General features: G+C 49.6%; 52 protein-coding genes and 1 pseudogene (2 of these 53 only partly in view). 23 read left to right on the forward strand and 30 right to left on the reverse strand.

Annotation, left to right across the window (positions count from 1 at the left end):
* The 4 genes from EA58_RS02785 to EA58_RS02800 all read right to left on the reverse strand — a co-directional run.
* On the reverse strand, positions 1-252 hold the 5' portion of the coding sequence (locus EA58_RS02785) for an SMI1/KNR4 family protein (RefSeq protein ID WP_036748686.1). 237 nt of this gene lie to the left of the window's left edge; the window shows 252 of its 489 coding nt (coding positions 1-252); it begins with the start codon at positions 250-252; the stop codon falls past the left edge of the window.
* A gap of 1 nt (position 253) precedes the next feature.
* Positions 254-757, reverse strand: a complete 504-nt coding sequence (locus EA58_RS02790) for an SMI1/KNR4 family protein (protein WP_036748689.1) — start codon at positions 755-757, stop codon at positions 254-256.
* A gap of 67 nt (positions 758-824) precedes the next feature.
* On the reverse strand, positions 825-1058 hold the full coding sequence (locus EA58_RS02795; protein WP_036748691.1) for an SMI1/KNR4 family protein: 234 nt from the start codon (positions 1056-1058) through the stop codon (positions 825-827).
* A gap of 348 nt (positions 1059-1406) precedes the next feature.
* On the reverse strand, positions 1407-4043 hold the full coding sequence (locus tag EA58_RS02800) for an ankyrin repeat domain-containing protein (RefSeq protein WP_036748693.1): 2637 nt from the start codon (positions 4041-4043) through the stop codon (positions 1407-1409).
* Positions 4044-4785: 742 nt separating this feature from the next.
* On the opposite strand from EA58_RS02800, the gene EA58_RS02805 reads away from it, so the two are divergent.
* Both EA58_RS02805 and EA58_RS02810 read left to right on the forward strand, forming a co-directional pair.
* Complete coding sequence (locus EA58_RS02805) at positions 4786-6141, forward strand: MBL fold metallo-hydrolase (RefSeq protein WP_036748695.1); 1356 nt, start codon at positions 4786-4788, stop codon at positions 6139-6141.
* A gap of 35 nt (positions 6142-6176) precedes the next feature.
* Complete coding sequence (locus EA58_RS02810) at positions 6177-6635, forward strand: hypothetical protein (RefSeq protein ID WP_036748697.1); 459 nt, start codon at positions 6177-6179, stop codon at positions 6633-6635.
* 125 nt (positions 6636-6760) lie between these two features.
* Here EA58_RS02810 and ampC read toward each other — a convergent pair whose 3' ends face one another.
* Entirely contained in the window at positions 6761-7954 is a 1194-nt protein-coding gene (gene ampC / locus EA58_RS02815) for a class C beta-lactamase (protein ID WP_036748699.1), read from the reverse strand.
* Positions 7955-8173: 219 nt separating this feature from the next.
* Between ampC and EA58_RS02820 the strand changes: the two genes are divergently transcribed.
* Positions 8174-9067 carry a LysR family transcriptional regulator gene (locus tag EA58_RS02820; RefSeq protein ID WP_036748702.1) on the forward strand — a complete coding sequence of 298 codons (894 nt, stop codon included), beginning with the start codon at positions 8174-8176 and terminating at the stop codon, positions 9065-9067.
* 68 nt (positions 9068-9135) lie between these two features.
* Here the strand turns inward: EA58_RS02820 and EA58_RS02825 are convergent, their stop codons facing one another.
* Positions 9136-10131 carry a helix-turn-helix transcriptional regulator gene (locus EA58_RS02825; protein WP_036748704.1) on the reverse strand — a complete coding sequence of 332 codons (996 nt, stop codon included), beginning with the start codon at positions 10129-10131 and terminating at the stop codon, positions 9136-9138.
* Positions 10132-10249: 118 nt separating this feature from the next.
* Between EA58_RS02825 and EA58_RS02830 the strand changes: the two genes are divergently transcribed.
* On the forward strand, positions 10250-10915 hold the full coding sequence (locus EA58_RS02830; RefSeq protein WP_036748707.1) for a glutathione S-transferase family protein: 666 nt from the start codon (positions 10250-10252) through the stop codon (positions 10913-10915).
* A 194-nt stretch (positions 10916-11109) separates the two neighbouring features.
* On the opposite strand, the gene EA58_RS02835 is transcribed toward EA58_RS02830, so the two are convergent.
* From EA58_RS02835 to EA58_RS02850, 4 genes are all read right to left on the reverse strand, one after another.
* Positions 11110-13080 carry a hypothetical protein gene (locus EA58_RS02835; RefSeq protein WP_036748710.1) on the reverse strand — a complete coding sequence of 657 codons (1971 nt, stop codon included), beginning with the start codon at positions 13078-13080 and terminating at the stop codon, positions 11110-11112.
* Between the two features lie 69 nt (positions 13081-13149).
* Positions 13150-14016 carry a hypothetical protein gene (locus tag EA58_RS02840; protein ID WP_036748712.1) on the reverse strand — a complete coding sequence of 289 codons (867 nt, stop codon included), beginning with the start codon at positions 14014-14016 and terminating at the stop codon, positions 13150-13152.
* Between the two features lie 1247 nt (positions 14017-15263).
* Complete coding sequence (locus tag EA58_RS02845) at positions 15264-17555, reverse strand: penicillin acylase family protein (RefSeq protein ID WP_036748714.1); 2292 nt, start codon at positions 17553-17555, stop codon at positions 15264-15266.
* Between the two features lie 299 nt (positions 17556-17854).
* On the reverse strand, positions 17855-18802 hold the full coding sequence (locus EA58_RS02850) for an ABC transporter substrate-binding protein (RefSeq protein WP_051641863.1): 948 nt from the start codon (positions 18800-18802) through the stop codon (positions 17855-17857).
* A 295-nt stretch (positions 18803-19097) separates the two neighbouring features.
* Here EA58_RS02850 and EA58_RS02855 point away from each other — a divergent pair, with 295 nt between their 5' ends.
* The 4 genes from EA58_RS02855 to rarD all read left to right on the forward strand — a co-directional run bounded on the left by EA58_RS02855 (position 19098) and on the right by rarD (position 23095).
* Positions 19098-20057 (forward strand): HlyD family secretion protein, encoded by a 960-nt coding sequence (locus EA58_RS02855; protein ID WP_036748715.1) that lies wholly within the window; start codon positions 19098-19100, stop codon positions 20055-20057.
* Positions 20050-20976, forward strand: a complete 927-nt coding sequence (locus tag EA58_RS02860) for an ABC transporter ATP-binding protein (protein ID WP_036748717.1) — start codon at positions 20050-20052, stop codon at positions 20974-20976. Before EA58_RS02855 ends, EA58_RS02860 begins: the two co-directional genes overlap by 8 nt.
* Before the next feature lie 5 nt (positions 20977-20981).
* Positions 20982-22091 carry an ABC transporter permease gene (locus EA58_RS02865; protein WP_327078514.1) on the forward strand — a complete coding sequence of 370 codons (1110 nt, stop codon included), beginning with the start codon at positions 20982-20984 and terminating at the stop codon, positions 22089-22091.
* A 77-nt stretch (positions 22092-22168) separates the two neighbouring features.
* Positions 22169-23095 carry an EamA family transporter RarD gene (rarD, locus tag EA58_RS02870; RefSeq protein ID WP_200872146.1) on the forward strand — a complete coding sequence of 309 codons (927 nt, stop codon included), beginning with the start codon at positions 22169-22171 and terminating at the stop codon, positions 23093-23095.
* A gap of 84 nt (positions 23096-23179) precedes the next feature.
* Here rarD and EA58_RS02875 read toward each other — a convergent pair whose 3' ends face one another.
* The 12 genes and pseudogenes from EA58_RS02875 to EA58_RS02925 all read right to left on the reverse strand — a co-directional run bounded on the left by EA58_RS02875 (position 23180) and on the right by EA58_RS02925 (position 35005).
* The gene (locus tag EA58_RS02875) at positions 23180-24310 is read right to left on the reverse strand and encodes an HlyD family secretion protein (protein WP_036748726.1); all 1131 of its coding nucleotides are present in this window, start codon (positions 24308-24310) and stop codon (positions 23180-23182) included.
* Positions 24310-24708 (reverse strand): DUF3302 domain-containing protein, encoded by a 399-nt coding sequence (locus EA58_RS02880; RefSeq protein WP_036748728.1) that lies wholly within the window; start codon positions 24706-24708, stop codon positions 24310-24312. The genes EA58_RS02875 and EA58_RS02880 overlap by 1 nt, the downstream gene beginning before the upstream one ends.
* A gap of 160 nt (positions 24709-24868) precedes the next feature.
* Positions 24869-25885 carry a glycine betaine/L-proline ABC transporter substrate-binding protein ProX gene (gene proX, locus EA58_RS02885; protein WP_036748730.1) on the reverse strand — a complete coding sequence of 339 codons (1017 nt, stop codon included), beginning with the start codon at positions 25883-25885 and terminating at the stop codon, positions 24869-24871.
* Between the two features lie 10 nt (positions 25886-25895).
* Positions 25896-27041 carry a glycine betaine/L-proline ABC transporter permease ProW gene (gene proW, locus EA58_RS02890; protein ID WP_081819534.1) on the reverse strand — a complete coding sequence of 382 codons (1146 nt, stop codon included), beginning with the start codon at positions 27039-27041 and terminating at the stop codon, positions 25896-25898.
* Position 27042: 1 nt separating this feature from the next.
* On the reverse strand, positions 27043-28233 hold the full coding sequence (gene proV, locus EA58_RS02895; protein ID WP_036748733.1) for a glycine betaine/L-proline ABC transporter ATP-binding protein ProV: 1191 nt from the start codon (positions 28231-28233) through the stop codon (positions 27043-27045).
* Positions 28234-28462: 229 nt separating this feature from the next.
* Positions 28463-29932: a sensor histidine kinase gene (locus EA58_RS02900; protein ID WP_235199537.1), complete on the reverse strand. Its 1470-nt coding sequence runs from the start codon at positions 29930-29932 to the stop codon at positions 28463-28465.
* Positions 29919-30578 (reverse strand): response regulator, encoded by a 660-nt coding sequence (locus EA58_RS02905; RefSeq protein ID WP_036748735.1) that lies wholly within the window; start codon positions 30576-30578, stop codon positions 29919-29921. The genes EA58_RS02900 and EA58_RS02905 overlap by 14 nt, the downstream gene beginning before the upstream one ends.
* 3 nt (positions 30579-30581) lie before the next feature.
* A complete protein-coding gene (locus tag EA58_RS02910; protein ID WP_412177932.1) occupies positions 30582-31229 on the reverse strand; it encodes a tetratricopeptide repeat protein in 648 nt (215 codons plus the stop codon).
* Positions 31226-32053: an SDR family oxidoreductase gene (locus tag EA58_RS02915; RefSeq protein ID WP_036748738.1), complete on the reverse strand. Its 828-nt coding sequence runs from the start codon at positions 32051-32053 to the stop codon at positions 31226-31228. The genes EA58_RS02910 and EA58_RS02915 overlap by 4 nt, the downstream gene beginning before the upstream one ends.
* 31 nt (positions 32054-32084) lie before the next feature.
* Positions 32085-32777 carry a TenA family transcriptional regulator gene (locus EA58_RS21945; protein WP_235199542.1) on the reverse strand — a complete coding sequence of 231 codons (693 nt, stop codon included), beginning with the start codon at positions 32775-32777 and terminating at the stop codon, positions 32085-32087.
* A gap of 627 nt (positions 32778-33404) precedes the next feature.
* A pseudogene (locus EA58_RS21950) lies at positions 33405-34388 on the reverse strand (AMP-binding protein); the annotation flags it as partial.
* The gene (locus EA58_RS02925) at positions 34385-35005 is read right to left on the reverse strand and encodes a thermostable hemolysin (protein ID WP_036748743.1); all 621 of its coding nucleotides are present in this window, start codon (positions 35003-35005) and stop codon (positions 34385-34387) included. The pseudogene EA58_RS21950 and the gene EA58_RS02925, both read right to left, overlap by 4 nt.
* A 312-nt stretch (positions 35006-35317) precedes the next feature.
* Between EA58_RS02925 and EA58_RS02930 the strand changes: the two genes are divergently transcribed.
* Entirely contained in the window at positions 35318-35539 is a 222-nt protein-coding gene (locus EA58_RS02930) for a hypothetical protein (protein WP_036748744.1), read from the forward strand.
* Positions 35540-35903: 364 nt separating this feature from the next.
* Entirely contained in the window at positions 35904-36155 is a 252-nt protein-coding gene (locus tag EA58_RS02935; RefSeq protein ID WP_036748745.1) for a GlsB/YeaQ/YmgE family stress response membrane protein, read from the forward strand.
* 85 nt (positions 36156-36240) lie between these two features.
* Here the strand turns inward: EA58_RS02935 and rsmS are convergent, their stop codons facing one another.
* The 5 genes from rsmS to dinG are packed head-to-tail and all read right to left on the reverse strand — an operon-like array spanning position 36241 to position 40858.
* On the reverse strand, positions 36241-36438 hold the full coding sequence (gene rsmS, locus EA58_RS02940; protein WP_036748747.1) for a pleiotropic regulatory protein RsmS: 198 nt from the start codon (positions 36436-36438) through the stop codon (positions 36241-36243).
* The gene (locus EA58_RS02945; RefSeq protein WP_051641864.1) at positions 36438-37403 is read right to left on the reverse strand and encodes a histone deacetylase family protein; all 966 of its coding nucleotides are present in this window, start codon (positions 37401-37403) and stop codon (positions 36438-36440) included. Before EA58_RS02945 ends, rsmS begins: the two co-directional genes overlap by 1 nt.
* A gap of 3 nt (positions 37404-37406) precedes the next feature.
* Positions 37407-37961 carry a primosomal replication protein PriC gene (gene priC / locus EA58_RS02950; RefSeq protein ID WP_036748749.1) on the reverse strand — a complete coding sequence of 185 codons (555 nt, stop codon included), beginning with the start codon at positions 37959-37961 and terminating at the stop codon, positions 37407-37409.
* Positions 37962-37984: 23 nt separating this feature from the next.
* Complete coding sequence (locus tag EA58_RS02955) at positions 37985-38758, reverse strand: sulfite exporter TauE/SafE family protein (protein ID WP_036748750.1); 774 nt, start codon at positions 38756-38758, stop codon at positions 37985-37987.
* Positions 38759-38770: 12 nt separating this feature from the next.
* Positions 38771-40858 (reverse strand): ATP-dependent DNA helicase DinG, encoded by a 2088-nt coding sequence (dinG, locus tag EA58_RS02960; protein ID WP_036748752.1) that lies wholly within the window; start codon positions 40856-40858, stop codon positions 38771-38773.
* 551 nt (positions 40859-41409) lie between these two features.
* On the opposite strand from dinG, the gene EA58_RS02965 reads away from it, so the two are divergent.
* Positions 41410-42375: a porin gene (locus EA58_RS02965; RefSeq protein ID WP_036748753.1), complete on the forward strand. Its 966-nt coding sequence runs from the start codon at positions 41410-41412 to the stop codon at positions 42373-42375.
* 276 nt (positions 42376-42651) lie between these two features.
* Positions 42652-43281, forward strand: coding sequence for a YccT family protein (locus EA58_RS02970; protein WP_036748755.1), 630 nt, complete (start codon positions 42652-42654; stop codon positions 43279-43281).
* Between the two features lie 42 nt (positions 43282-43323).
* On the opposite strand, the gene EA58_RS02975 is transcribed toward EA58_RS02970, so the two are convergent.
* The gene (locus EA58_RS02975) at positions 43324-43671 is read right to left on the reverse strand and encodes a hypothetical protein (RefSeq protein ID WP_036748757.1); all 348 of its coding nucleotides are present in this window, start codon (positions 43669-43671) and stop codon (positions 43324-43326) included.
* Positions 43672-44052: 381 nt separating this feature from the next.
* Between EA58_RS02975 and EA58_RS02985 the strand changes: the two genes are divergently transcribed.
* The 5 genes from EA58_RS02985 (at position 44053) to recR (ending at position 48470) form a co-directional block, all read left to right on the forward strand.
* The gene (locus tag EA58_RS02985) at positions 44053-44436 is read left to right on the forward strand and encodes a YbaN family protein (RefSeq protein ID WP_036748762.1); all 384 of its coding nucleotides are present in this window, start codon (positions 44053-44055) and stop codon (positions 44434-44436) included.
* A 192-nt stretch (positions 44437-44628) separates the two neighbouring features.
* The gene (apt, locus tag EA58_RS02990) at positions 44629-45189 is read left to right on the forward strand and encodes an adenine phosphoribosyltransferase (RefSeq protein WP_036748764.1); all 561 of its coding nucleotides are present in this window, start codon (positions 44629-44631) and stop codon (positions 45187-45189) included.
* A 190-nt stretch (positions 45190-45379) separates the two neighbouring features.
* A complete protein-coding gene (gene dnaX, locus EA58_RS02995; RefSeq protein WP_036748765.1) occupies positions 45380-47503 on the forward strand; it encodes a DNA polymerase III subunit gamma/tau in 2124 nt (707 codons plus the stop codon).
* 31 nt (positions 47504-47534) lie between these two features.
* Positions 47535-47864: a YbaB/EbfC family nucleoid-associated protein gene (locus EA58_RS03000; protein WP_036748767.1), complete on the forward strand. Its 330-nt coding sequence runs from the start codon at positions 47535-47537 to the stop codon at positions 47862-47864.
* A gap of 3 nt (positions 47865-47867) precedes the next feature.
* Positions 47868-48470, forward strand: a complete 603-nt coding sequence (gene recR / locus EA58_RS03005; RefSeq protein ID WP_036748770.1) for a recombination mediator RecR — start codon at positions 47868-47870, stop codon at positions 48468-48470.
* Between the two features lie 54 nt (positions 48471-48524).
* On the opposite strand, the gene EA58_RS03010 is transcribed toward recR, so the two are convergent.
* Entirely contained in the window at positions 48525-49076 is a 552-nt protein-coding gene (locus EA58_RS03010) for a regulatory protein ToxS (RefSeq protein ID WP_036748773.1), read from the reverse strand.
* The gene (locus EA58_RS03015; protein ID WP_036748776.1) at positions 49061-50017 is read right to left on the reverse strand and encodes a transcriptional regulator; all 957 of its coding nucleotides are present in this window, start codon (positions 50015-50017) and stop codon (positions 49061-49063) included. The genes EA58_RS03010 and EA58_RS03015 overlap by 16 nt, the downstream gene beginning before the upstream one ends.
* 164 nt (positions 50018-50181) lie before the next feature.
* Between EA58_RS03015 and htpG the strand changes: the two genes are divergently transcribed.
* The 6 genes from htpG to pgl form a co-directional block, all read left to right on the forward strand.
* Positions 50182-52080, forward strand: coding sequence for a molecular chaperone HtpG (htpG, locus tag EA58_RS03020; protein ID WP_036748779.1), 1899 nt, complete (start codon positions 50182-50184; stop codon positions 52078-52080).
* Between the two features lie 163 nt (positions 52081-52243).
* Positions 52244-52891 carry an adenylate kinase gene (adk, locus tag EA58_RS03025; protein ID WP_036748781.1) on the forward strand — a complete coding sequence of 216 codons (648 nt, stop codon included), beginning with the start codon at positions 52244-52246 and terminating at the stop codon, positions 52889-52891.
* A 160-nt stretch (positions 52892-53051) separates the two neighbouring features.
* Entirely contained in the window at positions 53052-54020 is a 969-nt protein-coding gene (gene hemH / locus EA58_RS03030; protein WP_036748783.1) for a ferrochelatase, read from the forward strand.
* Between the two features lie 121 nt (positions 54021-54141).
* Positions 54142-55443 carry an inosine/guanosine kinase gene (locus EA58_RS03035; RefSeq protein ID WP_036748784.1) on the forward strand — a complete coding sequence of 434 codons (1302 nt, stop codon included), beginning with the start codon at positions 54142-54144 and terminating at the stop codon, positions 55441-55443.
* A 637-nt stretch (positions 55444-56080) separates the two neighbouring features.
* Complete coding sequence (gene zwf / locus EA58_RS03040) at positions 56081-57580, forward strand: glucose-6-phosphate dehydrogenase (RefSeq protein WP_036748785.1); 1500 nt, start codon at positions 56081-56083, stop codon at positions 57578-57580.
* Positions 57581-57582: 2 nt separating this feature from the next.
* Positions 57583-57671, forward strand: partial view of a 6-phosphogluconolactonase gene (pgl, locus tag EA58_RS03045; protein ID WP_036748786.1) — the beginning only. 637 nt of this gene lie beyond the right edge of the window; 89 of the gene's 726 nt are visible here — the first part of the coding sequence; it begins with the start codon at positions 57583-57585; its stop codon lies off the right edge, out of view.

Here is a 57671-nt window from a genome sequence, read left to right on the forward strand (position 1 = left end):
TGTAGATTCGTGAAGGATAATCGTTCCATCCTCACTGAGATCATAGAATATTTTAATTGGGTGTTTGTTGTTATGAGTTTCAAAACAACGTTGTACAGGCATGCCGCCATTATTTTTATTTAAAATTTCATTGAGAGCGTTTGGGAGTCGCTTCCCTTCAAATCTTTCATCTAAGTATTCTTCTATATTCTCCCAGTCTTCTGAAGTTAACTGTTCACATGAAGTTCCGGATACAAAATCAATCGTGCTCATCTTAGCTTCTCGTAAAATCTTCTGTCAGCAGTTCGAGAAATGCTTCCATGTTGTCTGCAATGTGCTCCATTGGGTAGCTGAATTCACCTTTTTCATCACATTCATGGAACCAAAGTGCCACACGAGGGTTATCTCTGGGTGTGCCGTTATAATCCAACATGATAATATCCCCAATCGTTGTATCTGCAATGGGGACTAAGAGTGGATTATTAAATCTGTTTTTTAAAAAATGCCACTTATCAAAAATACCATTTGACTCATGTGCAATGATGGTTTCGTTATCGCTTAGGTTATAAAATAACCTTATTGGGTATTCGTTGGTTTGAGTTTTAAAGTGCCTCTGAACAGGCTCACCACCATTGTTTCTCTTTAATTGCTCGATAAGAGCAGGTGGAAAACGAACGCTGTCCATAAATTCATCAAAAAACTCTTCGGCTTCTTCCAGATGTTCCTCCGTGAGTGGCTCAAAAGAAGTGCTATTTTTAAAATCAATATGACGCATCATTTTTCGCTTCTATCCTGTACAGATTATTGAAATAAATAGGCATCCATGCCGATTCAATAGTTAAGAATCAGTCTTCCGTCAGCATCTCTAAAAACGAAGCCATGTCGTCAGCGATGTGCTCTAACGGTTGGCTGTTCACGCCATGTTCATCGCACTCATGAAACCATAAAGCAACCCGTGGGTTATCTTTTGGGGTGCCTTCATAGTCCAACACCACGACATTCCCAAAGCTTGTTTCTGCGATGGGTAGAAACCGAGGGATGTTGACTCTTTCTTCATAGAGCTGATACATATCAAGCATGCTGTTTGATTCATGTAGGATGCACGATTCATTTCGGCTCATATTGAAAAAATATGTAATAGATAAGCATCTGACTCTGTTTTAAAGTACTGATGTATTGGTATGACACCATTGTTTCCTTTGAGCAGTGTGATAAGCGATTGGGGTAGAAAAAATCGCCAAAAAACTCACCTAAACACTCTTGGATATCTTCAAGTCTGCGATCTGTAAAAGGTTCAGCGGAAGTGGACAGATTTACTTTATGAGATATATTTTATCAGTATGCGAAAATTATTTTCAGCGTGAGTTTGTGCTAGCATTTCCACCTCTTTCAGTGGAAATGCTAGGGGCATGATTTAATCAAATGTTTTAGTCGGATGTTTTTGTCTTTTCATTTTTTCTTTGTTGACGTCGATACAACGTATAAACGGAGAGAAGTACAGCTAAAATTAACGAAAGATATATACTTATCTTTTTGGCTTTTTCAATCAATGTGCTTCGTTTGAAATCGGTAATGGCTTGAGCTGAACGAGGGTGATTTTCAGTGATACGATCCAATGAATATCTGTTGTAGTCACTTTGGAGTTTTTCATAGTCCGCACCAGACTTTAACAATAAAGTGACCATTTTATCGTTGTTATTTGTAATGGCATACATCAAAGGGGAACCTTTTTCAGATTCGGCATTGACATCGGCTCCGGAATTAATTAATAACTCCGTCATTTCAATGTCATTGTTATCAATTGCTTTGTTCAACATGTAATCATTAAAAACATAGCTATTTGGATCTAGCCCAGATTTTAATAATGCTTCAAGGAGCTGGCGGTCATTTTTTCTAAAAATATCTCTTTTGGTAGAGCTAATGATTCGCTCTAAAGTTTCAGGGTCTATTTTGCTCTGCATAATCTGTTGAATGGATTCTGGATTGTATTTCAGCATTAATTTAAAATCTAGCTGGTATCCCAATCCTGAAAAAACCTTTGGTGTTTCCTTTACCAATAAATCTAGCATTGTTGTAGAGTTTGGATGTTCTTTAGTCAGGTTCATTCCAAAATTAACTAAGGTTGCTGCAATATTAGATGAGTTCACATCGATGTCATTGTTGATTAAAGCAAGTGCCATCGCATTTTTATGATTTAAATCATATTGTTCTATATCAATGTTGAAATTACCAGCCAACAGATATTCCATGATTCTTACATTATGTGTTTGAGCGGCGATTAAAAAAGGCGTCTGACCAGAAGCATTTTTTGTATGGAGTTTGTCACCAAGACCATTTTCAACGAGGTGATTAAATCTACTTTCATTTGAATACTTAGCAGCCCAGTGAAGCAGAGTATTTCCTGCGTCGTCTGTTGCATGAATGTTTGCCCCCTCTTTAACTAGCTTGTCGAACATCTCTGTGGAAATTGCATGAATGATTCGCATGAGCGGTGTTTCACCGTTCTCAATTGTATATTCGATTTTCGCACCATGTGCGATGAGTTTATCGACTGTTTCAACGGAATCACTGATTGCGGCATTCATCAGGGGGGAATAATAATGACCGTATGTATTTACTTCTGCACCGAGTTTAACGAATGCGTCGATAGAATCATACTCACCATGCCGAGCGAGAAGCATCAGGGGTGAGGGGATATCTGTTGGATTGAGTTTTGCACCATGTTCCAATAAAACTTTTCTGTTCTCAGGGGTTGCTAAGCTGAGTGGTGTGTGATCATAGTAACCATTGATTTTTCGGAATACATTCGGGTTAGCGCCTTCTTTGAGTAAGAATTTTGTGATTTTCGTATCTTCAAGCATGACTGAGTCCATCAGCGCATTTGGGAAGTTTGGGATATCACTGATTTTTGCACCACTTTCGATTAGCTTTTTTACGATTGAGAAGTTGTTTTTCTGGATTGCCAGGCTTAAAGGTGTTTCTCTTGAAAGAGGAAACTCAATGGGTTTGTTTAGTTCTATTTTTGGGCTTGATTGAATAACTTGATTTACAATTTTTAAGTTATTGGTTTTAACTGCCTCGAAAATTAATTCTGGATCAAGTACGTTCTTTTCTGTAAGAAGATTATCGATAGGTATACCATTTTTAATGGCTATTCTTGGGATAGATGCATCATAAATATCTTTTGCATTCAAATCAGCACCTAGAGAAACGAGTTTATTGATGAGTGGGCTTTTTTTCTTGATTGCTGTGATTAATGGCGTTGAAGCTGCACGATTATCTTCATTTGTTCTTGTACCATTGACATTTACACCTGCCTCCAATAAGTCATTTATGATAGGACTGTTTTTTTCAATCGCTAACTCTAGAATACTTTGTGCATCATAGCTATCGTTAATATTTGCACCAAATTTTATCAAGATTTTAGATAAATTTATTTTTTCTTTATTTATTGAATAATAAAGGATAGGTTGACCATAAAAAGTTATCGATGGATCCGCACCTTTTTTCAGTAAAAGTCTTGCATAGTCTGTTCTGTTAGCATCGATTGCTGCAACAAGAGGAGCGTAAGTATATCTCCCATAACTGGCTTCCTGTCGGTTGACATTGGCTCCGTGAGCAATAAAGTATTTAACAAGCTTGTCGTCTTTATGTTCAATTGCGTAAGAAAGTGGTGTAAAAAACTTAAACTCTCGATGATGATCTGGATCCTCACCAATTGAGAATGGTAAGTTAACATTTGCACCTAATTCAATGAGTGTTTTAACTGAATCAAAATTGTCAAAATATAAAGCAACAGATAATGGTGTTTGATTTGAAAAAATGTTGTCGCTGAAAATATAATGATTAATGTCAGCGCCATTTTCAACTAAGTATCGAATGGACTCTACAGAGTCCATCTTCACTGCGTATTTGAGTAACTGATTCACTTGTTTGGTTGGTGTTTCCTTGTTTATATATTTACCAAGTTCACTGATGTTGTTTGATTGAATTGCATCGTAAGGTGAGGCAAATGAAGTTGGTGTTATTAATATTGCCAGTAGTGGAAAAATTGCTTTTTTCATCTTTTACTCGTTATTATTCGATTCAATATTCAGGATAAGTCACTGAATAAACTGTTTTTTATTTAGGCGACAACAAACTGAGATTGATTAATTCTTAGCTTTCTTGATTCTTGTCATGGTTAACTTTTTTGATTCCCATGAAATTTCATGAGGGATGTATTGGGTTATTCGTATCAGCATCTGTTTCCTGTTCTTGCTCCGATTCTATCTCGATCTTGCTGTTCACAGTGATGTGCAAAGTTGAGCCTTGCCATTCAGTCACAAGTAATTTGATATTCATGACCGAATTTTACCTCAGAACCTCCCTTGCTTTCTGAGCGTATTGATAGGCAAAGTGATGTTTTTGCTAGTGAATTCGAAACCAGAAGTCATTAGAAAAACGGTGCCTGTCTGAATTTAGGGAGTGTTGAAACAACTGTGTCAGAACAGTGTGACCGACACTTGGGTTGTTGTTGCGTCCTTCATGACAAGCGTGCATTCCCCTGTGTCTTTCTCGTTTGAGTCGTTGGCCACAAGTGCAAACAACCTTGAATCTGCCTTGAAGAACCCGTTTGGCGTACCTAATCTAACCGATAGTGATTGATGACGTCGTTGCAACCGATCGCAGCGTCCAATTCCATCAACAAGCTTCCTTGTTCCTTGTTCCTTGTTCTTAGTTTCTTGGCTTCTTGGCTTCTTGTGTATGGAATAGGGGCGACTGTCCTGAAGCGGTCAAATTGGGTCAAACCCAGGGAGATGCCGGGTGAAGATTACTTTTCTTGGTGGCACAGAAACGGTGACTGGCTCCAAGTTTTTGCTGGAGACCGATCAGACGCGCGTGCTGGTCGATTGTGGTCTGTTTCAGGGATATAAATGGCTGCGGGAGCGCAACTGGCAAACATTGCCAATGGACATCGACACGCTCGACGCTGTTTTGCTTACCCATGCCCATCTCGATCATTCCGGGTATCTCCCGGTGCTGTATAAACACGGTTTCCGCGGGCCGGTTTATACCCATCACGCGACCAAAGATTTATGTCAGATTCTGCTGGCCGACAGCGGCCATATCCACGAAGAAGATGCCAAGTATTACAGCAAGCATAAACTGGGAAAGCATGAACATCCGGAGCCGCTATACGACCGGCAAACCGCTGAAGACTGTATGGTGCTGTTTCAATCGGTGGATTTTGATACGTCGATCGAAATCGGAGAGATCTGTTTTTATCTGCAACCGGCGGGGCATATTCTCGGTGCCGCCAGTGTGATTGTGGAAGCGGAAGGAAAGCGGATTGGTTTTTCCGGGGATGTCGGTCGTTTCCATGATGTACTGATGAAACCGCCCCGGCCTTTGCCTGCGCTTGATCTCCTGTTGATGGAATCGACTTACGGAAATCGTCTTCATGATACTCAGGATCCATTTGAACAACTCGCAGAAGTCGTGAATCAGATGGCGATGCATGGCGGCGTTTTGCTGATTCCTGCTTTTGCGGTGGGACGAGCGCAGGCGTTGCAACATATGCTGGCGACATTGATGGAAACAGGGAGGATCCCCAGAATCCCGATTTATCTCGACAGCCCCATGGCAATTCAAGTGTCGGATATTTTTTGCCAGTATCGTGACCAGCACCGACTGAATGCAGATCAATGTCAGCGCATGTGCAATGACATCACCTATATCCGGACTGTGGATGAATCGAAAGCGATAGAAAAACAAGCTTTCCCACATATCATCATTGCCGGCAGCGGCATGGCAACCGGGGGACGGATTCTGCATCACTTTAAGCGCCTGCTCGGTAGTCCTAAAACCACGGTCTTGTTTACCGGCTATCAGGTGGGCGGCACTCGGGGCGATAAAATGCTCAACGGCGTCGAGACGGTGAAAATTCATGGGGAATGGATACCCTTGCGGGCCTCGGTGAAAATGCTGTCCAGTTTGTCTGGTCATGCAGATTACCTTGAGCTGACCCAGTGGTTACAGCAGTCGGCACTGGCGGATAAAACCCGTATTCAGCTGATTCATGGCGATCCTGAAGCCCTCGAAGGGTTGCGGGTGCACTTGCAGGAGCAGACTAAATTTTCAGTAAACGTGGCGGGCTACTGGAGTATTTTGCGCTTGTAGTCTCTTTGGTTGATTCAATTGATGAGGTAATGGCTATGCAAGTCGAAACGCTGAAAGATGTGCTGCACTGGACCAAGGAATTTCATCATCACCTCAGTCATTGTTTGTCTCGTGGTGTGAACCGGCAAACAGACGAACGTGCCCGGATGCTTCTGAATTATCTTGCCGATCATGAGCAACGTCTGAGCAAGGTTGTGAGTGAATTTGAAACATCTGGCGATGCGCATGTCCTGAACACATGGTGTTATGAGTATTTACAAAAAAGCCCGATTGTCCGGCATCAGCACTGCGAGGTTCCCTTTGCCAAACTCGATGCGGCACAGATCATCGATGTGATTGTCGACCAGCATCAGCAGGTCATCGAGTTATATCGTTATCTTTCCGCACGGGCTGATATCCCTGCGGCCAAGGAATTGCTGGAGACGCTCGAGTCTCTGGAAGAGCATGAGATCATGCGTATGGTTCATTCCACCCATCGGTTTGAGGATTTATAGTGAAGCCACGCCTGACGAGGGAATCGGGCATAGAGAGTCAGGCAGATCATCAGATAAACCATGTGTTCCCCATTTATTTGACTGAGCGGGGAACACGAGGAAATTGACCGTGAAATCCGGACCAATTATTTTTCGGCAGCCTTCAAAATCGCATAGGCGGCTTTGATTCGGTCGGCATTGGGATAACTTTTGTTGGCTAAAATCACGAGACCGGTTTTTTGAGCCGGGATATAAGCCACGTAAGCACCGAATCCGCCCGTTGACCCCGTTTTATTCACCCAGATGTGCTCCGAAAGGGGCTTGGGAGAAGCGTTTGCCTTGATAGGCATCGGGTTAAGAATCATCTGGTTTGCATTGCCATCAAGCAGTGTGTCCAGCGTCACCGGATAAGCATACATCTCCCAGCCAAGCCCTTGCGTCAAAGCGCCAGACTGATAATAGCCGGTCTTTGTATTCGCCAGCGCTTGCTTCATTACAGGCTGTACAGAAGCTGTTCCAACATTTGCTTCGATATATCGCACCATATCTGCACTGGTTGATTTGATGCCATAAGCTTCGGTATCTAAGACGCCGGGATTAACCCGGACAGCGTCACCAGCAGCGTTATAGCCGAATGCGTAGTTGCGCATCTTCGTTTCAGGCACGTTCACAAAGGTGTTAGACATCCCGAGTTCCGGCAGAATACGATTTTCCATCAGCGACGGGTATTCAGATCCCATACTCCGGGCAGCGAGATAGCCAAAGAGGCCAATGCTTGGGTTTGAATATTGCCTGCGGGTGCCAGCCGGAAATACAGGTTGCCAGTGGCGGTAATAGTCCAGCATCGTTGCGTGGTCCGTGACGTTTTCAGGAAACTGAAGCGGCAATCCTCCTGCGGTGTAAGTCGCTAATCGAATGAGTTGTGTGTTTCCAATCGTGCTTCCTTTCAGCTCTGGCAGATACTTCGATACTTGATCGTCGAACGACAGCTTTCCTTGTTGTTGTGCGTAGCTGGCCAGTGTTGCAGCTAAGGTTTTGCTGACTGAACCCAGTTCAAAAAGGGTGTTTTCCGTCACGGGCTGATGCCGTTGGATATCTGCCAGACCATAGTTGTAATAATGTGCTTTGCCGTTGATGGTGATGCCAAAGGCCATACCCGGAATGTTGTATGTTTCCATTAACTGCTTTGCCTGCTGATCTACGGCTAGTTTGAGTGTTGCGTCATTTTTTGTCGTTTGGCTATGAACTGGCGCAGCGGCAGATGCCAGGGGAGCTGCGACTGATGCTAGGTAAAGCACAGAAATAATGAGTTTTTTTGAATGACAAACAAGATTTTTCATCGTGACTTCTCAATGTATGTAAAGCGAATTTTGCTATTGGAATCCATTTGGGAATCCATTTGGGAATCCATTTGGGAATCCATTTGTAACCTAGGGAGATAGTGCGGATATTAAAGCGAGTCATTTTGAGGCACAATGTGCGAAATCTAAGATGAGTCATAAGAAAATCTAGGGTCACGGGCCTGAGATATTCGCTCTGAGAAGCATAAGGTTAGAGGGATGAATATTACCCATTTGCCGTTGAATGCCATTCGTGCGTTCCTCGTGTCGGCGAAACATTTGAACTTTACCAGAGCCGCAGTGGAGCTGTGTGTCACTCAGGCGGCCGTGAGTCAGCAGGTGAAGATGCTGGAAGCACAGCTGGGGGTGTCCTTATTTATTCGCCAGTCCCGGGGCTTAAATTTAACGGAAGAAGGCATGATGCTGCTGCCCGTCGTGAAAGGGGCGTTTGATCATCTGTCTGATGCGCTGGAAATGCTCGCGCAGGGCATTCACCGCGAGGTGGTGTCGGTTGGTGTGGTCGGCACGTTCGCGGTGAACTGGTTGCTGCCTCGCCTTGCTGACTTTCAGGCACGGTTTCCCTTGATTGACTTACGAATTTCGACGAACAACAACACCGCCGATCCGGTGGCTGAAGGTCTGGACTATCTGATTCGTTTCGGAAAAGGCAGCTGGCATGCAACCGAGGCGACGAAGCTTTTACCCGCACCGTTTACTGTTCTGTGTCAGCCATTGATAGCGCAGGCCATGTCTTCACCGCGAGATGTGCTGAATTACACCTTATTGCGATCCTACAACCCCGATGAGTGGCAGCTATGGATGGAAGAAGCAAAAGTCACGGTGCCGAAAGCAAAACTGAGTGCCATCGTCTTTGATTCATCCATCAGCATGATAGATGCGGCGATTCAGGGCTATGGCGTAGCGCTGGCACCGCCTGCGATGTTTGAAAGGCAGCTCGCGGAAGAGAAGCTGGTGCAGCCTTTTGAGATTTATCTGCACAAGGGGAGCTACTGGCTGACCAAACTTCATGGCCAGCAGGAAACGCAGGCACAGCTGCAATTCAAAGCATGGTTGCTGGCGCAGGTTGGGGAAGGGCAGAGCACATCAGAATGACGTGTGCTTTTTGACGCCACTGACTTCCATTCACTCGCCAATTGAGGTGGTTTTTTACCTGGTGGTCTTTATTTGGATGATGGCGATTCATCTTCGCCATAATACCCACGCATCATTCCAATCACATTGCTCATGGCTTGCCGTAGTGCTTCGGGCTGGATGACCTGCACTTCCGGGCCGAATCTGAGCATTTCAAACAGTGCCTGTTCTGTATTCCCCGACGGTAAAGTCACGGTTGTCCAGCCTGTATCATCGGTTTCCGCTATGTGAGTCTGCTGCCGGACATAAGGCGGGCTCAGGCCGGGTAACATCCTGAGTCCTTTCGCGGTCAGTTTGATGATTGCGGTATTGGGATAGAGTTCGGCTTCCATCTGCCGGGTGCTTTCCTGCCAGTAAGCGGGCAGGTCAAAAGGTACCTGCAACTCAAAATTTTGATTCAGTATTTTTAGCTCCCGGATGCGGCCGACCCGGTAGGTTCTGGCCTGATCCAGTGTTCGGTCCTGCGGCTGAGCCACCAGATACCAGGCACCCGCCTTCAGAACCATTCCCAGCGGGTTGACGACCCGATGGCTGTTACCTCGCCAGCTTTGATAATCGAACTCAATCTGGTTTTTTTGCCACGCAGCGGTGAACAGTTCCGGCAAATGGTTCACGGTTTCACCTTCTGTAAACCAGCCCGGGGAATCCAGTAAAAAACAGGACTGGAAACGCTCGGCGTGGCTGCGCAGTTCCGCCGGAATCGCGGCCATCAGTTTCAGTCTGGCTTCCGACATGGCAGGTGCGAGCCCCAGTTCTTTTGCCGGGCCGGTTAAGCCCAGCATCAACAGCGTTTCGACTTCCTGTTTCGAGAAACCGTTGAGCTGGGTTCTGTAGCCGTCCAGTAAGCGGTAGCCCCCGTTGACACCCTGCTCACTGTAAACCGGGATTCCTAAAGCACTCAGGCTGTCGATGTCCCGGTAAATACTCCGGACGGACACCTGACATGTCCGGGCTAATTCAGCGGCACTGACCAGCTCGCGGGATTGCAATGTCATCAGAATGGTGAGGAGTCGGCTGGCACGCATGGCATTTGCTCAAACAAGAAAGGAATACAGGTAAGGATAAATTAAATTTGAAACCTGACAAAATCTGACAGGTTTCTTCAATAGAGTGGTCACATTGGTCACCACTAGAGGAAAAAACATGTCAGATTTACTTGCTCAACAGGAACTTGTTCTGTTTCATTCGCCGCAATCACGCTCATCCAGCGTGTTGATTTTACTGAAAGAACTGGGCGTGCCCTTCCATCTTCATGCGGTGAATATACTGGCCGGAGAAAACAGACAAGCGGAATATCTGGCGGTGAATCCGCTTGGGAAAGTGCCTGCAGTGCTTCATGGCGAAGCGTTGATCACAGAACAGGTTGCGATTTATTTATACCTGACCGATTTATACGCCGCAGGTGAGCTTGCCCCTGCACTGGATGATCCGCTGCGTGGCCCGTATTTACGCTGGATGCTGTATTACGCGGCTTGTTATGAACCCGCCGTCTGCGACCGGGCCATGGGTTGGGTGCCGCAGAATCGTACCGTCAGCCCTTACACCGATTACGACACGGTCAATCAGACCCTGACAGAGCAGTTAAGCAAGGGGCCATATTTGCTGGGAGAACGTTTTACGGCCGCTGATCTGTTATGGGCAAACTCGCTTGATTACTGCATGGCTTTTGGTTTAGTGGACCCGGACCCAGTATTGACTGCCTATGTGCAGCGGGTGGTGCAGCGTCCGAGTTTTGCAGAGGTGAAAGCAGAGGATGTAAAGCTGGTGGCACTTCATGAAGCGGCAAATCAGGCTGGACAGATTACCTGAGCAGGGTGATTGCGCCATTTTAATGTCTGAGACACATTCGTCTTCAAGACACTCAGGTCTCAAAGTCGCTCAGCCCTCAAAGGTATTCTGCTTCTGAGGTACTCTCGTCTCAGTGAAGGAATAGCGATGGAATCAAGCTGGCAGGGTGAAGATATACTCTGCCAGCTTGTTGAAATGAGAGCTCTCGTGTCGATTTACTGCGTGATCGCCTCATTTGGCGTGTTGTACTTATCAACAATGCCCTGCAATCTGTCTTTGATTTGCTGGTTCGATTCCTGATCAATCTGCTGCTGAATTTGAGCGAGCGTGTTGCTGTCCAGCGAGCGGTAGCTCAGGGAGTTCGCCGCCACTTCGCGGGTTCCTGCATTAGTGTCGTTTTTGAGCGTTGTCATCAGATAGTTGGTGGCATCGGCACCTGGCACAAACCGTAGGGCATGGGTGGCCCGCTGACGAATGTCCGCATTTGATTGCTCAGTGTAGCTTTGCAAATCGGAGAACGTCAGATACTGCCCCATGTTGCCAAGTACAGTTAAGTGATGCAGGGTCTGTGATGGATCTGCCGATGTTTTCAGTTGTTGCAGCTGTTCACTGACATACCCGTTCGCGGTTGTTGTGTCTTCCACGCCCATGCGTTGAACCATCGCACTTTTTGCAAGGTCAACATTGGCCGACAGGCCGTCTGACATCGTCTGGCTGTTCATCAGGTTTGAGAAGCGCTCAAAAGTTTGCGTATTTCCCTGTGGAGACAGTGCCAGTGAAGCCATGATCGACGTTGCTGCCTGGGTTTCGCTCATTCGGGCGTTCAGTGTTGTCAGCATCGCGTCTTGCGCCGGAAGGCTGGCCACGGTACTCAGGGCACTCAGATACAGGCTGAAGCCCGGCTCTTGGGTGCCAAACTTGGTCAGATCATTGGTGAGCAAATCCAGGTTGCCAGGGTAGGCGCGGGCAAAGTTTTGCAGCATGGCGCTCAGCTGGTTTTCTGCTTTCATTCGCTCCAGACCCTCCAGAGAGAGCATGGCGTCATAAAGGTCTTTGATTTCCTGATAAGCCGCTTCAGCGGTTGTGCTCACTCCCTGGGCTGCTTGATCCCGGGCGTCTTTTTCTTTGGCTTGTTGCTGCTGAGAGCCTGATGCTGCGTTGACGCTATTTCCGGTCGACAGGAAAACATCGCTGGCGGAAAGTTGAATCTGACGCCCGGCTTGCGTGTGCTTGATGAGCGCCAGTTCGACTGGACTGATGCTGTCAGTCCAGAACGTCAGTTTCATGTCCAGCAGGTTACGGCTGGTGGCCAGCGGTTGGCCGTTCATGTGGTGCTGCACACTTTCGTCTACCGATAGTTGCGTGAGCATCCGGCGGTTTTGATCCCACAGGGCTTTGTGACTGAATGTGTATTCTGCACTCAGCTTATTCTCTAAGCCGCGGGCCTGATCATACAGGGCTTTTTTCAGTTCACGACGCTTAAATAATTGATAGATCTTGTTCGCTGAAGTCGCGCTGTCGTCCAGTTTCAGGTTGTAATAAGCGGAGAATTCGCCGTTGTAATCCTGCTCTGTGCGTTCCCATTGATCCTGATCGTTGACGGTCTCAGGCACGATGTTCTGCATCAGGAAGGCGATGGTTTCCATGGTTTTCAGCGACGGATGCGGCTGCGACAAATACACTTCCTGAATTTCGCCTTCAGGTGTGGTCACAAACTCAATGCCTTCCTGGACCTGCTGACGGATCGCATCCACAATTTCCGGGCTGGTTTGCTGGTTGACGACCGCTGTGACCGTTGGTGCCGGCATTCTGAGCAAATGATAAATTTGATCATCACGGCTTTGGCGGTACTGGAATAACTCACCGGAGAGATCAAAGCGGATGCTTTGCTCAACACTGGTGCCCGGTGCTGAAAAGGCGATATCGCCGCCATACCGGACATCAAAAACCTGTTTGTTGTATTCGTGAGAAACGTTTTCTGCTTGTGATGAAGCGGGCGTCCGGCTTTCCTGAAATGCAGGCGTTTCGTTCGTTGGATTGGACTGTGTCGTTTGTGTCTGGATTGGGTCGGTCGCGGATTGAGGCTTCGATGCTTCGGCATCGGATGAACCTGAAAAAATATACAGCGAGGCGCCTGCAACCACACAGCAGACCAGAGCCAGCATGATCAGTAATTTGTTCTTCATAGAATATTGACTCTTGACGCAGAAATGCTCCCCGTACCTGAGGTACGGGGAGATGGATATCACCCGAGATTATTTCACGGGCAGGAAGGTGCTACCTTCTGCCAGCGTATGCTCGAAGGTGTAGCCTTGCCACTCATAGATCGTCAATTTGTACTTGTCGTTCACAGAGCCGTAGATGTTACCACCAGCCAGATTTGCGGTGTTGGTAATACCATAGCCAAACCCGAATCCGTTCTGCTCGGCTTCCCAGCGGCCATAGGCTTCAAAGGCCAGATCGTCTTTGATGATAGAGACTTCACCACCCAGAGAGATCTTGTTCAGCAGAATCCGTGCTGAGGCTTCAGTGAAACCAGTCACATCCGCATTCGGCACAGCTTTCGCCGTCAGCGCCAGGTTTTCATAACCCGCTTCCAGACCCACATTCAGCTTGGTTCTGACGCCAACACCGACATCCAGAATGACTGGACCCAGTGGGATACCGGCATACAGACCCAGGTCAGGGATTGGCAGGATAGGCAAATCTTTTTTCAGGGTGCTGCCTTCTTCTGAAGACATGGTGTATTCCTGAGAAATGATATCTGTACCCATCACATTGACGTGACCGTCAACGCCAAATTGCGCATCTGTCGTGGCGGTTGCGCCCGCTTTGACAGAAGCGACCTGGATGTCGTTGTCCAGCAGGTGTCCGTCAATTCCGGCTAAGCCTTCAACACGCAGACAGCTTTGACGACCTTGAACATACAGGAAGCCTTTAAGGGTTGAAGATGCCAGATCCTTTGAAGAATCATCGACATCTTTGGTGTAGGAACCACCAAACTTGGCATCAACAAGTGGGTCGCCAGAGGCAATGCAGTCACCATAGAGCGAAGCTTGCGCAAAAGACGAGATTCCTAAAAGTGGTAATGCAGCAAGAGCTAATCGTTTCGTCTTAGTCATTTAAGATTTCCTTATATAATGGTTTGAAAAGGTAATCTTGAGTTCCCCTGAAAATATCCCTGATGGTTGAAAACCAGTGAAATATACAAAGTGTTCGCTAATTTCCAACCATCGACACGATTACGCTTCATTCGGAAAACGAAGTGACAGGCAGAAATATTTCTGAACTCTTTTGTCAATGTGTCGGGAACGAGTCATGAGGAAGCAATCGACTTGTTCATCATTCGCCGATACGAAACAACAATTTTTATTCTTGTTTCCTGACAGTTTCAAAGCTATCAAAACACTTGTTTAAAGTCTATCCAAATTTGTATTTTTTTAATCGAATTATTCTTGATGTTATTTATTGATAAATATTGTTGTAAATAAATTTACAATCGAATTACATCGATTGCGTTTAATTTCTTTATATCTATTGTTTCGTATATAAGGTCAATATGTTCTATGTGATTCAAATTGAATGTAATGGCGCATGCTTTATCAGGATGCCTCCGTGGTTCGAGAGAAAATAAAGACACCTTTAGAATAGAGGGTTTTATCTTATCGTGATGATTTTTATGGATTTATGATTCCCATTATTCTGTATCACCCCTGTATTTCAAGGGCTATTGTTTTAGGGTTTGCTAATTTTTATTGCTTGGTCTGACTGTAGAATCGTATTTTTGAATGATTATTCATCAATTGATTCAATCTGAGAATCAACAGCCGTATGTTGGTTTTATTACAACAGTGGTTGCGTGATGATTATTCATTATCCATGATGACAAATATCATAAGTCTTACTTAATTTAGTGTTATCGAATATCTTTAAGTTCGAAAATAAGCATAATTTATTTAGGGATATCGATGTAGAACAGAAGTTCATGTATCAGAGGATACATTGGGAATCGTCAGAACTGTTTTCAACTTTATTGGTGTGCAGATATCTGCGTGACGCATTGATATCGCATTTAGAAAACAACCTGTTTTATTCTGAAGCGAAATAAGTTTGTTTATTTTTTATTCTGTTCATCCTATCTGGATTGGCATTTGTTAAAATCCACTCGGAAACCCGATGGGTGATACAAGGACGATTATAAAATACGTCAGTTGAGTTTAGATGTTTAGACAAGACACCAGTGCGTGTGTTTTCACGAATGCGGCAGCTCAACAAACGTCAATACAGGTAAGAACAGGTAAAAAGCCAGCACCAGCGAGAAGTTGTTGTGGCAACCTCTCGCATGGCTGAAGAATCAGCCGGTGATGATTTAACGCGGGATGAGCGTCAATCGGTATTGTATCTCACCGGGTAATAAAGGCGTTTTCCGATGGGAGGCATAATCGTCAAAACCGGCCCGGAAGAAAGGTGAAACTGGATTGGCCGATTGTCCGCCCGGGATAGTTAAGATGCCATCTTCTTCCCGTCCGGGCTGTACCACAAAGCGCTCAGATGCCCCAAACGCCCGGGTTTGCACGGCAGGTTCGTACAGTCCGCCAAATCCCTTCACTTCTGGCATGTTCAGCAGCCAACCCAGTTGCGGCATCTTTTTTGTAAACGGGTGCTGGATGGCTAAGGTGTTGACCGTCCCCCAGTTGAGATCAGCCAGTTTTCGGTCCGGACTGAATCGTTTGAACAGGGCTTCTCTTGAATCGACATAGACATTGATGAGCAGGCTGTCCCAGTCTTTTTCTCCAGCCGGCAGCCAGGAAGTTGGTTGCGCTTTCAGTAGTTGCCAGATGGCCGGCTCAAGGTTGTCTTTTAAGGGTTTCAGACTCAGGTCATCGGCTGACAATATTTGCTGAATCGGTGCAAAAACGGTATCGAACAAGCGGTCTCTGAAGGTCCGGGTGAGTGTATAGCCGACAGATTCAGCACAGGCACATCCCTGCCATTGTTTTAAATAGCTGATGTCTTCCTGAAAGCGTTGCGGGTGTAATGCCAGTTGAGATAACAGCAGCGCCTGCCACCGAGCCATAAAGTGTGCTTGATTATCGAGCTGCATCTGAAAAAAGTCTGATTCATCAAATTGCTGTCTGGCCATCAGGTTGTCACGGATCTGAACGGCGCGGCTGGCAATGGCATAACCTCCATTGCCAAATCGGGCATCATCCAGGGCACTTACAACCCGGCTGTTGGCGCTCCAGAGCCGGTGGTGCGCCGGGTTTTCAACCACAGGGACTTGTTCAGCACGATGCTGCCATAAGGTCGCAGGATATGCTGAGGCAGGGACAGAATATTGTTGCGGGTCATCCCGGGCCGGAATCGCCCCGGTTAAACGCCATGCCGCATTCCCCTGGCTGTCTGTGATCAGCATGTTCTGAACGGGTAATCCCGCCGATTGGGTTGACGCCAATCCCTCCGCCACGCTGGATGCGGTTTCGAGCGCCATCAGCTCAAGATTGACTGCATAGGGCTGATGGGCAACCCAGGATAGAGCATAGCGTGATGAGCCAATGCGGGTCACCGGGCCTTCGGGGGATAATTCGATAGGAAAATCAACTTCGCTGGCTGGAGTTTTCAGGCGCTCTACGACCGGCACGACTTCTGTCTGCTCATCCAGCGATATCCAATCTGCGGTATCAATATAGCCGTTGGTAAAGCCCCAGGCGACCCGGCCATTAGAGCCGACCACGATGGTCGGGGTTCCCGGCAAGCTGACTCCTGTGACTTGGATGTTCTGCCCTTGAAACGAATAATTCAGCTGAGCGCGATACCAAATAACAGGCACATTTAAGCCAAGGTGCATGTCATTCGAAATCATGGCATGCCCGGAGGTGGTCAGTTGCCCGGTCACCGCCCAGTTATTGCTTCCGAAGACTTTGGGCTCCCCAATCGGCTGATAGGCCGCAAGTGAAGAGGTCGGCACCGCCAGCGGTGGAATATCGACTTGCGTCAGCGGCAGATGTGAGTTGTCCAGCGCGGCCTGAAGCGGATCTGTCTGCGTGACAAAGGCCGTCATTTGCGGCCCGAAAGCCTGCCTCAGGCGCTCCAGAACCTGTTCGCGTTCGACAGTACTGGCTTGCAAATCCAGATACATGGAATAGATCACCAAAAAGCTGTCTTCCGGTTTCCAGCGGGCTGGGACTGTGCCGCTCAGCAGATATTCAAAGCTCTTGATTTTCTGAGCATTCAACGCGGCATTGACGCCTTGAGCATATCGTTCAAGCAGTTGTCGATGATCATCCGATAATTGATTCAGGGCAAGTTGTGCGCGTTTGCGAAACTGATGAAAGCGATGTTTTTGATCAAGTGCTAACGCATCTTCGCCAAAGAGTTCCGCCAGTTCACCGGCTGCATTCCGCCGGAGTATATCCATCTGGAAAAAACGGTCCTGTCCATGGGCGTACCCCAGCGCAAACGCAGCATCTTTACGGTTGGTGGCATGGATGACGGCGGTTCCCAGTGCGTCACGATTGAGATGAGTCGGATGTTCTGGCCCCTGAACGAAGATCTGGCCGTCTAACTGAGGCAAGTTCGCCCACAAGATTCCGTAACCAGCACCCACAAGCGCCACGATGCTCACCGTGATTGTCAGGGCTATCGTTCTCTTTGATTTCATGCGCTGTCCTTTGCTGATGTTGAATGATGTCCTTCATGACACTGCGTTTTGAACATGTTCAGTTCATGAATCATGATTCGTTCGTTGTGTTTGTGAACCAAGGCTCAAAGGAATGATAGTGGTGATTTGTGTAACTTGCTGAATTGACACCGGAGAGATGTTTCCGCGCAGCAAAAAAAACAGCGCGCCAGTCTGGTGAATTCTCCAGACTGGCGCGCGATGCGTTCTGAACGACCTTACGTGAAAAATGGCGTTCACATCGGACAGGCATGCCGATGCAAGGGGACGCCCGGGCAGTTTCAGGGGATCGCCGAGGTTTGGATCTCTGTAGCCGGACGCGTGAATTGCGGCAGTGTTTTCCGCAGTGCATCTGCCATGGCTTCAGAGGCGAGTATGCCCCGACAATGCGCCCAGTATTTGCCATCTACCTGATAAAACTGCTCGTTTTTGATGGCTTGCAGGGTTGGCCAGACCGGTTGTTGCTGCCATTGCAGCAGGACGTTATCTGGCTCAATCGTGCCTGAAAGCAGAATATCCGGGTTGATCGTACTCATTTCTTCCAGCGTCAGTTGGCGCAGTGCCCGGTCATCCTGACCGATTTGCTCTGGCACCCTGAGGCCAATGGCTTTCAGTACTCCCCCCGGATAGGCTGAGCCTGAATAGGCATAGACGCCATTTTCCAGAGCAACCGCAAACAGCGCCTGCTGACCCTGAACCGGGCTGAGTTGCTTTTCAATGTCCCGCATATAGAGGGCGTGTTGCTGCAAACGGGCTGTCATTAAGTCGGGTTGATCAACCAGCATGCCTATTTTTTCTGCAACCGCCAGATTTTCTGCATAGGTTTCGCCGCGTGAAGGCAGCAGTGCCGTTGGTGCAATGGCACTCAGTGCTGGATAAATGGCTTGATGGCGGGTGATGTCCGCAATGATGACATCAGGTTTCAGGGCCGCAATCCGGCTCAGATCCGGGTTGGCACGGTCACCGACAGAAACCCACCCGGTGATACGTGAAACGACAGCCGGATGCAGGTTGAGCGGGTCATTGTCATCGGCGATCCCCACAGGGCTGATCCCGATGGCAGCCAGTGCATCTGCAAAAGCATACTCCAGTGTCACAATCCGTTGGGGCGGTGTGTTCAGAGTGATGCAGTTTCCAAGGCTGTCTGTCATGGTTGCGGCGAAGGTGGTTGTGCTGGAGAAAAGAAACAGAGAAAAGGCGATCCAGCGCAGATATCCCAACAGAGACATGGTACTCCCTTGATGAATAGAGAAAAATATTATGGATGATGGAGCTATTGCTGCTTCATTCTAATGGCTTTCAGTGGCAGTACAAGTGGAGGAACCTGTTCTGTACTGAGTTCGGACCCAGTTCTGGACCGGGATCGGGTTGATGCCGAGATCGCTTGATGTCCGGGCCGGATTATATTTCACGGGCGTTGGGCAGCATCCGGTAAGAATATACGCCATACTTGCGCTAACACATTGAAATTCTGTCACTGTTGGTTAGGATTTCAGCAATGTTCTGTCATGGAGTGGCCTATTGATGAAAATTGTCGGGAATTGGGGCGTTGTTGTGTTGATTGTCCTGCTGCTTTTTGGGTGTGATCGATCATCCACGTCGCAGGCTTTGGGCACACTGGAGCGTGACCGGATTACTCTGACCGCCACCGCGACTGAAATCATCCGCTCGATGCCCGTAGAAGAAGGTCAGCCCGTGAAAGCCGGGGAAGTGCTGGTCGAACTCGACACAACACGTCAAATTGCAGTGCTGGCACAGACCAAGGCGCAGCAGGCAAAAGCGGAGGCTTATCTGCTGAGACTGACCAATGGGGAGCGGGTGGAAGATATTGCAGCAGCCAAAGCCGGTCTGGAGCAGGCGGAAGCCCGGCTGGTCGATGCCGAAAAAACTTATGTACGCCGTGAACGGCTGGTCAGGCAGAAACTGATTAGTGTGGCAGAGCGGGATAACGCCCGGGCAGAGCGGGATGCGGCGAGAGCCGCCGTGACGGCTGCCCGTGAAAACCTGACCAAGCTGACCCGGGGGGAGCGCCCTGAGGATATTCAGCAGGCTCAGGCAGAACTGGAAGCAGCAAAGGCCAATGTGGCGTTGCAGCAGCGTATCCTGAGCGACTTAACGGTGGTCGCAACCCGAGACGGGATTGTCGATAGCTTGCCCTATAACCGGGGTGAACGAGTACCGATGAATGCAGTTATTGCCGTGATTCAGGCCAATACCCGCCCTTATGCCAGAGTCTATGTCCCGGAGCCTTATCGTGTGGCGATGCTGCCCGGCAAACAAGCCGCTGTCCATGTTGATGGTGTTTCACAACCCTTTGAAGGCAAATTACGCTGGATAGCCACAGAACCGGCGTTTACACCGTATTACGCGCTGAATGAAGATGACAGAGCGCGGCTGGTGTATCTGGCGGAGTTCGATTTGCCGGATGAAGCCCGCTCCCTGCCGTCCGGAGTACCTGTTCAGGTGGAGATGTCTATTGAGTGAACTTGCGATCTGTGCAACCGGGCTGACGCGGCGGTTCGGCGATTTTACCGCAGTGAATCAGCTGAACCTTGAAGTGCCCAAAGGCAGTATTTATGGTTTTCTGGGGCCAAACGGATGTGGGAAATCAACCACGCTGAGGATGCTGACTGGCCTGCTGAGCCCGAGTGAAGGGGACATTAATGTGCTGGGGCTGCGTATTCCGGAGCAGGCAGAAGCGCTCCGGATGAAGATTGGTTATATGACGCAGAAGTTTTCATTGTATGAAGACTTGTCGGTTGCAGAAAACCTGCAGTTCATTGGCCAGATTTATGGTCTGCCGTCTCGTGCACTCAAACCCAGAGTTGCGGAACTCGCAGAGACCTACAATTTAAACCGGTTATTGAAGCAACGGGTTGGCAGTATGAGCGGGGGCCAGAAACAGCGTCTGGCACTGGCGGCCGCAGTGATGCATCAGCCGGATTTATTATTTTTAGATGAGCCGACATCGGCAGTTGATCCCCAGTCGAGGCGAGACTTTTGGGAGCAGTTGTTCGATTTGTCTGATCTGGGCACCACGATTCTTGTGACGACACACTACATGGATGAAGCCGAGCGTTGCCACGGACTGGCCATTATGGAAGCGGGTGAGATCAAAGCGGATGGCCCACCCAATCAGCTCATGGAGCAGATGGGCGTCAGTGTGGTAGAAATTAAGGCGTCGGGGCTGCGTCAGATGAAAGAACATTTGCTCTTGTTACCTGAGGTTGTGTCGGCCGCACAGCTGGGCATTCGGCTGCGTGTCCTGGTTCGGGCCGAAGAAACTGATCCGGTGACCTGGCTGAAGCAACAGATGCCGGTACTGGAGCAGGCTGAGCTGACCGTCGTTCGCCCAAGTCTGGAAGATGTGTTTGTCACCAGCACAGGGAAGCCTCGCCCATGAATGTCGTGGCCAGTTTGATTCGGATGAAAGCGATTCTGGTGAAGGAGTTTCGCCAGCTTTCCCGTGATCGGATCACCTTCGGCATGGTGGTGATGATTCCGCTGATTCAGTTGCTGCTGTTTGGTTTTGCAATCAATACCGATGTGCGCAACATTCCGGTTGCTGTGGTGGATCAAAGTCAGTCTCAGTATGGGCGGATCATTCTTGAGGCGGTCAAGGCAACTCAGGTGGTGACCGTGGTGGATGCTTACGCGACGCCTCATGAGGGTGAGCAGGCGATTACCGCGGGAAAAGTCCGGGGTGTGCTGGTTTTGCCCCGGGATCTGGATCAGCGACTGGCACAGCACCGGGAAGCAGGGCAGTGGCTGGTTGATGGCTCCGATACCATGGTCAGCTCTGCACTGTTGCAGCTTCAGAATATGCCGGTTCAGAATCTGGTGGGAGATTATAAAGCGCAGCAATCCAGCGTGATGACGCCCACCTTTGAAGTCGCACTGTATTTCAACCCGGAACGCCGGACGGCGGTGAATATTGTGCCCGGTTTGCTGGGGGTGATCCTGACGATGACAATGATTCTCTTCACGTCGGCAGCCATTGTTCGTGAACGGGAACGAGGGAACCTGGAATTGCTGATCACAACCCCGGTGCACTCGCTGGAACTGATGCTGGCGAAAATCGCGCCTTATATCTTCATTGGCTTGATTCAGGTGGGGATTATTCTTGGATTGGGCCATTTTATTTTTGAGGTGCCAATCAATGGTCCGCTGAGTCAGATCCTGTTCGGAACCCTGTTGTTTATCTCCGCCAGCCTGACATTGGGGCTTGTGATTTCGACTATTGCGCAGACGCAACTTCAGGCGATGCAGATGACGGTCTTTATCCTGTTGCCTTCCATTTTGTTGTCCGGGTTTATGTTTCCCTATGAAGGCATGCCGGTTGTGGCTCAGTGGATTGCGGAGGTGCTGCCGGCGACGCATTTTATGCGCATGATCCGGGGGGTTGTGCTGAGAGGGGCAGATTTGGCTGTTCTCTGGAAAGATGCTTTGTGGTTGTTTGGTTTTACCTTGCTGGGGCTGCTGGTGGCATCCTGGCGGTTTAAGAAAACGCTGGACTGACGAGTGCCGACTGCTGAGATCGCAAATGAAGGCAACATGCTGATATGATGCCGTTCAGTGGTCGCAAGGCCGTGTAGATGCGGTATGCAGGAGTGGGTGTGGGGAAAGGTGTTTTTTTATCAGTCTTGTCGTCTTGTCTGTTTGGCGGGATGTATTTTTATGCAACCTTGCTTCATCCATTGGATGGAGAAGCGATTTTCAGTTGGCGATTATTGCTGACGCTGCCTTTTCTGACCCTCTTCTTACTGAGCAGTCATGCCTGGGGGCAGGTCACAGACATTGCGGGACAGATTCGTAAACGTCCGCTGCTTTGGCTGGGGATTCCTTTGTCGGCTGGCCTGTTAGGGCTGCAATTCTGGCTCTTTTTGTGGGCGCCGGTGAATGGTCGGGCTCTGCCGGTTTCTCTGGGCTATTTTATGATGCCACTGGTGATGGTGGTGTTGGGCCGTCTGGTCTATCAAGATCGGCTGAGTCGGTTGCAGCAAGTTGCGGTACTTCTTGCGGGGGTAGGCGTTGCGAATAAGCTTTGGCTATCGGGTGGGTTGTACTGGGAAACCTGGGTAGTTGCGATTGGCTATCCGGCCTATTTCATGTTGCGGCGAAAAATGGGCACAGACAGCCTGGGTGGCCTGTGGTTCGATATGGCCTTGATGTTACCCCCGGTGATCTGGTGGCTTTTTATTCAGCACGACAGTCTGAACGTATTGATGCAGCATTCACAATTGATTGTCTTGGTGATCGGGCTGGGTGTACTGAGTGCGTTGGCGGTTGGCAGTTATATTGTCGCCAGCCGTTTACTGAGTTTCAGTCTGTTCGGACTGCTGAGTTATGTCGAACCGGTATTGTTGGTGATTGTGTCACTCTTGCTGGGGGAACGGATACAGGGCGGAGAGTGGATCACTTATCTTGCGATCTGGTGCGCCGTGGCGTGTTTAATACTCGATTGCGTGCGCCAGCTGTTGACCCAGCGGCAGGTCCGGCTGGCAGATGGAATGCGTGACTAAAACAACAGTGTTATCTATGCCTGTCTAGATTTGCCTATGCCTATCTACGCCCGCGAATCTCTGCGGGCATATTTCTTCAACCTTTTAATGATCCAGATACAGGTAGTTTTGCCAGCTTTTCATCCGTATGAGGATTTTACGCATCACTGCCAGATGGTGGGCATGATCGGAATAGACCGCTATTTCCATATTCGCGCCTAAAGGTAGCTTGTACTCGCTGATGTCATCGATCATTTTGAACCTGACCAGTGGTCGCCCCTGACGCATCAGGATATCTGTCCCATATAGGACACCCTGTGCCTGAGCCTGACCTTCACCAATGGCCGGAAGCACCTCAACGACCTCAGCTTTAAATGTTCTTCCCGGAATAGCCCGGAAAATGACATCGGCTTCAAAGCCGGGCTGAAGGCGTAACAGCGAATTCTGACGAAATGCCCCGATAATGAACTCATCATCGGTATTGATAAAGGTCATGACTGGACGCAGTGGGAGCGGAACAGCCATCATGCCCGGCCGGAGCAACACCTGAGTCACAAAACCATGGGTTGGCGCTCGGACGACAGTGGCATCCAAATCGAACCGGGCTTTCACCAACTGAGCTTCAATCTGGGCAATGCTGGTATTCTGCCCATTGATATTCGATTCGTAGACCAGTTTGGCGCGTCGTTCTTCAGCCTCAGCGGCATCGAGCGAGGCTTCAGCGCTTCGGTAAAACTGCTCGCGGTTATCGACATCGGCTTTCGTGAAAGCACCACGTTTATAACCGGTCGCATAGCGTCGGTATTGCTGATAGGTGCGATCTCGTTCTGCCTGAGCTTTCACTCGGGTTGACATCGCGGCTTTGTAAGCGGCTTCAAGTCCCAGCACATTCTGCTTCGTTTCTTCCAGCTGTGCTTCCAGCCGGCTCACTTCAGCCTGAAAAGGCGTCGGGTCAATTTTAAACAGCACATCGCCTTGTTTTAACGGTGAATTTGGTGTGACCGGCACCTCAATCACTTTCCCCCGGACATTCGGCATGATGGGGGTTGAAACATAGTATTCACCGCCCAGGCTGGTGTGTGGATGGTTGTAGTTCATGAACAGCACCAGCGCACCCACCAGAAAAATACCGCCAAGCACGGCTGTCGGGACGGTCCATTTATTCAGCGGGATGCGAAAGACTTTAAAGATAAAAATACAGATGGCAGCGTAAGAGAGAACCAGCAGGGTTTCCATTATTGATTGCCCTCGTCATTGTTTTTGTTTTGACTCGCAGGGTTCATTGGCTGCTGGGGGGGAGCGTGTTGTTTGAGTGCGGTCAGTTCGGTTTGCAGCAGTTGAATCTGTGTTTCCATTTTGGTGATTTGTGATTGCAGCAGCACCTGTTCATTTTGAATTTGCTGAAATCCCCAGCCTCGATCTTTTCTCCACAAGGTGGCCCATATCCATAAAAAGGGCCACAGGGCATGTAATGTGAATAAACTCACCCACCCGGCGTAGTGGATGGCATCCTGATGGGGATGTTCCCGTTCTTTGGCAATCTCATAGGGAATGTCGTGAATTGCGATGATGCCATAAAACATCACCAAGGCGACAAAGATCAGCAGTCCTAATGCAAAATAATCTAAAAACATAGAGTTACCTTAAAGTCTGAACTGTGCTCCCAAGAGTATAGCGAAAAAATAAACTTGGCAGTTGTAAGGTTTTTGACTTTAAGATTCAGTTCAGATGCGACAGGCCAGCCAATGGCTGACCTGTTCGATTGCATTTCAGATACATTGCGTCATCCAGTGTTTAGGATGCATCGTCAGCGGCTTGTTTCGCTTGTGTTATCCACTGATTAAACAGTTTCTGATGAGACTTAATCCAGCCGTTGGCATGATTTTCGATGTCCTGCTGGGAATTCTGGCCCTGACTCATCCGCATATTTTGGGCACTGACATCATTAATATCCAGCTTCATGATTTCAAACAGTTTTGCGGCGGCCGGGTTGTCTTGCGCAAATTTTTTGTTCGCCACGATCCGCATGCTGTTCATTTCAAAACCATAGTTTTTGCCGTTCGGCAGGGTCGTGTCCACATCTTTCCGCTCACCCGGTAGGGCTGAGAATGGTACTTCCAGCCAGACCACATCACGTCCCGGAACCAGGACACCACTCACCCAGTAGGGCGTCCAGGTGTAGTAAAGAATCGGCGAACCGCTCCGGTAACGGGAAATGGTATCGGCGATAATGGCAGCATAGTTCCCCTGATTGTGGGTGACTGTGTCACGCAGGCCGTAGACATCCAACTGATGTTCAATCACACCTTCACAGCCCCAGCCCGGGTTACAGCCGGTTAAATCGGCTTTGCCGTTTCCGTTCGCATCAAAGAGTTTGGCCAGTTTCGGATCTTTCAGCTGACTGATATTGGTGATGCCATATTTTTCTGCCGTCTTTTTGTCGATCAGATAACCCTGAGCAGCACCGGTAATATAATCGCCATGGCGGTAAAATTTCGTATCACCGCCGGATTTGACGTATTTATCTTTGTGCAGTGGTGACCAGTTCACTGCCAGAAAGGTGGCGTCCCCATTCGCAATCGAGGTATAGCCAACGTTATAGTCGACCTCTTTGGTGGGCAGCACATTGTATCCCAGTGCTTCTAAAGCTTTATTGACGATCAGGGTCTGAAAGGTTTCTTCCGCCACGGTGCTTTGCACGGGCTGGACGGTCACGCCCTGACCGGGCTGCTCCGCTGCGGTTGCGGTCCATGTCGTGGTACTGGCAAGCAGTGCCGCTGAGAGTGAGAGTGACTTCCACGTTGTTGTCATTGTTGTCTCCTTAAGATTGTGAATGGGTCGTCAGTTGTGGGGTTTCGTCTTTTTTGAACCGACGATAAACAAAACCAATCGGGCCGTGTTCATACCAGTGACGATAGGCTTTGCCACGCTCTGAAGCCCCCATGGCCTGAGTTAAACGGTCCAGCAGGATTGCCAGAATAACGATCCCCAGACCACCAATGGCGGCCAGCCCCATGTCCAGACGACCGATCCCCCGCAGGACCATCTGGCCCAGACCACCGACGGCGATCATCGAAGCAATCACCACCATGGACAGGGCGAGCATCAGTGTCTGGTTGACGCCAGCCATAATGGTTGGCATGGCCAGTGGCAACTGAACTTTATAGAGCATCTGCTTCGGATTCGCGCCAAAGGAATGTGCAGCCTCAATGAGTTCTTCCGGAACCTGCCGGATCCCCAGAATTGTCAGCCGGATGATCGGGGGCAAGGCAAAGATGATGGTCACCACAACACCGGGGACGTTCCCGATCCCAAAGAGCATGACAATCGGCACCAGATACACAAAGGCTGGCGTTGTCTGCATGGCATCCAGCACAGGCCGGATAACTTTGGCAGCTTTTTCGCTGCGTGCCAGCCAGATCCCGGTGGGCAGCCCAATCAGCAGGCAGAAAAAGACGGACGTCAGAACCAGGGCCAAAGTGACCATCGCCTGATCCCAGGCACCGATTGCGCCAATCAGAAGCAGCGAGATCAACGATGCGACCCCCATGCGCGGCCCTGCGATCTGCCAGGCCAGAATCATGATCAGGAAAATCATCAGGAGTGCAGGTGTTGATTGCAGTGAGGTTTGAAAGGCCGTAAGAATGTAATCAATAGGCACACTGATGGCCTGAAAGGCAGGGCGGAAGTTAGCGACCAGCCAGTTGATCCCCTCTTCAACCCAGTGGTCAAATGGAATCAACGCATCCTGAAACGGGTGCATCCAGTCGATACTCGTGTCAGCCGGGGTTGATGCGGCTTCATTCAGCCAGTCGGAACCCGAATTTGGCGTCGAACCGGCAGCATTGCCCCACGGATCAGTATTGGCGGTGTCTGCTGCTCCGGACCAGGGATCCTGTACCGGTGGCTGTTCCGGCACCGTTTCTGTGCCTGGTGCCGATGATGTGGTTTGTGTTTCCTGGCTCATGTCAGGCCTCCCGGTCTAGTGTCTGAAGCAGGCGTGCTTTGGTGATAATGCCATGGTAGTTCTGCTGCTCATCGACCACGGGTACCCCATAAGGCAGGCTGGCAACATGACCGATCAGCTCACCGACCGGCGTGTTGGGTAAGAAGGTCACCGTGTCACTGAGCAGTGCCTGTGTCAGCGGGTGGTTGGCTTTGGTGGCACTTTGTAAAGATTCAATAGAGACAATCCCGATGTACAGGTTGCGGCGGTCAACAACGATGCCAAATTCGCGATCCTGATCGTTGAGCAGTTGCAGTGCGGCGCGCGGGCCGTCAGTTTCTCCTTTTTTGATCACGGTCACCTGCTGTTTGCGGGCAATATCTTTGGCGGTGTATACGTTGGTGACATCGACGCCTTTGAAGAAAGAGCGAACATAGTCATTGGCCGGGTGGTGGAGGATTTCATCCGGCGTCCCGATTTGAACGACCTCACCGTTTTGCATGATGGCAATGCGATCCCCGATGCGCATGGCTTCATCCAAATCGTGGGAAATGAACACGACGGTGCGTTTATCGTCACTTTGCAGCCGGATCAGCTCGTCCTGCATTTCGGTTCGGATCAGTGGGTCCAGCGCGGAAAATGCTTCATCCATCAAAAGGATGTCCGGGTCATTGGCCAGTGCTCTGGCCAAACCAACCCGTTGCTTCATCCCGCCAGACAACTCGTCCGGATAAGAAGCGGCATAGGCATCGAGACCGACACGTGCCAGTGCTTTCAGCGCTGTATCATAGCGGGTGTCTTTATCGACACCGGCCAGTTCCAGTCCAAAGGCGGTATTGTCAATCACGGTCATATGTGGCATCAGTGCAAACGACTGAAAGACCATGCTGATGTTGTTTCTTCTGACGGTGCGTAACTCATCTTCAGAAATTTTGGCAATGTCTTTGCCATCCAGCAACACTTGCCCACGGGTAGGTTCTATCAGGCGGTTGAGCAGCCGGACCAGCGTCGACTTCCCTGAACCGGAGAGGCCCATGATGACGAAAATTTCGCCTTCCTGAATCGTCAGGGTGGCATCTTTGACACCCACGGTCAGACCGGTTTCTTCAAAGATGGCGTCTTTATTGAATCCCTTTTCCAGCAGTGGGAACGCCCTTTCCGGAGCGCTGCCAAACACCTTGTAAAGGTTTTTTACTTCAAGTTTGACAGTCATAAATAATGTGAGTCCTTCAAAATGAATCTTCCTCTGCAAAGAAATAATTACAGATAAACATTTGTACTCTAAACAATTATGGCAGGTCTTTCAAAGTGATAAGGGATTTATTTGACTGTTTGTCAGAACCGAATGCTTTATTATGAGTCGATTTCCTTCTATTTGTTTTATAAATAGACGATTTTTAGCTGTCTTGAGATACGTTAGATACGGAAGGAAAGTTAGATAACTATTGTTTGTGTGCGTATGATGATGTGCTTGTGTGGTGAACGGGGAGTGTAACCAGAAAACAGTTCCTGGGATCAGCTTGAAGACGTTCAAGCACAATATCGCCACCATGAAGCGCTGCAATATCGCGGATAATCGACATCCCCAGTCCGGCCCCATCGCCTCGTTCGGTATTGGCCCGGAAAAATTTTTCGAAAATCCGCTCCCGAATCGCATCCGGAATGGGCTGACCTGTATCACAAACCCGGATTGCCACCCAATCATCCGATGACAGGCTGACAGAGATATTGATGTCGGCGTTGCTTCCGGCATAGCGGATGGCGTTGTCAATTAAGTTACTGAATAAACAGGCCATCAGAATACCGTTTGCGTCCATGATGAGTGAATCAGGGCCATCCAGAGACAGGTTCTGATCTTGCTTTAATGCCAGTGGCACCAGAGAACCAATCACGTCGCGCAGGCAGGCCATCAGGTCGGTTTCACTGAATGAGAATGTATTGACACCTTCCACCCGGGCGAGCATCAGCAATTGCTGAATCAGACGGTCGGTCCGCTCAATGCCTTTGAGAATATGGGTTAAGTCGTTTTGCAGATCTTGCGGGTTATCACTGGCCAGCGCGTTTTCAGCATTTAACCGGAGCACTGCTAAGGGTGTTTTCAGTTCATGGGCAGCGGTGTGGGTAAAACGTTTTTCTCTGATCCAGGCTTTATCCAGTTCAGACAGCAGATAATTCAACTGATCAATCAAGGGTTTGAGTTCAATTGTTGGCTGAGAAACCTGAATTGCATGCAGTTTATTGATTGTGCGTCGTGACAGGGCCTGTTGCAGTTCGCCGACCGGCTGCATGATGTAGTTGACCAGCAGAATAATGGCCAGTGCCAGGCAAGGGATGAGTAATAACTGTGGAACGCCGGTTGAGAAAGCGATCTCATCAATGAGTTCATCCCGAATGGCTTCCTTCTCTGCCACGATCAGAAAAGCGGCTTCCTGATTCTGTTCAGTCAAAGGCAGGCGGATCTGGAAACTACGCCAGCGCTGATCATCAAACGAGAGCGGGTGATAGCCAATTTTATCCGGGGCGGAAAGCGGAGTCGGCGGTGCAGCGGGGGAGCGAAGCATCACCTTGCCGTCAGCACTGAGTAGCTGAAACATCAGTTTTTGTTCATAGGGATGCCCGTAAGGGGTTGGATCATCATCATCGCGTCCAGCGTGATTCGTGATCCCCTGATACCATTGCTCATAAAACTGTTCGAGCTGATTGGGCGGCATTTTTAGAAGCTGGGGGGCACTGAGGGCGAGCAATTTTGCTGACTGGCCCAGCCGTGCATCAAAGATCTCGTCAATCTCATGCTTGGATTCAGCAAAGATCAGGCTCCAGGAAATGGCGATCAGTACAGTTGCGGCTGTCACTGTCATGGTGATCAGCCGTTTTTTTAGCGACAGCATGGGGCGGATTTCAGCGATTCTCAATGATGTACCCTACGCCTCGGATATTTTTAATCAGTGAGCTGCCGAGCTTTTTCCGCAGGTTATGAATATGGACTTCAATGGCATTGTCACTGGCACTGTCATCCCAGCCATGCAGTGCCTGTTGAAGTCTGTCTTTACTCATGACCCGTCCAGCCTGTGCCACTAATGTGCTGAGAATTTTAAATTCATTGCGAGTGAGTTTCACGGGTTTTCCCTGAAAACTGACTGCGTTATTGTCCAGAGACAAAGTCAGCTCGCCCAGTTGAATTTCTGTTTCTGTGCTGCCGGACAGCCGACGGATCATCACCCGCAGCCGGGCCAGTAATTCTTCAAGCGCAAAAGGCTTGACCAGATAATCATCGGCGCCGCCATCGAGCCCTTTGACGCGGTCGTCAATGCCATCCCGGGCGGTGAGGATCATGACCGGCACCTGATGGCCCGCACGGCGGATATGGCGTAGCACCTGAAGGCCATCAATATCGGGCAGTGTCAGATCGAGAATGACGGCCAGGAAATCTTCGGTTTTCAGTGCCAGCTCAACCCCCTGACCACGCTGGAGCCAGTCGACGGTATAGCCACGACGGCTGAGTGAGGCCACCATGGACTCACCCAGCATGACATCATCTTCGATCAATAAGATGCGCATTGACTATTGCAGCTCCTTCAGTTTCTGCTGGATTTCACGCTGACGACCGGCATCGGCCAGTTTTCGTCCCGGCCGTGGTTTGGCATGGCTGGCGCGTTTGAGGTAGACCATTGCGTCGTCACGTCGGCCATCCTGTGCCAGAAAATCCCCGTAAAAGTAATTTGGATCGATGCCATCCGGGTTGATCGCCAGTGCTTTCTTCAGCATTTCTTCGGCTTTGTCATCGTCACCGAAGCCAATTGGCCACCCTGGCACTTGGTAGTATAACGTCCCCAAACTGGTATAGGCAGATCCATCCAGGGTTTTTGGATCGGTTTTGATCACGTCTTCAAGCAATGATTTTGCTTCTTTCACCAGTGGCAATGCGCCCAAGCCGCCTTTGGCACCGGCCAGACTGCTTTTATTAATCGCCAGCCAGACTTTCAGATCGGCCCGACCCGGAGATTGTTGCAAGGCTGTGTTTGTCTGGGCGATGACATTGTTCAGGCAATGTACTTTGTTGTCTTTGTTGAAGGTGTCGTACTGACATTTTGCCCACGCTTGCTGAATCTCGTTTAACGCATCGGCATGGGCAACACTGCTGAGTGACGCACCGGCCACACAAGCCATGACCAGCAGGGGTTGAACGATATTAAAAGATGGCTTTTTCATAGAACCTCCGGAGATGAATGCACTTCAGCTTTGGTAAGAAACTGGCGAATGGTGGCACTTTGTTTGCGGATTGCACCGGCAACCGCAGAGGGCAGGATCTGGTTGACCCGGACCCAGAGTTTTTCCGGCCAGCCCAGCCAGCGAACCGGGGTTTCCTGTTGCAGGCTGAGTAAGAGCTGTTCGGCAACCCATTTGGGAGGGTCGACCTGATTGCCCAGATGCTGGTTCAGTTCATTGACAGTGGTGGAGTTCAGCGCGGTGTCTGTGGCGCGGGGGGCCAGATACAACACGCGGATGCCTGTTCCATCCAGTTCACGGTCTAGCGCTTCACTAAAACGATGGAGTCCGGCTTTTCCGGCACAGTAGGTGGTATAGCCGGGGTAGCCGATGGCTGAAAAAGTTGAGCCAACGTTCAGGATCAGACCCGGGCGGGCCAGCCATTGGATCGCCTGTTGGCTCAGAAGAATCGGCACCGTCAGATTCAGATGGATTTCTTCGCTGATACTGGCGGCATCCCGCTGATTCAGCCGGGAAAACTGGTTACTCCCCGCGTTATTGATCAGGCCGTGTATGACTAATCCTTCGGTTTTCCATTGCTGGCAGCGGTCATGAACCGACTGGATGCCAGCGTCTGTATTCAGATCCGCAACCAGCGTTTTGTGTGCGGTTTCACGGGGCAGAGCCAGCTGTAATGCTTTGAGCTTACTCAGATTTCGGCCCACCAGAATCAGATTTGCCCCAGCATGTGCCAGCACGCTGGCGATCTCTGAGCCAATCCCCCCGCAGGCACCGGTGAGGACCAGATACTTCTCGTTGATATCCATCATGTATTCCTTATTCAATCCGTACTCTTTGTCAGTGTGCTTTTGGGGATGATTGTTCTGGCAGTGGCAGTGTTGCCAGCATCTGGCCATAAAGGTTATAGACCATGTTGGCACTCTCAATAATGGCCTGTTGATCAACAGGATCTGTGATTTGATTCATCAGTTGCTCAAAGGTTTTGATGTGTTCCTGATCCAACTCACTGTGTGATTTCAGGTAAGTCATGGCCTGATCCGGCAGATTCAGAATCTGCTGCACCTGTTGCGCTATCTGGCCACCAATGCTGACGCTGGTGCCTTCAAGCACCCAGACCATCCCGAAAAAACCGATTGGATTACGACGGTCAATCTGGTGGTAGAGGTAAGCCACCATCAGTTCAATGGGGGCACAGACCCGACCCTGATCGCGATTTTCCCGGACGGCGTCTGCATCAGCGCCACAGGCTTTAATGTCATTGAGGATCCAGACCTGATGGCCCATCTCTTCTTCGATGTAATGCCCGATGGCCTGACGCAGCCATTCGTAACGCTCGTCCAGTTTACCGCCACAGGCCATCAGGAGCGGAATGGTGTGTTTGACGTGGTGGTAAGCCTGAGTCAGGAAAGCGGTGTAGCCTGCCAGATCAATCCCCCCCTGCTGGCAGGCAGCAAAAATTGGGGCATCAGCCATCCGATTGCGAGCCGTTTCTGTTGCGGTAACCAGAGTTTGAAAAAATTCTGAATACATGCTGTCTCCTCGTGAAATTTGGGTGTTCTCTTGACGGTGAATTGGCGTGAGCGTAAGGCCGTCAGAGGTATGCGCGGCAATGAAAACTTCAGGTGTTGCGGGATGAGACGTTTTGTCATTCGCTTCAGGCCGCGCTTGGGTGAGTGCCGGGATGATGTACTGCTGAATGACATCTCGCTTGGGGCGACCGTTGGCAGTCATGAGTCCCGGAAACGCTGATAAGGGTTTTTCCAGCACAATCAGATTGCCAATGCGGGCATAATCCGGGAGTTGCTGATTCAGTGAATGGAGTGCCGCAGGCAGGCATTCCGGCGACGTGCTGAACAGCACACCCGTGAGCTGTATCTGGGCATCGCCAACCACGACCATTCCCATGAGCGCTGGGATGGCCTGAGCTTCGGATTCAATCCACTCAGGAGAAACATTGCGGCCGAAGGCCGTAATCAGCAGATTTTTACGTCGGCCGGTGATATGCAGGAAGCCGTCGTTGTCCAGATGACCCAGATCGCCGGTGTCAATTTCCTGATCGGGGTTTAGAGCGAGGCCCTGGTTGGAAGCCGGCTGCCCGAGGTAGCCCAGCATGGCGTTGCCACGAACCCGGACAACGCCAGATTCAGAGATGCTGAGCTGGCAATGGGGAAGCGGCTTGCCACAACTTCCCGGTTTATCATCACCGGGGAGATTGAGACTGACCACGGAGCCGCACTCTGACAATCCATAGCCTTCATAAGCTGGGATGCCCAATGCTCTGGCCTGTGTAAGCAGTGCCGGAGAGACCCGAGCGCCGCCAACCGCAACATATTGCAGCGGATTGACGACTTCAGGCTGCTGGATGGCGACCTGACAAAGCGCCATCAGCAGTGCCGGGGTCAGCACCAGACTTTCAGGCCGGTGGCAGGCCAGGGCTTGCGCAAATTGTGCCGGATCAAACTGACTGGAACCGGACAGACCGACCTGTTCACCGGGTAAGATGACTGTGGTTGCGCCCATCAGAATGGGCAGGTAAAGACCGGTGATATTTTCCAGCAGTGTCACCAGAGGTAACAGCACCAGATGTTTTTTGGGGTGGACACAGGTTGACAGACGATCGGCCAGAACCCGGCTGGTGGTGTTCAGGTGTTCCTGACTCAGGCATACCCCTCTGGGCTGTCCGGTTGAACCCGAGGTAAAGGTGATTTTCGACGTCTGTGGTGGAACAGTGCGGCGCTGTGTGACCTTCGGACAGGCATAAACGGGCAGGCCAGCAATGGTTGTACCGGCTGTATCTTCGTACGCTGGCCAGTGTCCCCAAAGCGTATCCACACTGGCTTCTGAGCAGATATGCTGAACCTGTTGCTCGGAGAAAAAAGCGGGAACCGGAATCAGGACTTTGTTGGCTGCCATCGCCGCCAAATCTGCAATGGCCCATGGGATGCCATTGTCAGCTTTCAGCGCAATATGGTTTGCCTCGAGCTGGTTTAACTGACTTGCAGCCTGAATCACTTCTTTCGCAAGCTGACTGTAACTGAGCGTGATCGGCGCGCCTGTTTGGGGGTTGAATCCGTGCATTGCCTCTGTTTCAGGTCTCAGTTCGGCGAAACGGAACAGATGTTCAATGAGATGATTTTTCATGCCTGACCTCCGAAAGCCTGTCGGACGGGGAAACGGCGCTGGTTCAGAACCGCTAAACCTGAAGACAGGCTCCCGCCGGAAATTCGGGGTTGCTGCTGATAATAAGTCCCCCAGATCGTATCCGCATTGGGTATCCGTTCTGCGGAAGCTTCGGCCAGCACGGCAGGGTTCAGTCCCAATCGTCTCATCATGGCCTGAAGTGGGCCGGTTGCGGTGAAAACACACCAGTGATAGCCACTCTGGACCAGATGTTCGGCAATCAGGGTGAAGTGCAGGGAAGACATACCTTTCGAAAAGGCTGCCAGTTGTCCGAATTCAATCAGTTCTGAACGATCAACCGTCTGACCAAACCGCTCAGACATCAGTTGCTCCGCGGGTTGATCCAGATATTGTTCCAGAAATAATTGACCGGTATCAGCGGCTTGATAGCCGCAGACCGATAACAGTTGTTCGTGCTCATCTATCAATGCCAGAAAAGCTGGCATGAAAGAATGGATACGGGCCTGAAACGCGGAGGCATAGCGGGAAGCGATATAACGTTCTGTTTTTTCACGAAAAGGATGATCTCTATCAATATGCACCAAGGTTAACTTATTAGAATGGTTGTGATTGCCCATCGCATATTCCCTCTGAAGGTGTGTATCACCACTTTAGAATGGGAAACTTAAGAAAGTCTTAAGGCAGAAAAATAGGTGTGAAATTCGCATAAGCATAAAGTTGTTATGCGTTTGATGTATCTATTTTTGTGATGTTTTCTTGATCTGGTATTTGTGAGGCAGGTTCAAGTACTCCGCTGGTAGGGCCACTTTATTGAGGTCTATGTCAATTTTTGACATGGATTTTACGTTTAACATAAATGTCACACCGTGATTTTTTATTGTCATATTTTGTTGCGATGATGGCGGCCGGGGAAAGGAGTACAAGACCGCATGAACATGAAAATTCGTCCAAACCATCTTGAGCCCATGGGATTCGAAGAGTTTTCCCGGTTGATCGATTTGATTCCGGCATCCCGTAGCCCGATGAAAGTGGAGCCGCTGCTGGGGGCTTTCACGACGCGAGCGACTGTTGGTCGTGAAGGCCGAGTGATTGATTTGTCTTCTGAGACTCAGATTCGGACAAACAGATTACGTCTTGTAAATGGTTACTAAGTCCGGTGAGCCAGTCATCATGGTAACCAAGCAGTATTGCTGACCAAACTGTATTGGTGACGGAAACTGCTTTTGCTTTGAACCGTCTGAGTCTGTGTTTAAGAAACGTACCGGCACTTTTCGGCTGGTTCGGTGATTTTCTGCTTCATTGTCCCTATTGAGTTCCTATGTCTCTGTACCCGTTTCCGGGTTCTGCGCCTGAGGCTGCCAGTTCGGCCGTTATCCCTCCAATCTTCATCTGCCTCAATCCACAGTGATGTTTCTGGTGGTGAATCTTGTTGTCGCATTATTTTCGATACATCTGGTTGCGTAGAGTCAGCTAAGCTTCTTTTGATACAGGTCATGACCTTATGAGGAGCGAAACATGGGCATTATTTCCTGGATTATTCTTGGCCTCATCGCTGGGGCGCTTGCGAAATGGCTGATGCCGGGTAAAGACGGGGGCGGTTTAATCGTCACGATGGCGCTGGGGATCGTCGGGGCGTTTGTCGGGGGCTGGGTTGGCAGTTTAATTGGCTTCGGGCCGGTCACCGGGGTGAATATCGGTAGTATCATCACGGCAACCGTTGGGGCATTTATCGTTTTGTTTATCTACAACAAGTTTATTCGTTCTTAGCGCACCCGGTTGTGATCTCATCTGAGAAGCGAAGCCGCTCATTCAGAGCGGCTTGAGGTGCGATTGATCAGTACTTTTGTATTGGCTACTTGTGTTGATTGAGCTTTGCCAGCAGGTCATTTTTGACGATCTCAAGGGCAGACAGCGCTATTTCGGGTTCAATCTCATGGGTTTCAAGCAGATAAATCAGATCCACAGCCAGTTGAACCTCTTTCGGCGCGTCGGCAAGAGAAGGTTGTTCTGACGAGGGGGGGTTTGACGGTTTTTCTTGTTTTTTTGTCATCATATCTCCTGAACATCGGACATTGTGCCGGGTTGAGTCGGTTGACGGTGAGGTTGATGAACCGCCAGCGCGGCTAAAAAGAGCTGCGCATGGATATCAACCAGCTGTTGATGGTCATCACGATAGCCGCCACCGACAACAGCAGCCAGTGGGATAGCGGCATCGTGACACTGCTGAATCACCCGCTGATCCCGCCGAAAAATGCCTTCCGTCGTGACCTGAAAGTAGCCCAGCGCATCATCCTGATGAATATCAACACCGGCATCGTATATCACCAGATCAGGTTGATGCTGGGCCAGAGCTAGCGTCAGAACGGCTCCGAAAGCAGACAAATAGTCTTCCGTGCCTGTATCACGAGGCAGGGCCAGATCAATGTCTGAATCGGGTTTCCGGGCTGGAAAGTTTTTATCACAGTGAACAGAAAATGTAATGATGTTGCTGTCATCGGCCAGTAACGTCGCCGTGCCGTCGCCCTGATGAACATCACAGTCTACAATCATGACTTTATCGATACCGGGTAGCGTCAGCGCATGCCGTGCTGCAAAAGCCAAATCATTGACCAGACAGAAACCACTGCCAAAGTCGTGGTGGGCATGGTGATACCCTCCGCTCAGATGCAGGCTGATGCCATATTGGTGAGCCAGATCAACGGTCAGTCGGGTGCCGGCGGTTGAGGTCAGTGTTCGTTCAATCAGCTGCGGGCTCCAGGGAAAGCCAATACGACGCATCTTTGCTGCGGGCAATGTATTGTGAATCAGATGGTCGATATAGTCGGCCTGGTGCAGGGTTTTCAGTTCCGCAGCGGTGGCCGGTTCCGGCTGGAAGAAACGGACATCGGCCCAGTGCTGAATGCGCATCTCCTGAGTGAGATGCAAGTATAGCCGGTGATACTTGGTGATGGGGTATCGGTGTTTCGGCGGCAGGACCAGCTCTGAGTAGACGGGATGGTAGACCAGTGGCAGCATGGTTTATCCTTGACGTTCCCGGCGGACGATCGCCTGTTCGATGCCTGCCATCGCCTGCTGGCAGCGGGCAAGACGGCCTTCCAGCGCGATGAGCTGTTGTTGCAATGGCTGGCGCTGATTCACTTGCGTCGCCTGCTCCAGTTCAAAGGTTTTATCTTTGACCATAGCGGCTAAACGTCTTTCCCAGTCCTGATGCTGCGCCAGCTCATCATAAAGCTGATGCAGGCTTTTTCGCTGCTTCACCACGTATTTGGGTTCTGCTTCACGAATCTGTTTGGTGGCCATTTCTCGCTGGATGGCCTGGATTTGCGTCAGGATTTTTTCGCAGACATAACTGGCTCTGGCAATTTGCAGGTTGCCTGCCGTTTGTTCTTTCTGTAAGGCGGAAATTTCCTGCTGGATTTCGCGGATGCAGGGCAGCAACAAACGCGCCCGACAGTGAAACAGCTGATGATCGAAAAGTGGTTTATCACTTTCTCCCCGCTGATGATCCAGTGCCGTGGCCTGAGGGATCAGTTGTTCAACCAAGGTCGAAAGACGGCTGAGATCGGTCGCCACGATATTCTCCTTATCGTTCGATGTTACTGCCAGGCCTGCCATGCCAGCCGGGCCGCCAGAATGACGACAACGGTGACAAAGACCGGACGAATAAACTGGCTGCCGAAACGGATTGCAGAGTGCGCGCCGATATAGGCGCCCAGCATCAGGCAGACCCCCATGGTTAAACCTAAAGCCACATTGATATGGCCAAGTATGGCAAAAGTCACCAGTGAGGTCAGGTTACTGGTGAAGTTCATGGCTTTTGCCAGCCCTGAAGCCAGCAGAATGTCCAGACGATACAACGCCATGTTGGAAACCGTCCAGAAAGCGCCGGTGCCCGGCCCGGCAAGGCCATCGTAAAATCCCAGACTGGTTCCCTGAATCCATTGCTTGCGTTTAAAGCGTGGGCAAGGGGTGGGGAGTTTATGGCTGTCCCCTTTGGGATGAGGATGCCAGATGGTATAGACCGCCGTTGCCAGAATGATCAGTGGCAGGACTTTTTCCAGCCAGTCAGTACTGATGATGTCCACAACCAGTGTGCCGGCAATCGCGCCAATCAGGGTTGCCAGGAAAGATGTTTTCCAGAAAGACGGGGAAAAGAGCTGCTTTCGGTAATATGTCAGCGCAGCCGTAGAAGACGCGAAGGTTGCGGCCAGCTTGTTGGTTCCCAAAGCAATATGTGGCGGCAGCCCTAATGACAGCAGTGCCGGGACGGTCAGCATGCCGCCACCGCCGGCAACAGCGTCGATAAAACCAGCGGCTAGCGCAACCAGACCGAGGACGAGCATCATGCTCGGATCAATCATTTCAATCATGAATTATCGTTTTCATTTGATGGCGTGTTCAATGACGCGTTTCAATGGGGGCAATGAATCGAGCAGTGCTTTGCCGTAACGTCGGGTAATGACCCGACGGTCGAGCAGGACAACTCTACCAAAGTCCTGTTCTTTTCGCAGCAGTCTCCCGACCGATTGAATCAGCTTTTTGCTGGCTTCCGGGACTGCAATCTGTAAAAAGGGGTTACCGCCGCGACTTTCAATGTATTCGGCATGGGCCTCTTCAACAGGGGACGTGGGGACTGCAAACGGAATCTTTGTAATGATCAAATTCCTCAGCAAGTGGCCCGGTAAATCGAGACCTTCAGAAAAACTGCCGGTGCCAAATAACACGCTGACTTTACCTTGTTCACAGTGACTTTTGTGCTTTTCCAGCAGTGATGTTCGGGATTCTTCGCCCTGAACCAGCAACGCCCAGCCATTTTTTTCACATTGTGGCCGGATGGCTTCCGCGACTTTGTTCATTTGCCAGTAGGAGGCAAACAGCACCAGACTGGCCGTTTCCCCCTCCAGATATTCAGGGAGGGTTTTGATCAGTAAATCTGTGAACTGTTCAGCCTGTGGTTCATATTGCATGTGTGGGATCACTAAGCGGCCATTATTCTCATAGTCAAATGGCGAGGCCAGTGCCAGAAAGCGTGCGCCTTCATTTTCCTGGATGCCGGCCTGACGGCAGAAATAGCTGAACTGGTTGAGTGCCCGCAGTGTGGCAGAAACCAGAATTGCGCCGGCAGCACGGCTCCAGAGCAGTTGATCGAGCCGGTATCCGATCTCCAGAGGGGAAACCTGCACAATATAATCCCCTTCCTGCTCAGGGCTTTTTTCAAGCCAACGGGCCAAAGGCGCGCCTTTTTCTTTGTCTGGCTGGGCCATCAGGGTCCAGACTTTTTCCAGATTCTCCAGACGTTGCAGGTAGAAACCTGACTCGGTCAGTGCCGGCTCTGCGGCCCGGGCCGGTACATCGTCATCTTTGAGTCGTTCGGTGATCATCTCGTGGATTTTTGCCAGCGACTGCCGTGCTTTTTTGCTGGCATCCCGGCAGCCCTGGGCTTCTTCTGCCAGCCATGCGGGGAGTTCGCCATGAGGGAAACGGTAGCTGCCATCTTTACTGAAAACGGCTGGATCGACCTGGCCGGATAACTGTCTCAGGGTGGGTACAAGATGCTGGATCGACTCCTGAAGTGTGGTCTGAAAGCGTCCGGACTTTTGTCGGTCGGCCAGTTCAGCCAGTTTACTGACCGTCTGATTGAGTTTCTCAAGCCAGTTGCTGGCCCCTTTCAGGCTGGCTGCGGCGGCAGAAAAGTCTCGGGCGACCTGAGGTAAATGATGGGCTTCGTCAATGGCATAGATGGTCTGCTCTGGCTCCGGCAGAATGATCCCGCCCCCCAGTTCCAGATCGGCCATCAAAATAGCATGGTTGGCGATCACAACGTCGGCTTTATCCAAGTGTTCCCGCGCCTTAGCAAAAGGGCAGTGGCGATGTTTTGCCATGCCTGAGTGACAGCTGTGTTTGTCGGAGACGATCTGCTGCCAGACACGATCCGGGATGGCAGTTGGCCAGCTATCCCGGTCGCCGTCCCATTTATTCTGCTGCCAGGCGGTCAGCATGCGTTTCAGCAAACTGAGATCTGATTTTTTGGGTTTCTCCTGCCAAAGTGCTACCTGGCCGTCATCTTGCTGACCTGAACAACAGGCTTCCAGTTTGTGGCTACAGCAATAACGCTGTCGACCCTTTGCCAGAATAAAACTAAATTCTTTCGGGAAAATTTGCGCAAACAGCGGTAAGTCCTTCTGAACTAACTGCTCCTGAAGCGCGACGGTCGCTGTCGCAATGAGTACTTTCTTATTATTAAAAAGCGCGAAAGGGACGCACCCTAGTAAATAGGATAAAGATTTCCCGATGCCTGTCCCGGCTTCAGCAACCAGCATTCTGTTTTTGGCGTGGTATTCACCCGCCAGTGTTTTGGCAATTTCTGCCACCAGATAATTTTGTGCACGACGGGGAATGAAATGCTCCAACTGTGCACTGAGGTTGGCATAGCTCTGTTTAATATCAGTTTTTATCTGGTTGTGTAACATTGCTGAAACTTAATATTGGCAGGGGCGGGCAGTATAACATGAAGCGCTGTCAGAGGGATGCCCGGTTGTTTGCCGGGAAGTTTTGATATGAAATGAGATTTCCCTCACGAAATAAGATTGAACCCCAGTTTAACCAGGGGTGAGTTAACATTGAATTGATTGATTTGGCTACATATTTAATTTTTTATGGTGTTTAATTCTTTAAATTGCGCTTATTTGTTGATTTTTTGGGTTTAAAATACTGTTTTTTATTGTTATTAAGAAAGGTGAAAGTAGCGGGTCTGATGTTGTCTATTGTTAAAAATTTGCCATAAATTCAATTTAACCCATTGATTTAAAAGCTTGTATAAGAAATTTGTTGTTACAATGTGAGAATTTGACATCACGATTCATTCTCTGTCAGGATGAGTTCCGCAAGTTACGCCATCTTGGCATGGTCTGTTTTGCTCTGAGTTACTGAGCTTTGTGTGACCTGCCAGGAAGGGAAATAAGAAAAGCAATAGGGATTCTGGAAATAGGAATTCCATCCATAAGAAAAGGCAGTGGATATCATGAAAAAAACGCTTATTGCACTATCTGTACTCGTGGCTGCAGGCTCTGCAAACGCTTCTGTTAACCTGCTGGACCAAGACGGTGTGATCGTCGACCTGTCAGGTTCTGCTGAAGTTCAACTGTACCAAGAGCTTGTAAAGAAATCTGAAGATAAAGATCCAACTATCCGTCTGGATGATGGTGACATCACACTGAACACCACTATTCCTGTTGGTAATAACCTGAATGCAGTTGCTGGTCTGAGTCTTGATCTGTCAAACACTGATTTAGAAGGCAACACTAATGATTTCTTCGTTGATGAGCTGTATGCTGGTTTCCAAGGTGAATTCGGTACGCTGACTTTTGGTCGCCAGTACCTGATTTCTGATGACGCAGGTATCGGTAAAGACTACGAAATGGGTCTGGGCCAGCTGGATCTGGGTAAAACTCAGGGTAGCGAAGTTGCCAAATATGTTTACGACAACGGTCAGTTCTACTTCGGTACTTCTTACGACGTAAATCAGGACAATAATGGCGGTATCTGGGATGCGCGTCTGGGTGCACGTTTTGCTGGTCTGGACGTTCGTGGTTATTACTACACTTCTGAAGATGTTAAAAATAAAGACTTGAACCCTGCAGGTCTGGGTAACGAAGTTGATGGTTACAACATCGAAGCTGAGTACGTCTTTGGCGCATTTGCATTCGCCGGTTCTTACGGTAACGTTGATGTCACTGATGGTCTAACCAAAGCTAGTGGCGATGTTGATCTGATTGAAGTTGCTGGTTCTTACACCATGGGTAAAAACACTTTTGCTCTGGGTTATGTACGAGCTGACTCAGACGGTGATACTACTGACGACGTTTACGCAAACGTGACTCACCAGCTGCACAGCAACGTAAAAGTTTATGCTGAGCTGGGTTGGGCTGACGGTGACAACACTGATTACGACCTGGGTTATGTCGCTGGTATGGAAGTACTGTTCTAAGAACGGTTCTGATTACACAGATACTGCAAAAGCCGCCGTTTAGGCGGCTTTTTTGTATTGTGTGTCTTGTCCTGAAACTTGTCCTGAAATAAGTTGTCGTGTAGGAGGCGTATCTCTGGGCAATTTATTTCAGAACAACTCTTCTCAGGACAGCTTTTCTCAGAACAACTTTTCTCAGAAAAAATACACTCATGCGAGTGAGCAGAATGAACCGGTTTTTTCCAGGAAAGATGAGCATTGGTTCCTGCGAGGTTCACAACGATAAGAAGATTAACGATGAAAAAATTAGCGTTACTGGCAGCTTTGCTGGTTGCCAACGTGCAGGCGGCAACGCTCTCGGTGGGAGACGGCATTGAACTCCTGGTGGTCGATGGGAAGGAAGTGAATGAATCGCTTTGGTCCCGCACAACGGAAATTGAGTTACCGGCGGGACAACATCAGATAGTGCTGCGCTATGACCGGGAGTTGAAAAACGGTAGCCGGAACAGCATTTATACGACCCGGCCTTATCTGTTTGAACTGATGATGCCAGAACAGGATGTGCGTATTGAATTGCCTGCGCTGGTTGCATACAGTCAGGCTCAGGCTTATTTCCAGCGTGGCCCGGAATGGACCATCGTGCTGGCAGATGGCAGCCAACGAACTTTACCTTTTGTTGAAATGAAAGGGGATGGCGTTGCAGCATTCAGTGACATGGAAAAGCTGGTGGGGGAATATAACCGTCAGCATGGCATTACTTTTGAGCAAGGTTATGCGGTCGATCTGCAGCAGGCTGTTGTCGAAGTGAAGCAGGATGGTCAGGTCGAAATTTCCGGTGATGCTTTAGCACAGCTCAAACTGTGGTATAGCAAAGCAAAACCAGAAGAAAAAGCCGCCTTTAAAGCCTGGATGGCGAAACAGCCTTAAAAGCGAATTGTAGGGTACACTGAGCCATCGCCAGAGTGAGATTCAGCGCTGGTGATGGTATTTATTATGAGACTGGCACTGCTGGCAGCGCGGCTGAGCAGGGTCTTTATCGAGAATATTTATGCCAATCGGCTCTTCACAGTCAGCGCAAATCCCGTAGAGATCTAACCGCATTGCACAGAGGGCAGCATCAATGGCTTCGAGGCGATTGGCTTTTTGGCGCAACGAAGGATTGATACTTTGTGCCGCTAAAGTCAAAAGCTCATTTGCCGTTTTTTCTGCTGTTGTCACAAGACATGCCGCGTCTAACTCAGCATAGAGTTCTGCTGAAAGGGCTTCATATTCTTGTTCAAGCCGGACTGTTTGTTGTTTCAGATACTCACTATTCATAGTGGCACTCCATTGTAGACTGGATCACAGTCTATGCCGAATTTCTGTCCTGATACTGATATAAGTCAAACCAGATGCAAAATAACCCTTCTTTTTGTCGGTTTTTGTAATCTATCGAATGCTTTATAGTGCTGTGCGGTTTTTATGTGGCTGAATTGCTGCTTTTTATTACATTTCAGTGTCTTAAGACGAGAAGAAAGGAAGATAGAATGGATCATCATTTTAAAGAACCCTATAATCTGAAGTACTTCTTTGGTTTTTTGGTGGCGATGCTGTTGCCGACGCTCCCAGCAAGCCTGACCTGGTTAGGGATTCTGAGCCACTAATCTGTCTGCTATGGCAGGCTGAGCCGGCTCAGGCTAAATGTAAAAGAGAGGGAATGTGAAACAACTGTTCTGGCGAACGCTATTGCTGGTTTCAGGCTGGTGTTTCGTGATTTTAGGTGTGTTGGGCATTTTCCTTCCTCTTTTACCCACCACAGTATTTTTGCTGCTCGCCAGTGCCTGCTTCATGCGAGGCTCACCTCAGCTACACAAATGGCTGCACAGCCACCCCCATTTCGGACCCGTGTTAGAAAACTGGCATCAGCACCGGGCTATCAGCACGAAGGTCAAGCGACGGGCGAATCTGATGATAGTTCTCAGTTTTACCCTTTCCGTCTTTATTGTGCCTGTGAATTGGGTCAAAGTCTTACTTATTGTTATTGCAGTGGTTTTACTGATCTGGTTTAACCGTCTTCCGGTTCGGGAGCCGGATAGCCTGTGAGTGCAGTGGCTGATGGCTCAAGCGGTTCGCCATGGGTTTCTTTGCATCAGCAAGGACAGGACGATAGTTGCCCATCACAGCAAAAATCACTACTATTTGCGCTTAATTCGCTCGTCATACCGATTTGATTGGGTATGCGCGACCAAATTTCTAAATAACCTGCTGTGTGCAGTACAGCAGATGGAAGAGACTATGAGCCAAGTAAAGACTGTTCAAGACGACTTCAGCCTGATTAAAAACAGTATCAAGACGATTCCGGATTATCCAAAACCAGGTATTCTGTTTCGGGATGTGACCAGCTTAATGGAAGACCCGGAAGCCTATCAGGCGACCCTGCAGATCTTTCATCAGCAATTCTGTGATAAAGGCATTACTAAGGTCGTTGGCACAGAGGCTCGTGGTTTCCTGTTTGGTGCGCCATTAGCACTGATGCTGGGTGTCGGTTTTATTCCTGTGCGTAAGCCGGGTAAATTGCCTCGTAGCGTTATCAGTGAAAGTTATGAACTGGAATATGGCCAGGATACGTTGGAAATTCATACCGATGCTATCGTTGAAGGGGATAAGGTACTGCTTGTCGATGATCTGCTGGCAACCGGCGGGACAATTGATGCGACCACCAAGCTGGTTCGCCGTCTGGGCGGGATTGTGGAAGACGCTGCGTTCGTAATTAACCTGCCTGACATTGGCGGGCAGCAGCGGTTGCGTGGTCTGGGACTGAATGTCTTCAGCATTTGTGATTTCGACGGGCATTAATCTGTCGGAATCACTCATATCAGCTGGAGGAGGTTATCTTTGTGGTCAAAACGTTAGCATGAAAGACGTGAAAGCATAAACTCCTCCGGACTTCTCTCGCGCCATAAATTTCCCTGTGCTAGCATGTCCGACTGGATTCAGTAGGCTGACAATCGCCACTGAATGATCGTGTTCTGTAGGATTTATCACCATGAGTTATCAGGTTCTGGCACGCAAATGGCGGCCACATCGATTTGAAGATGTGGTGGGCCAATCCCATGTCCTGACGGCGCTGACCAATGCGCTGACACATAACCGACTTCATCATGCCTATCTGTTCAGTGGAACCCGGGGCGTCGGTAAAACGACGATTGCCCGACTATTTGCCAAAGGACTGAACTGCGAACAGGGGATTACGGCTTCTCCTTGCGGACAATGTCATACCTGTCAGGAAATTGATCAGGGGCGTTTTGTCGATTTGCTGGAAATCGATGCGGCTTCGAGAACTAAAGTTGAAGATACTCGTGAGTTGCTGGATAACGTTCAGTATCAACCTGCACGCGGACGGTTTAAGGTTTACCTGATTGACGAAGTGCACATGCTGTCTCGTCATAGTTTTAACGCCTTACTGAAAACGCTTGAAGAGCCGCCAGAGCATGTGAAGTTTATTCTGGCAACCACAGACCCTCAGAAATTACCGGTGACGATTCTGTCACGTTGTCTGCAGTTTCATTTGAAACATCTGGATAATGTCCAGATTCAGCAGCAACTTGATCATGTTCTGACCGCAGAAGGGATCAGCTTTGAAGCCAAAGCGCTCAGCCTGTTGGCCAGAGCTGCCGAAGGCAGTATGCGTGATGCGCTGAGCCTGACCGATCAGGCCATTGCACTGGGCAATGGTCAGGTTCAGTCTGATACCGTGGCAGGGATGCTAGGCACCCTCAACACGGAACAGGCACTCTATCTGCTGGAGGCGATGGCGCAAGGTCAGGCAGAACCCGCGATGGCGTGCCTCGCGGAACTGGCTGCGGTAGGCGTCGCGTGGGATAGTCTGCTCAGTGAAATGGCAGCCCAGTTGCACCGCGTTGCCATGTATCAGGTTTTGCCGGCTTCACTGGATGCGTCTTTACCGGATGCGGAGCGTATTGTTCAACTGAGCCAGCTGATGCCGCCCCAGGATGTCCAGCTCCATTATCAGATTGCGCTTCAGGGCCGGCAGGATTTACCGCTGGCGCCTGATGGTCGTACCGGGCTGGAAATGGTGATGTTGCGGATGCTGGCTTTTCGGCCGGTGGCGGCCGGGACATTGATGCCGCAGCCAATTGCTGTGCCTGCTGCTGCCCCCGAGTCCAGCCCTTCGGCGCCGCAGGTAAGGCAACCGGCACAACCTGTTCCGCAAGCCGTACCGGTACAAACTGCACCGCCACAGATGCACTCAGCAACTGAACCTCAGTCGATGCAGCATCAAGCTGCCACACCGACGTCAGGCGTCTCGGTATTAGGAGCAGCAGTATCAACCGAAGCGCCACAGCCGGAACCTGCATCAGAATCTGCACCAGAACCTATGCCTGAACCTGCGCCAACACCGCAGCCATCATCACCGGCTTCCGGATTGCTGGCCGCCAGAAATAAGCTTCGCAGTAAAGCAAAGCGTGGGCAGGAGTCTACTGAGCCAAAAAAGGCTGAACCGGCGTCCGTTAAAAAACCTGCGACTAGCGTGCTGGATCGGATTTCGAACCAGCATGCCAGTCGTCGCTCACAGCAGACTGGACAACAGACGGCGCCGGTGAACGCAATGCAACCTTCACAACCGAAGCCTGTTGAAGAATATCAGTGGCAGCCGGTCAGTCAGCCTGAAGTGGATCATCAGCCTGAAGTTGTGGTTGCCCCGACCGCGCTGAAGCAAGCGCTGGAGCACGAAAAAACGCCTGAAATGGCGAAACAGCTTGTCAGTGAAGCGGCAAATCAGGATAGTTGGTCCGACATGGTGACGAAGCTGAATGTCGACCGTCTTGTTCAGCAATTAGCATTGAATTCTGCAATGGTGCTGGAAGAGCAACAGCTTACCCTGCAATTGCGCCCCTCTCAGCAACATCTGGATACACCGAAAGCCAGAGCGCAACTTTCCGCGGCACTGGCTGAAATGCTGGGACAAGAGATAGAATTACAGATAGAACTCAGTGATAAAGGGCGGACGCCGCTGGAATGGCGGGAGTTCCTTTATCAACAGAAATTGGATCAGGCTAAAGTGAGTCTGCAGCAGGATCCGAACGTTTCCTTCATTTGTCAGCGATTCAGTGCTGTACTGGATGAAGAAAGCGTAAGACCCGTCTAATAAATGAACCAGACCCATAGAGAGAGAAGATATGTTTGGTAAAGGTGGTATGGCGAACATGATGAAGCAGGCGCAGCAAATGCAAGAGCGCATGCAGAAGATGCAAGAAGAAATCGCCAACATGGAAGTGACTGGTGAAGCTGGTGCCGGCATGGTGAAAGTGACACTGACTGGCAGCCATAGTGTGCGTCGTGTTGAGCTGGATGACAGCCTGATGGAAGACGACAAAGATATGCTGGAAGATCTGATTGCTGCTGCATTCAATGATGCTGCACGTCGTATCGAAGAAGCTCAGAAAGAAAAAATGGCCAGCGTGACAGGCGGTATGAACCTGCCAGCCGGCTTTAAGATGCCTTTCTAATCAATGCGCACCAGTCCGTTACTTGAGCAGTTGATGGACGCGCTGCGCTGCTTGCCCGGCGTCGGGCCAAAGTCTGCGCAGCGTATGGCCTTCAGTCTTTTGCAACGCAACCGTCAGAGAGGCCTGCAATTGGCTGATGTGTTGGGTAAAGCCATGACTGAAATTGGCCATTGCCGTGATTGCCGCACTTTTACAGAAGAAGATGTGTGCGCAATTTGTGAGAATCCGCGCCGTCAGGAAAGCGGGCAGATCTGTGTGGTGGAAAGCCCGGCTGATATTATGGCCGTTGAAGCCACCGGACAATTCTCCGGCCGCTATTTTGTGTTGATGGGGCATTTGTCACCCCTGGATGGCATCGGTCCGAGTGATATCGGGCTGGATATGCTGGAATACCGTTTGCAAAATGAGTCGATCGCAGAGCTGATTCTGGCGACTAATCCGACGGTCGAGGGAGAGGCAACCGCACACTATATTGCTGAGCTATGTCAGGCCTATCAGGTGCCAGCCAGTCGTATCGCCCATGGTGTCCCTGTGGGCGGCGAGCTGGAGCTGGTCGATGGGACAACATTGTCCCATTCGATTGCCGGACGGCAGAAGCTGTATTAAATCACATATGTCTGTGGCGAATTTTAAAACCGACGTTTATCGTCGGTTTTTTCGTTAAGGAATGGCATTCAGGACTTGTGAACGGGTATTCAGTCCGGTTAACAAAACTGATTTTTTTCCCATCATATCGACCCGGTTACTCTGCTCTGCATTGATCTGAAAATATTGATAAATAGACTGGATCTGTTCTGCGTTAAACGCGCTTTCATCCCCGGTTTTCAATTCTGAAAATTGTTCCGGACGAACCTGCAGATAACCACCGCTAACCTCCCAATAGCCGGATTCAGTGATCGTCAGATGAAGTTGTGTGTGATTCTGATTGGTCATGGTCATGCGGGTGACTCGTGAATAGCTATGGTTCGGCAAGAACAGAACCAGACTTTTTTCTGTCAGTTTTTTCAAGTGGCTAAGGCCGGGAACTGCCGTTGAAGCCACGTTGGTGACGGTGTAGGACTCCCAGTCATGGGATGCCAGGAAACGGTTCAGCCGATGATCGCTCTTGAAAAAGTAATAGAGACTACCGAAGAGGATCAGTGCCAGTAAAACCAGCAGGGCCGCCGGAATGTATGTTTGATTCACCTCGGAGCGGGTTACAGAACGCGGCATGGCGGCTCCCTTTCCTTGTTCAGTGTCACAATGGTGAGTGTCATATTTTTCCGGTAGTCAGCCGGTTCGTAAATCAGATTGATCCAAAGCTGGTTGTGTTCCCCGCCGGTCACAATGACTTTGGCCGGAACGGGTGTCTGACTGGGACTGTCAGCTTGGCGGTGAGTTTCAATACATTGTCTGATCAGCGGATACCATGCATCGGTGATGGTGGTCTCATCAGGGATAAGGACGGGTATCCCTTGATATCTGAACGCCAGGTAGAATGCGCTGGAAGTCGGCGGTTGGCTCAGGTAAGCCCAGATGGGCAGCACAATACATAAGAGCAACACGGCGATCCTGCTGAACAGATATCGGGGCTGACGGATGTCTGTTCGGTGTTCGTGATTGAGTGCGGATGAGCTTGCCGGGTTGGCCGGCGCTGAATCATTTTCTAAAGCCTGTTCATCGGATGGCGCTGTCTTGGTTGGAGCAACTGTGGCAGGCACAGTCGTATCCGGAACAATGATGTGTGAGTCAAGGATAGCATCCGGTGCCTGTTCATTGTGTTGTGTGTGCTTGGGCTGAGTTTCATCTGGGTCGTCGGAGGGGTCATCAATCCGATCGACACTGGCAATCATTTGGTAGCCACGTTTCGGGATGGTTTTGATAAATGCAGGAGAGCGGGTTGAATCTTTCAGGTATCGTCGCAGGGTCGAAATGGCTTGCGTCAGACTGGAATCATCCACTTCGAATCCTTGCTCCCGCCAGATATAGTCATACATCTGCTGCCGGGAAATAATTGTTCCCGGTTCTGCCAGCATCCGGTGTAATGCCCGGCTTTCATTGATCCCTAAATGGATGGCGTCTTCTTCAGACTGAGTGTTGTCGATCAGGCTATTGTGGTGTGGTGAAAAGATAAATCTTTTTCCAATCAGGAATTTATGGTGTGTCTGTTCCATGCCTAACCTATTCGTTTAATGTGTTATTTTTTTCTGGAACGCTGACAACAGTATGAATCGTTCAGTGATAATCGAACAGAAATTTAGCCGGCAGGTCTTGAAAATGATTGGCGTGCCCATATCTAGGTTTCAGTAATGACGTAAACATGGATTACGGAGTTCAAATGAGCGAGCAAACCCTGGAAAAGAATAAAGAGACACGTGGCTTTCAATCTGAAGTGAAGCAATTGCTTCATTTAATGATCCATTCACTGTACTCAAATAAAGAGATTTTTTTACGGGAGCTGATTTCCAATGCTTCCGATGCGGCGGATAAACTGCGTTTTCGTGCGCTTTCCGCCCCTGAATTATATGAAAATGATGGCGAACTGGCTGTTCGTCTGTCCTTCGATGAAAAAGCCGGTACGGTGACGATCAGCGATAACGGTATCGGGATGACCCGTGACGAGGTGATTGAACACCTGGGTACTATCGCAAAATCGGGGACGAAAGACTTTTTCGCCAAGCTGAGTGAAGAGCAAACGAAAGACTCACAACTGATTGGTCAGTTTGGTGTGGGTTTCTATTCTTCCTTTATCGTTGCTGATGCTGTGACGGTGAACACCCGTGCAGCGGGTGCAGCCGTAGATCAGGCGGTGTGCTGGCATTCAACCGGTGAAGGCGACTACACCGTTGAAAATATCGAAAAAGCGACGCGCGGAACTGAAATTATTCTGCACCTGCGTGAAGATGAAAAAGAATTCCTGAGCGAATACCGCCTGCGCGATATCATCAGTAAATATTCGGATCACATTGGGATTCCGGTCCTGATGGAAACGGCCGAACGCGATGAGGAAGGCCAGGAAACCGGTAAGAAGTGGGAGCAGGTCAATAAGGCCCAGGCACTGTGGACTCGTAGTAAATCTGAGATTTCAGATGAAGAATATCAAGAGTTCTACAAGCATGTTTCTCATGATTATGCTGAACCACTGAGCTGGAGCCACAACCGTGTGGAAGGCCAGCAAGATTACACCAGCCTGCTGTATATTCCGTCAAAAGCGCCGTTTGACTTATATAACCGTGACAGCAAGCATGGCCTGAAACTGTATGTACAGCGCGTTTTCATTATGGATGACGCTGAACAGTTCATGCCGATGTACCTGCGCTTTATGCGTGGTCTGATTGATTCAAATGATCTGCCGCTGAACGTGTCCCGTGAAATCCTGCAGGATAACAAGGTCACGCAGGCGCTGCGGAAAGCCTGTACCAAGCGCGCATTGTCGATGCTGGAAAAACTGGCGAAGAAAGAAGACGACTATCTGCGCTTCTGGACCGAGTTCGGTCAGGTACTGAAAGAGGGTGCGGCAGAAGATTTCGCAAACCGTGAAAAAATTGCCGGCCTGTTGCGTTTCAGCACGACTCACAATGACACTGCTGAGCAAACTGTGTCTCTGGCAGATTACGTCAGCCGGATGAAAGAAGGTCAGGACAAGATTTACTACATCACGGCAGACAGCTTCAATGCGGCGAAGAACAGTCCTCACCTGGAGCAGTTCCGCCGGAAGGGGCTGGAAGTTGTGCTGATGCATGACCGCATCGATGAATGGCTGATGGGTTACTTGCCTGAGTTTGACGGGAAGCAGTTCCAGTCCATCACCAAAGCCGGTCTGGATCTGTCCAGCTTTGAAGGTGAGGAAGAAAAAGAAGCGCAGAAACAGACAGAAGAAGCATTTTCGTCTGTTGTTGAGCGTACCAAAGCCTATCTGGGCGAGCGTGTACAGGATGTACGAACGACCTTCAAACTGCAGGATACCCCAGCCGTTGTCGTGACTGACGAAAATGAGATGGGAACACAGATGGCGAAATTACTGGCAGCTGCCGGTCATGAAGCGCCTGAAGTGAAGTACATCTTTGAGCTGAATCCAAATCATCCGGTGGTGAACCGGATGGCGGATGAAGCCGATGAAGAAGCTTTCGGCCGTTGGGTTGAAATGCTGCTTGGTCAGGCGATGCTGGCGGAACGTGGGTCGATGGAAGATCCATCTCAGTTCCTGTCGGCAGTGAACAAACTGCTGGCTCAGTAAAAACTGAACGGGCGCAGATCTGCGCCCGTTTTGCTTCAAAGAGTATGCTGATAAAGAATGTAAACGCTGGGCTGTTTCGGCAGCGGACTTGCGAGTATGGTCTAATCAGTGTATTTTTCTGACTTTCCAAAACTCCGGCTAATTTCTAGAAAAGGGGATCAAGATGCGCATCATTCTTCTGGGCGCTCCAGGTGCAGGTAAAGGCACACAGGCACAATTCATTATGGAGAAGTTTGGCATTCCTCAAATTTCGACGGGTGATATGCTGCGTGCGGCAATCAAAGCGGGTACTGAGCTGGGTAAACAAGCGAAAGCCGTGATTGACGCAGGTCAGCTGGTGTCTGACGATATTATTCTGGGTCTGGTCAAAGAGCGTATTGCTGAAGACGACTGTGCAAAAGGCTTCCTGCTGGACGGTTTTCCACGCACGATTCCTCAGGCTGATGGTCTGAAAGAGATCGGTGTTGCTGTGGACTACGTGATTGAATTCGATGTACCAGACAGCGTGATTGTTGAGCGTATGGCTGGCCGTCGTGTTCACCTGGCATCTGGCCGGACTTATCATGCGGTTTACAATCCACCAAAAGTGGAAGGTCAGGATGACGTGACTGGTGAACCGCTTGTGATTCGTGAAGATGATAAAGAAGAAACAGTTCGTGCACGTCTGGGTGTTTACCACGACCAAACTGCACCACTGATCAGCTACTACAGCAAAGAAGCGGAAGCAGGCAACACGACTTACATCAAGATTGACGGCACACAACCAGTGGCTAATGTAAGCGCAGAACTGGCGGCAGCACTGTCGAAGTAATGTGATTTCATGCTTTGCGGTATTGAGACCGCAGGTATAGAACACAGTAAAAAGCGAGGAGTGAATCACTCCTCGCTTTTTTTTGCCCGCTGATGCAAATCAATCGCTGAGTGGTACACTGTTGCTGCGATAGAAGATGAATATGACCCTGTAGGTGAAGATGGAAAATCAAGGTATTGGCGTACTTTTAGTGAATCTGGGTACGCCGGATGAAGCGACACCTGCCGCCGTGAAGCGGTTTCTGGCAGAGTTTCTGAGTGACCCGCGTGTTGTTGATCTGTCCCCCTGGATATGGCGTCCAGTTCTGTTCGGCGCGATTTTACCCATTCGTTCTCCGAAAGTGGCAAAACTGTATCAGTCCGTCTGGATGGAAGAAGGTTCGCCGCTGATGGTGTATTCTCAGCGGCAGCGGGATGCGCTGGAAGCGCGGCTCGGTATGCCTGTAGCGCTGGGAATGACTTACGGGAACCCGAGCATTCAGTCGGCGCTGGCAAAACTGAGTGATCAGGGGTGCCGTAAAATCGTGGTTTTGCCTTTATATCCGCAGTATTCGCGGACGACGACTGCACCTGTGTTTGACAAAATTGCCGTCAGTTTGAAGCAAACAGCCTATCTGCCGGAGCTCAGGTTTGTTCCGCATTATCAGGATCATCCGGCTTACATTGCTGCGCTCGCTGCGTCTGTGTCAGATTTTTGGGCAGAGCAGGGTGAACCAGACTATCTGCTTTGTTCCTACCATGGTATCCCTAAACGCTACGCCGATCTGGGCGATCCTTATCCGGTTCACTGTAATGAGACGACAGCGTTGCTGGCTGAATCTCTGGGAATGCCCAGGGAGAAAATGAGCATGAGTTATCAGTCGATTTTTGGCCGGGAAGAATGGCTGAAGCCTTATACGGAGCCGACAATGATTGAATTGGCTCAAAAAGGGGTGAAACGACTGGATGTGGTGTGTCCGGCTTTTTCAGTAGATTGCCTGGAAACCATTGAAGAGATTGCAGAAGGGGGCAAAGAAGCCTTTCTGAAAGCCGGGGGGGAAACCTTCAATCTCATTCCGTGTCTGAATGACAGTTCAGCACATATCGCTATGATGGAAGCATTGGTTCAGCAGCAGATCCAAAGTTGGTAACCTTTTCTTAACTTGTGTGAATACTATGATTCGGCTCTCACTAATTGTGTGAGCCATTTCTTCATTGTTCTATATTTTGTGATATCATCCGCAAGTTTTTTCTACCCGGCAGCGCGATATCATGAAATTTCCTGGTCAACGTAAATCAAAACACTATTTTCCTGTTCATGCTCGAGATCCCCTTCTGACTCAGGCCAGCAGCAGGCCTCTCGCCCGTACGCACGTGGTCGGCATTGATCAGACCTTGGTGGATATTGAAGCCTGTGTCGATGATGAATTCCTGAATCGCTACTCACTCAGTAAAGGCCATTCTCTGGTCATTGCTGAGGATGCGGCTGAAGCGCTGTATCGTGAACTGAAAGAAAATGACCTGATTCGACATGAGTTTGCCGGTGGCACCATTGGTAATACGCTCCATAATTATTCTGTACTGGCGGATGATAAATCGGTTCTGCTTGGGGTGATGAGTCAGGATATTCAGATTGGCAGCTATGCCTACCGGTATCTGGTGAACACTTCCAGTCGGATGGACCTGAACCATCTTCAGCCGGTTGATGGCCCGATCGGTCGTTGTTTTGCATTGATTACACCCGATGGTGAGCGTACCTTTGCCATTAACGAAGGTCGGATGAACCAGCTGGAGCCAGACAACATTTCTGAATCCATTTTTGAGCGTGCTTCTGCGCTGGTTCTGACGGCGTATCTGGTTCGCTGCAAAGAAGGCGATCCAATGCCGGAAGCGACAATGCGTGCTATCGAATATGCGAAAAAATACGATGTGCCTGTTGTTCTGACCCTGGGCACCAAGTTTGTGATTGCTGACGATCCGCAGTGGTGGCGCGATTTTCTGAAAGAACATGTCACTGTTGTTGCAATGAACGAGGACGAGGCGGAAGCCCTGACCGGGTATGCTGATCCGTTGCAAGCTTCAGATAAAGCATTGGATTGGGTCGATTTTGTGTTGTGTACCGCTGGTCCGGTCGGCCTGTATACTGCCGGATATACGGAAGACAGCACCAAGCGAAAAACCAGTCTGCCGTTGTTACCGGGTGAAATTCCAGAATTCAATCGCTATGAATTCAGCCGGCCAATGATGAAAGCAGGTTGTGAAACGCCAATTCGGGTGTATTCGCATATTGCGCCATACATGGGTGGCCCTGAGCGTATCAAGAATACCAATGGCGCAGGGGACGGTGCTTTGTCCGCGCTGCTGCACGACATGGCTGCGAATCGTTATCACAAAGAAAATGTGCCGAAATCCAGTAAGCACAGCTACGATTTCCTGACGTATTCTTCTTTTTCGCAGATTTGTCTGTACTCAAACCGAGTCAGTTATGAAGTTCTGGCGCAGCATTCACCACGCCTGTCGCGTGGTTTGCCTGAGCGGGAAGACAGTCTGGAAGAAGCCTACTGGGAACGTTAATTCTGATAGCTTCCACCTGTTAGCAAAAAACCGTCATTGTGACGGTTTTTTGCTATCTGGAGAGGAACAAAATGACAATTTCATACGGTGAATTTCACTGAAAAATGCAAGCAAACGATTTCGTGATGATAGGTTTTGTTAATTACTTTCAGAAAACCCTCAGGATACCGTTGACAGCACGTCATGATGAGATTGGGCAGTTTCAAGCAATTTTTGACTGAGCTTCACAGGACTCGTATCGACGTAAATCAAATTTCAGTTCAGATTTTTTTTCACAGGCGAAAAAATTAATCCGCCAGATTTCGGTCATTTTAAATGCATTTTTCTTGTTTTTTTTGTTCATTCGGATCAGGTCCGGCCATGATATGGCAGAAAGGGGATGGCCAAAAAGGCGGAGTGAGATATTTTCTCAGGCCATGATGTTCCAGTTTTTACGTCAATTGATAGAATTAGCGGGATGTAACTTTGTGACAAATGCAGCTATAGTGTGCTTCACCCTGGGTTAACCCCCATTTTGATAGGTTTAGACTATTAAATTGAGAGGCCAGGACATCGGCATACTGTCGTTCTGAATGTTATGCTTTGCCGGACTTTCAACCCGTCAAACCTGTACACCTGTTAGGGAAAGAAAAAGAACATGGTCATACCTGAAAACAGCGATATCGTTATTTTTGGCGCCTCAGGCGATCTGACATATCGTAAGCTTATCCCAGCGCTGTATCATCTGTATGTCAATCAGATGTTACCTTCTGATTTCTCTATCCTTGGCGTCAGCCGTACCGCTCACAGCGATGAGGAATACAGAGAAAAAGTTCGGGCCTCTCTGCTGAAAACCGAGAAGACCGATCCTGAGAAGCTGGCCGAGTTTTGTCAGCATGTTGGTTATCAGGCCATCAACACGCTTGATTGTGATGACTATGGTAAGTTGCAACAACGACTGCAAGAAAAAGCTGCGCAATCTGACACCCCCCGTAATAGCCTCTTCTATCTCGCCACGCCCCCAAGCCTGTACGATGTCATCCCAGCCAGTCTGGCGGCCCATGGCCTGAATGATGAAAGTACTGGCTGGAAACGCCTGATCATTGAAAAGCCTTTTGGATATGATCTGGAGACGGCTCAGGAACTTGATAAGAAGCTGCATCAGCATTTCAAGGAAAGTCAGATTTTCCGGATCGATCACTATCTGGGGAAAGAAACCGTACAGAATCTACTGGTTTTCCGTTTTGCGAACGGTATGTTCGAGCCACTTTGGAACCGTAATTTCATTGATTATGTGGAAATTACAGCCGCAGAGTTTCTCGGAGTAGAAGAGCGTGGCGGTTATTACGATAACGCCGGCGCCGTCCGTGACATGCTGCAGAATCACCTGCTTCAGGTGCTGGCGATGGTTGCCATGGAGCCGCCATCAGCAATTAACGGGAACGCGATGCGTGACGAAGTGGCCAAAGTGCTGAACAGCCTGCAGCCACTGTCGGATGAAGACCTGCGTCAGAATCTGGTGCTGGGGCAGTACACCGCATCTGAACTGCGGGGCAAAGAACTGCCTGGTTACCGTGAAGAGCCTGGTGTTTCTGAAGAATCCCGTACTGAAACTTATGTGGGTCTGAAAGCTTTCATCAACAACTGGCGCTGGAATGGTGTGCCATTCTATATCCGGACGGGTAAACGTCTGCCCACGCGAGTGACCGAAGTCGTCATTCACTTTAAGAAAACGCCTCACCCTGTATTCGGGAAAGATGCGCCGGATAATAAACTGGTGCTTCGTATTCAGCCGGATGAAGGCATTTTGATGAACTTTGCTCTGAAACGTCCGGGTGCTGGCTTCAAAACTCAGGAAGTTGCGATGGACTTCCGTTACGACGAACTGGTGGACAGCAACGTCCTGACTGCTTATGAGCGTCTGTTGCTGGATGCAATGGGTGGCGATTCAACGCTATTCGCTCGTAGCGATGCGGTTGAAGCCTGCTGGCGCTATGTCCAGCCAATCCTGTCATTCAATCAGGACCCGCATGCACTGTTTGGCTATGCTTGTGGAACCTGGGGCCCGAAAGAGGCGGACGAACTGCTGGCCCGTGACAATCGAGCCTGGCGTTTTCCGTGTTCAAATCTGACCAACACTGAATATTGCGAGCTTTAATCATGACTGAGCTGAAAATTCATGACAATGCGGAAGCCGTTGTTCAAAGCCTGGCAGATGAGCTGATGGCCATCAGCCAGCAGAACACACC

Source organism: Photobacterium galatheae, assembly GCF_000695255.1.
Classification (GTDB): Bacteria; Pseudomonadota; Gammaproteobacteria; order Enterobacterales; family Vibrionaceae; genus Photobacterium; species Photobacterium galatheae.

Bases quoted from the DNA above. Each gene is read 5' to 3' on its own strand.
- EA58_RS02910 (WP_412177932.1), bottom strand. From the start codon at position 31,229: ATGAAAAAGCCATCTTTTAATATCGTTCAACCCCTGCTGGTCATGGCT.
- EA58_RS02930 (WP_036748744.1), top strand. From the start codon at position 35,318: ATGAACATGAAAATTCGTCCAAACCATCTTGAGCCCATGGGATTCGAA.
- zwf (WP_036748785.1), top strand. From the start codon at position 56,081: ATGGTCATACCTGAAAACAGCGATATCGTTATTTTTGGCGCCTCAGGC.
- EA58_RS02955 (WP_036748750.1), bottom strand. From the start codon at position 38,758: ATGATTGAAATGATTGATCCGAGCATGATGCTCGTCCTCGGTCTGGTT.
- rsmS (WP_036748747.1), bottom strand. From the start codon at position 36,438: ATGACAAAAAAACAAGAAAAACCGTCAAACCCCCCCTCGTCAGAACAA.
- EA58_RS02925 (WP_036748743.1), bottom strand. From the start codon at position 35,005: ATGGGCAATCACAACCATTCTAATAAGTTAACCTTGGTGCATATTGAT.
- EA58_RS02875 (WP_036748726.1), bottom strand. From the start codon at position 24,310: ATGGAAACCCTGCTGGTTCTCTCTTACGCTGCCATCTGTATTTTTATC.
- EA58_RS02975 (WP_036748757.1), bottom strand. From the start codon at position 43,671: ATGAATAGTGAGTATCTGAAACAACAAACAGTCCGGCTTGAACAAGAA.
- EA58_RS02800 (WP_036748693.1), bottom strand. From the start codon at position 4,043: ATGAAAAAAGCAATTTTTCCACTACTGGCAATATTAATAACACCAACT.
- EA58_RS02835 (WP_036748710.1), bottom strand. From the start codon at position 13,080: ATGAAGAACAAATTACTGATCATGCTGGCTCTGGTCTGCTGTGTGGTT.
- EA58_RS02840 (WP_036748712.1), bottom strand. From the start codon at position 14,016: ATGACTAAGACGAAACGATTAGCTCTTGCTGCATTACCACTTTTAGGA.
- rarD (WP_200872146.1), top strand. From the start codon at position 22,169: ATGCGGTATGCAGGAGTGGGTGTGGGGAAAGGTGTTTTTTTATCAGTC.
- EA58_RS02810 (WP_036748697.1), top strand. From the start codon at position 6,177: ATGCAAGTCGAAACGCTGAAAGATGTGCTGCACTGGACCAAGGAATTT.
- proX (WP_036748730.1), bottom strand. From the start codon at position 25,885: ATGACAACAACGTGGAAGTCACTCTCACTCTCAGCGGCACTGCTTGCC.
- EA58_RS02905 (WP_036748735.1), bottom strand. From the start codon at position 30,578: ATGCGCATCTTATTGATCGAAGATGATGTCATGCTGGGTGAGTCCATG.
- proW (WP_081819534.1), bottom strand. From the start codon at position 27,041: ATGAGCCAGGAAACACAAACCACATCATCGGCACCAGGCACAGAAACG.
- EA58_RS02850 (WP_051641863.1), bottom strand. From the start codon at position 18,802: ATGTCTCTGTTGGGATATCTGCGCTGGATCGCCTTTTCTCTGTTTCTT.
- adk (WP_036748781.1), top strand. From the start codon at position 52,244: ATGCGCATCATTCTTCTGGGCGCTCCAGGTGCAGGTAAAGGCACACAG.
- dinG (WP_036748752.1), bottom strand. From the start codon at position 40,858: ATGTTACACAACCAGATAAAAACTGATATTAAACAGAGCTATGCCAAC.
- EA58_RS02915 (WP_036748738.1), bottom strand. From the start codon at position 32,053: ATGGATATCAACGAGAAGTATCTGGTCCTCACCGGTGCCTGCGGGGGG.
- EA58_RS02845 (WP_036748714.1), bottom strand. From the start codon at position 17,555: ATGAAATCAAAGAGAACGATAGCCCTGACAATCACGGTGAGCATCGTG.
- EA58_RS03035 (WP_036748784.1), top strand. From the start codon at position 54,142: ATGAAATTTCCTGGTCAACGTAAATCAAAACACTATTTTCCTGTTCAT.
- dnaX (WP_036748765.1), top strand. From the start codon at position 45,380: ATGAGTTATCAGGTTCTGGCACGCAAATGGCGGCCACATCGATTTGAA.
- EA58_RS02970 (WP_036748755.1), top strand. From the start codon at position 42,652: ATGAAAAAATTAGCGTTACTGGCAGCTTTGCTGGTTGCCAACGTGCAG.
- EA58_RS03000 (WP_036748767.1), top strand. From the start codon at position 47,535: ATGTTTGGTAAAGGTGGTATGGCGAACATGATGAAGCAGGCGCAGCAA.
- recR (WP_036748770.1), top strand. From the start codon at position 47,868: ATGCGCACCAGTCCGTTACTTGAGCAGTTGATGGACGCGCTGCGCTGC.
- EA58_RS02880 (WP_036748728.1), bottom strand. From the start codon at position 24,708: ATGTTTTTAGATTATTTTGCATTAGGACTGCTGATCTTTGTCGCCTTG.
- htpG (WP_036748779.1), top strand. From the start codon at position 50,182: ATGAGCGAGCAAACCCTGGAAAAGAATAAAGAGACACGTGGCTTTCAA.
- EA58_RS02820 (WP_036748702.1), top strand. From the start codon at position 8,174: ATGAATATTACCCATTTGCCGTTGAATGCCATTCGTGCGTTCCTCGTG.
- EA58_RS03010 (WP_036748773.1), bottom strand. From the start codon at position 49,076: ATGCCGCGTTCTGTAACCCGCTCCGAGGTGAATCAAACATACATTCCG.
- EA58_RS02945 (WP_051641864.1), bottom strand. From the start codon at position 37,403: ATGCTGCCACTGGTCTACCATCCCGTCTACTCAGAGCTGGTCCTGCCG.
- apt (WP_036748764.1), top strand. From the start codon at position 44,629: ATGAGCCAAGTAAAGACTGTTCAAGACGACTTCAGCCTGATTAAAAAC.
- EA58_RS03015 (WP_036748776.1), bottom strand. From the start codon at position 50,017: ATGGAACAGACACACCATAAATTCCTGATTGGAAAAAGATTTATCTTT.
- EA58_RS02855 (WP_036748715.1), top strand. From the start codon at position 19,098: ATGAAAATTGTCGGGAATTGGGGCGTTGTTGTGTTGATTGTCCTGCTG.
- EA58_RS02825 (WP_036748704.1), bottom strand. From the start codon at position 10,131: ATGCGTGCCAGCCGACTCCTCACCATTCTGATGACATTGCAATCCCGC.
- ampC (WP_036748699.1), bottom strand. From the start codon at position 7,954: ATGAAAAATCTTGTTTGTCATTCAAAAAAACTCATTATTTCTGTGCTT.
- EA58_RS02795 (WP_036748691.1), bottom strand. From the start codon at position 1,058: ATGCTTGATATGTATCAGCTCTATGAAGAAAGAGTCAACATCCCTCGG.
- EA58_RS02790 (WP_036748689.1), bottom strand. From the start codon at position 757: ATGATGCGTCATATTGATTTTAAAAATAGCACTTCTTTTGAGCCACTC.
- proV (WP_036748733.1), bottom strand. From the start codon at position 28,233: ATGACTGTCAAACTTGAAGTAAAAAACCTTTACAAGGTGTTTGGCAGC.
- EA58_RS02965 (WP_036748753.1), top strand. From the start codon at position 41,410: ATGAAAAAAACGCTTATTGCACTATCTGTACTCGTGGCTGCAGGCTCT.
- EA58_RS02830 (WP_036748707.1), top strand. From the start codon at position 10,250: ATGTCAGATTTACTTGCTCAACAGGAACTTGTTCTGTTTCATTCGCCG.
- EA58_RS02935 (WP_036748745.1), top strand. From the start codon at position 35,904: ATGGGCATTATTTCCTGGATTATTCTTGGCCTCATCGCTGGGGCGCTT.
- hemH (WP_036748783.1), top strand. From the start codon at position 53,052: ATGGAAAATCAAGGTATTGGCGTACTTTTAGTGAATCTGGGTACGCCG.
- EA58_RS21945 (WP_235199542.1), bottom strand. From the start codon at position 32,777: ATGTATTCAGAATTTTTTCAAACTCTGGTTACCGCAACAGAAACGGCT.